Source organism: Sphingomonas sp. SFZ2018-12 (assembly GCF_022496715.1).
Lineage (GTDB): Bacteria > Pseudomonadota > Alphaproteobacteria > Sphingomonadales > Sphingomonadaceae > Sphingomonas.
Genome location: NZ_WTFM01000001.1, coordinates 284596 through 342266, shown reverse-complemented (window position 1 = coordinate 342266; position 57671 = coordinate 284596). Strand labels below are relative to the sequence as shown.

At 67.0% G+C, this 57671-nt stretch carries 46 protein-coding genes (1 of these 46 running past the window's edge); 22 read left to right on the top strand and 24 right to left on the bottom strand.

What is annotated here, in order from left to right; all coding sequences use genetic code 11:
- Nucleotides 1-166: 166 nt before the first annotated feature.
- Nucleotides 167-634, bottom strand: coding sequence for a GNAT family N-acetyltransferase (locus tag GO308_RS01565; protein WP_066480464.1), 468 nt, complete (start codon nucleotides 632-634; stop codon nucleotides 167-169).
- A gap of 169 nt (nucleotides 635-803) precedes the next feature.
- On the bottom strand, nucleotides 804-1373 hold the full coding sequence (gene phaR / locus GO308_RS01560; protein ID WP_066480462.1) for a polyhydroxyalkanoate synthesis repressor PhaR: 570 nt from the start codon (nucleotides 1371-1373) through the stop codon (nucleotides 804-806).
- A gap of 94 nt (nucleotides 1374-1467) precedes the next feature.
- Between phaR and GO308_RS01555 the strand changes: the two genes are divergently transcribed.
- From GO308_RS01555 to GO308_RS01545, 3 genes are all read left to right on the top strand, one after another.
- Complete coding sequence (locus GO308_RS01555) at nucleotides 1468-2484, top strand: alpha/beta hydrolase (RefSeq protein WP_240883617.1); 1017 nt, start codon at nucleotides 1468-1470, stop codon at nucleotides 2482-2484.
- Nucleotides 2485-2547: 63 nt separating this feature from the next.
- Nucleotides 2548-3720, top strand: a complete 1173-nt coding sequence (locus GO308_RS01550) for an acetyl-CoA C-acetyltransferase (RefSeq protein WP_066480459.1) — start codon at nucleotides 2548-2550, stop codon at nucleotides 3718-3720.
- 233 nt (nucleotides 3721-3953) lie between these two features.
- On the top strand, nucleotides 3954-7028 hold the full coding sequence (locus tag GO308_RS01545) for a TonB-dependent receptor (RefSeq protein WP_240883616.1): 3075 nt from the start codon (nucleotides 3954-3956) through the stop codon (nucleotides 7026-7028).
- A gap of 60 nt (nucleotides 7029-7088) precedes the next feature.
- Here GO308_RS01545 and alr read toward each other — a convergent pair whose 3' ends face one another.
- Both alr and GO308_RS01535 read right to left on the bottom strand, forming a co-directional pair.
- The gene (gene alr, locus GO308_RS01540; protein WP_240883615.1) at nucleotides 7089-8144 is read right to left on the bottom strand and encodes an alanine racemase; all 1056 of its coding nucleotides are present in this window, start codon (nucleotides 8142-8144) and stop codon (nucleotides 7089-7091) included.
- Between the two features lie 52 nt (nucleotides 8145-8196).
- Entirely contained in the window at nucleotides 8197-9813 is a 1617-nt protein-coding gene (locus GO308_RS01535; protein ID WP_240883614.1) for an MFS transporter, read from the bottom strand.
- Nucleotides 9814-9958: 145 nt separating this feature from the next.
- On the opposite strand from GO308_RS01535, the gene GO308_RS01530 reads away from it, so the two are divergent.
- Nucleotides 9959-11158: a cation:proton antiporter gene (locus GO308_RS01530; protein WP_240883613.1), complete on the top strand. Its 1200-nt coding sequence runs from the start codon at nucleotides 9959-9961 to the stop codon at nucleotides 11156-11158.
- Between the two features lie 128 nt (nucleotides 11159-11286).
- Here GO308_RS01530 and metH read toward each other — a convergent pair whose 3' ends face one another.
- From metH to GO308_RS01510, 4 genes are all read right to left on the bottom strand, one after another.
- A complete protein-coding gene (metH, locus tag GO308_RS01525) occupies nucleotides 11287-13902 on the bottom strand; it encodes a methionine synthase (protein WP_240883612.1) in 2616 nt (871 codons plus the stop codon).
- A 125-nt stretch (nucleotides 13903-14027) separates the two neighbouring features.
- Nucleotides 14028-15074 (bottom strand): homocysteine S-methyltransferase family protein, encoded by a 1047-nt coding sequence (locus tag GO308_RS01520; RefSeq protein ID WP_240883611.1) that lies wholly within the window; start codon nucleotides 15072-15074, stop codon nucleotides 14028-14030.
- 164 nt (nucleotides 15075-15238) lie between these two features.
- Nucleotides 15239-16180, bottom strand: a complete 942-nt coding sequence (metF, locus tag GO308_RS01515; RefSeq protein WP_240883610.1) for a methylenetetrahydrofolate reductase [NAD(P)H] — start codon at nucleotides 16178-16180, stop codon at nucleotides 15239-15241.
- Complete coding sequence (locus GO308_RS01510) at nucleotides 16177-17136, bottom strand: metalloregulator ArsR/SmtB family transcription factor (protein WP_240883609.1); 960 nt, start codon at nucleotides 17134-17136, stop codon at nucleotides 16177-16179. The genes metF and GO308_RS01510 overlap by 4 nt, the downstream gene beginning before the upstream one ends.
- A gap of 157 nt (nucleotides 17137-17293) precedes the next feature.
- Here GO308_RS01510 and GO308_RS01505 point away from each other — a divergent pair, with 157 nt between their 5' ends.
- Complete coding sequence (locus tag GO308_RS01505; protein ID WP_066480450.1) at nucleotides 17294-17572, top strand: hypothetical protein; 279 nt, start codon at nucleotides 17294-17296, stop codon at nucleotides 17570-17572.
- Nucleotides 17573-17589: 17 nt separating this feature from the next.
- On the opposite strand, the gene GO308_RS01500 is transcribed toward GO308_RS01505, so the two are convergent.
- Nucleotides 17590-18975 carry a helix-turn-helix transcriptional regulator gene (locus GO308_RS01500; protein WP_066673330.1) on the bottom strand — a complete coding sequence of 462 codons (1386 nt, stop codon included), beginning with the start codon at nucleotides 18973-18975 and terminating at the stop codon, nucleotides 17590-17592.
- A gap of 163 nt (nucleotides 18976-19138) precedes the next feature.
- Here GO308_RS01500 and aceA point away from each other — a divergent pair, with 163 nt between their 5' ends.
- Nucleotides 19139-20419, top strand: a complete 1281-nt coding sequence (aceA, locus tag GO308_RS01495) for an isocitrate lyase (protein WP_066480446.1) — start codon at nucleotides 19139-19141, stop codon at nucleotides 20417-20419.
- Nucleotides 20420-20619: 200 nt separating this feature from the next.
- On the opposite strand, the gene GO308_RS01490 is transcribed toward aceA, so the two are convergent.
- Genes GO308_RS01490 through GO308_RS01480 form a run of 3 tightly spaced genes read right to left on the bottom strand, consistent with a single transcriptional unit; the run spans nucleotide 20620 to nucleotide 22704 of the window.
- Nucleotides 20620-20988 carry a type II toxin-antitoxin system death-on-curing family toxin gene (locus GO308_RS01490; RefSeq protein WP_240883608.1) on the bottom strand — a complete coding sequence of 123 codons (369 nt, stop codon included), beginning with the start codon at nucleotides 20986-20988 and terminating at the stop codon, nucleotides 20620-20622.
- 20 nt (nucleotides 20989-21008) lie between these two features.
- Nucleotides 21009-21236 (bottom strand): AbrB/MazE/SpoVT family DNA-binding domain-containing protein, encoded by a 228-nt coding sequence (locus GO308_RS01485; protein WP_066480443.1) that lies wholly within the window; start codon nucleotides 21234-21236, stop codon nucleotides 21009-21011.
- A 7-nt stretch (nucleotides 21237-21243) separates the two neighbouring features.
- Nucleotides 21244-22704 (bottom strand): MFS transporter, encoded by a 1461-nt coding sequence (locus tag GO308_RS01480; RefSeq protein ID WP_240883607.1) that lies wholly within the window; start codon nucleotides 22702-22704, stop codon nucleotides 21244-21246.
- Nucleotides 22705-22910: 206 nt separating this feature from the next.
- On the opposite strand from GO308_RS01480, the gene GO308_RS01475 reads away from it, so the two are divergent.
- The 3 genes from GO308_RS01475 to GO308_RS01465 all read left to right on the top strand — a co-directional run bounded on the left by GO308_RS01475 (nucleotide 22911) and on the right by GO308_RS01465 (nucleotide 26229).
- Nucleotides 22911-24056, top strand: coding sequence for an acyl-CoA dehydrogenase family protein (locus GO308_RS01475; protein ID WP_240883606.1), 1146 nt, complete (start codon nucleotides 22911-22913; stop codon nucleotides 24054-24056).
- A gap of 159 nt (nucleotides 24057-24215) precedes the next feature.
- Nucleotides 24216-25004, top strand: a complete 789-nt coding sequence (locus tag GO308_RS01470) for an SDR family oxidoreductase (RefSeq protein ID WP_066548459.1) — start codon at nucleotides 24216-24218, stop codon at nucleotides 25002-25004.
- A 109-nt stretch (nucleotides 25005-25113) separates the two neighbouring features.
- Nucleotides 25114-26229 (top strand): acyltransferase, encoded by a 1116-nt coding sequence (locus tag GO308_RS01465; protein WP_240883605.1) that lies wholly within the window; start codon nucleotides 25114-25116, stop codon nucleotides 26227-26229.
- Nucleotides 26230-26261: 32 nt separating this feature from the next.
- Here GO308_RS01465 and GO308_RS01460 read toward each other — a convergent pair whose 3' ends face one another.
- A complete protein-coding gene (locus GO308_RS01460) occupies nucleotides 26262-28523 on the bottom strand; it encodes an NADP-dependent malic enzyme (protein WP_066548405.1) in 2262 nt (753 codons plus the stop codon).
- Nucleotides 28524-29259: 736 nt separating this feature from the next.
- On the opposite strand from GO308_RS01460, the gene mutS reads away from it, so the two are divergent.
- On the top strand, nucleotides 29260-31839 hold the full coding sequence (gene mutS, locus GO308_RS01455; protein WP_240885185.1) for a DNA mismatch repair protein MutS: 2580 nt from the start codon (nucleotides 29260-29262) through the stop codon (nucleotides 31837-31839).
- 549 nt (nucleotides 31840-32388) lie between these two features.
- Here mutS and GO308_RS01450 read toward each other — a convergent pair.
- Both GO308_RS01450 and uvrB read right to left on the bottom strand, forming a co-directional pair.
- Nucleotides 32389-32898, bottom strand: a complete 510-nt coding sequence (locus GO308_RS01450) for a hypothetical protein (protein ID WP_066480438.1) — start codon at nucleotides 32896-32898, stop codon at nucleotides 32389-32391.
- Nucleotides 32899-32948: 50 nt separating this feature from the next.
- Nucleotides 32949-35138, bottom strand: coding sequence for an excinuclease ABC subunit UvrB (gene uvrB / locus GO308_RS01445; protein ID WP_240883604.1), 2190 nt, complete (start codon nucleotides 35136-35138; stop codon nucleotides 32949-32951).
- A 277-nt stretch (nucleotides 35139-35415) separates the two neighbouring features.
- Between uvrB and GO308_RS01440 the strand changes: the two genes are divergently transcribed.
- From GO308_RS01440 to GO308_RS01430, 3 genes are read left to right on the top strand one after another with little or no spacing between them, the layout of a single operon-like run.
- Nucleotides 35416-36774, top strand: a complete 1359-nt coding sequence (locus tag GO308_RS01440; RefSeq protein ID WP_240883603.1) for an amidohydrolase — start codon at nucleotides 35416-35418, stop codon at nucleotides 36772-36774.
- On the top strand, nucleotides 36771-37352 hold the full coding sequence (locus GO308_RS01435) for a DUF3617 domain-containing protein (RefSeq protein ID WP_240883602.1): 582 nt from the start codon (nucleotides 36771-36773) through the stop codon (nucleotides 37350-37352). The genes GO308_RS01440 and GO308_RS01435 overlap by 4 nt, the downstream gene beginning before the upstream one ends.
- A 39-nt stretch (nucleotides 37353-37391) precedes the next feature.
- Entirely contained in the window at nucleotides 37392-37784 is a 393-nt protein-coding gene (locus tag GO308_RS01430) for a VOC family protein (RefSeq protein ID WP_066673138.1), read from the top strand.
- A 12-nt stretch (nucleotides 37785-37796) separates the two neighbouring features.
- Here the strand turns inward: GO308_RS01430 and GO308_RS01425 are convergent, their stop codons facing one another.
- From GO308_RS01425 to GO308_RS01410, 4 genes are all read right to left on the bottom strand, one after another.
- Nucleotides 37797-38225, bottom strand: a complete 429-nt coding sequence (locus GO308_RS01425; RefSeq protein WP_240883601.1) for a hypothetical protein — start codon at nucleotides 38223-38225, stop codon at nucleotides 37797-37799.
- Nucleotides 38222-39436: an MBL fold metallo-hydrolase gene (locus GO308_RS01420; RefSeq protein ID WP_240883600.1), complete on the bottom strand. Its 1215-nt coding sequence runs from the start codon at nucleotides 39434-39436 to the stop codon at nucleotides 38222-38224. The genes GO308_RS01425 and GO308_RS01420 overlap by 4 nt, the downstream gene beginning before the upstream one ends.
- Nucleotides 39433-39786, bottom strand: a complete 354-nt coding sequence (locus GO308_RS01415; protein WP_240883599.1) for an endonuclease domain-containing protein — start codon at nucleotides 39784-39786, stop codon at nucleotides 39433-39435. Before GO308_RS01415 ends, GO308_RS01420 begins: the two co-directional genes overlap by 4 nt.
- Nucleotides 39787-39900: 114 nt before the next feature.
- Complete coding sequence (locus tag GO308_RS01410) at nucleotides 39901-41418, bottom strand: fumarate hydratase (RefSeq protein ID WP_240883598.1); 1518 nt, start codon at nucleotides 41416-41418, stop codon at nucleotides 39901-39903.
- A 153-nt stretch (nucleotides 41419-41571) separates the two neighbouring features.
- Between GO308_RS01410 and GO308_RS01405 the strand changes: the two genes are divergently transcribed.
- The 3 genes from GO308_RS01405 to GO308_RS01395 all read left to right on the top strand — a co-directional run bounded on the left by GO308_RS01405 (nucleotide 41572) and on the right by GO308_RS01395 (nucleotide 49120).
- A complete protein-coding gene (locus GO308_RS01405; protein ID WP_346768958.1) occupies nucleotides 41572-43641 on the top strand; it encodes an EAL domain-containing protein in 2070 nt (689 codons plus the stop codon).
- A gap of 58 nt (nucleotides 43642-43699) precedes the next feature.
- The gene (ligA, locus tag GO308_RS01400) at nucleotides 43700-45772 is read left to right on the top strand and encodes an NAD-dependent DNA ligase LigA (protein ID WP_240883597.1); all 2073 of its coding nucleotides are present in this window, start codon (nucleotides 43700-43702) and stop codon (nucleotides 45770-45772) included.
- Nucleotides 45773-45946: 174 nt separating this feature from the next.
- A complete protein-coding gene (locus GO308_RS01395; protein ID WP_066546888.1) occupies nucleotides 45947-49120 on the top strand; it encodes a TonB-dependent receptor in 3174 nt (1057 codons plus the stop codon).
- Between the two features lie 95 nt (nucleotides 49121-49215).
- Here the strand turns inward: GO308_RS01395 and GO308_RS01390 are convergent, their stop codons facing one another.
- Nucleotides 49216-49824, bottom strand: coding sequence for an HD domain-containing protein (locus tag GO308_RS01390; RefSeq protein WP_066480609.1), 609 nt, complete (start codon nucleotides 49822-49824; stop codon nucleotides 49216-49218).
- Between the two features lie 117 nt (nucleotides 49825-49941).
- On the opposite strand from GO308_RS01390, the gene GO308_RS01385 reads away from it, so the two are divergent.
- The 3 genes from GO308_RS01385 to aac(3) all read left to right on the top strand — a co-directional run bounded on the left by GO308_RS01385 (nucleotide 49942) and on the right by aac(3) (nucleotide 52755).
- A complete protein-coding gene (locus GO308_RS01385) occupies nucleotides 49942-51036 on the top strand; it encodes a histidine kinase (RefSeq protein ID WP_066480416.1) in 1095 nt (364 codons plus the stop codon).
- Nucleotides 51033-51836 carry a LytTR family DNA-binding domain-containing protein gene (locus GO308_RS01380; RefSeq protein ID WP_066480415.1) on the top strand — a complete coding sequence of 268 codons (804 nt, stop codon included), beginning with the start codon at nucleotides 51033-51035 and terminating at the stop codon, nucleotides 51834-51836. The genes GO308_RS01385 and GO308_RS01380 overlap by 4 nt, the downstream gene beginning before the upstream one ends.
- A gap of 100 nt (nucleotides 51837-51936) precedes the next feature.
- Complete coding sequence (aac(3), locus tag GO308_RS01375) at nucleotides 51937-52755, top strand: aminoglycoside 3-N-acetyltransferase (protein WP_066673132.1); 819 nt, start codon at nucleotides 51937-51939, stop codon at nucleotides 52753-52755.
- Here the strand turns inward: aac(3) and GO308_RS01370 are convergent.
- From GO308_RS01370 to GO308_RS01355, 4 genes are all read right to left on the bottom strand, one after another.
- Nucleotides 52739-53215: a hypothetical protein gene (locus GO308_RS01370; RefSeq protein WP_231729648.1), complete on the bottom strand. Its 477-nt coding sequence runs from the start codon at nucleotides 53213-53215 to the stop codon at nucleotides 52739-52741. The genes aac(3) and GO308_RS01370 overlap by 17 nt on opposite strands.
- A 67-nt stretch (nucleotides 53216-53282) precedes the next feature.
- Nucleotides 53283-53570, bottom strand: a complete 288-nt coding sequence (locus GO308_RS01365; protein WP_066551232.1) for a DUF3297 family protein — start codon at nucleotides 53568-53570, stop codon at nucleotides 53283-53285.
- 11 nt (nucleotides 53571-53581) lie between these two features.
- Nucleotides 53582-55243 (bottom strand): cyclic nucleotide-binding domain-containing thioredoxin-disulfide reductase, encoded by a 1662-nt coding sequence (locus tag GO308_RS01360; protein ID WP_240883596.1) that lies wholly within the window; start codon nucleotides 55241-55243, stop codon nucleotides 53582-53584.
- Between the two features lie 72 nt (nucleotides 55244-55315).
- A complete protein-coding gene (locus tag GO308_RS01355; protein ID WP_240883595.1) occupies nucleotides 55316-55675 on the bottom strand; it encodes a hypothetical protein in 360 nt (119 codons plus the stop codon).
- A gap of 116 nt (nucleotides 55676-55791) precedes the next feature.
- Here GO308_RS01355 and GO308_RS01350 point away from each other — a divergent pair, with 116 nt between their 5' ends.
- The 3 genes from GO308_RS01350 to GO308_RS01340 all read left to right on the top strand — a co-directional run.
- Nucleotides 55792-56214 carry an EVE domain-containing protein gene (locus tag GO308_RS01350; RefSeq protein ID WP_066480404.1) on the top strand — a complete coding sequence of 141 codons (423 nt, stop codon included), beginning with the start codon at nucleotides 55792-55794 and terminating at the stop codon, nucleotides 56212-56214.
- Between the two features lie 133 nt (nucleotides 56215-56347).
- Nucleotides 56348-57418, top strand: a complete 1071-nt coding sequence (locus GO308_RS01345) for a S8 family peptidase (protein ID WP_066480402.1) — start codon at nucleotides 56348-56350, stop codon at nucleotides 57416-57418.
- Between the two features lie 14 nt (nucleotides 57419-57432).
- Nucleotides 57433-57671, top strand: partial view of a hypothetical protein gene (locus GO308_RS01340; protein WP_066551221.1) — the 5' portion only. Its footprint extends 172 nt past the window's final position; only the first 239 of its 411 coding nucleotides appear in the window; it begins with the start codon at nucleotides 57433-57435; its stop codon lies off the right edge, out of view.

Below are 57671 nucleotides of genomic sequence, written 5' to 3'. Positions count from 1 at the left end.
CGCAGGCTGGCCCTCAGCACCAGGCCCGAGAGACGCACTGAGGTCGATCGAGGTCGTGAACGGATGAACGGCGGATTTCGGCGGGAGGACCGGCCGGCCGGAACTGGGTGGAAAGCGGACTGTCGGGTTGCACTCCAAGCGAGGAGACAACAAACGTTAAGCTCGGTCAGTCGATCAATTTTGACATGCTGTAATTGTGCATGGCAACGCCATTGTAGGTGAAGTCGTTGCGAGCTTCGACAACGAAGCCTCGACGTTCGAAAAGACGGCGAGCGCCTTCGCTCGCTTCGACGAAAAGCGTCGTTATCCCAGCTGCTTTGGCCGCGCTTTCCAATGCCGCATAGATCGCCGAGCCGACACCCTGTCCCGTTATATCGGGTCGGCAATACAGGTGATCGATATGTCCATTCGCCTCCAAGTCCCCATACCCTGCTAGGGCACCATCGTCATCGACGGCAACCAAGAATATTCTGTCGCGAGCCTGCTGCACGTACTTGTCAGGCTCAGGCTTGGACGGGCTCCACGCATCAACCTGTTCGGAGGAATAATAGGCCAGCCCAGCTTGACGGACCGACGCATGAAAAAGACTGGCGAGGGCCTCGGAGTCTGAAGCCTCGAATGGCCGTATATGCATCTGTCACGACTACGTCCGGTCTCGGGTGGACTGCAATCCTTCTCGCTATGTCCGCGATGGGGTCGACAGCCGACCGGCAGCTTTTGCGTCTACGGCCTGGCTGAAATTGGCCGGCGCGTAACGGCTTGGGCCGGGACAATGAACGCGCCCCGCCGCCCCCGGGTCGGCGTCAGCCCAGCTTTTCGATCTTGGATTGCAGGTCGGCCAGCTGGGCGCGCAGCGCCGCGATTTCGGCGTCCTTGCCGACGCCGCCCTCGGCTGTCGGTGCTGCGGGCGCCGCGTCGCTGGGCGACCCGCCCGGCTTGAATGCGGAGGTCGCGGCTTCGAACATCGCCATGTTGCGCTTGGCCATTTCGGCGAACGGCGAATTGGCGAACGCGCCCTCGACCGCCGACTTGAACTGTTCCTGGTTGCGGCGAAAGCTCTCCATCGACGCTTCCAGATAGCCCGGCACCATCGCCTGCATCGAATCGCCATAAAGCGCGATCAGCTGGCGCAGGAAATTGACCGGCAGCATCGTCTGGCCGCGCGCTTCCTCTTCCATGATGATCTGCGTCAGGACATTATGCGTGATGTCCTCCTCGCTCTTCGCGTCGATCACCTTGAAGTCGCGCCCCTCGCGAGTCATCGCGGCGAGGTGGTCGAGGGTGATGTAGGACGAGGTTTCGGTGTTGTAGAGCCGGCGATTGGCGTATTTCTTGATGATGACGGGACCGCCCGCGGCGGATTGCTTCTTCATGGGATGAAAGCCCTCGACTGTGTCAGATCCGAGCCTATCATCATTTCTTGCGGCACCGCAACACGGCCCCCGCCCCCTGCCCCTGTTTCTTGCCATGTTGCAGCGGGAAACCGCAGCATGCGACGCGCGCCGCCGCGCCGCACTGGCCGGGCTCGCCGCCTATCAGGCCGCGCCGCGCGTGGCGCGCGCGCCGGCGGGCCGGGAAATTGCGCGGTGCGGTCGGGTCAGCGTGCGCGACCATGGCGGCGCGGCGGCATCGGGGCGGCCGGTGCTGCTGGTCCCGTCGCTGATCAACGCGCCGTTCATCCTCGACCTGTCGCCCGGCCGCTCGCTGGTCGCGTGGCTGGCCGCGCGCGGGCTGCGCGCGATGCTGGTCGACTGGGGCACGCCCGATCCCGCCGAGCGCGACGAGGATATCTCCGCGCACGTCGCCGACCGGCTCGTCCCGCTGATCGACGCGGTGACGCAGGATGCGGGGGCCGAACCCTTGCTGGTCGGCTATTGCCTGGGCGGCACGATGGCGATCGCGGCGGCGGCGCTGCGCCCGGTCGCCGCCCTCGCCCTCATCGCCGCGCCGTGGCACTATTCGGGCTTTGGCGAGCCTGCGCGCGCGCAGATCGGGCGGCTTTGGGCCCAGACGCAGCCGGTATGCGACGCGTTGGGGCTGGTCCCGATGGAGGTGCTGCAGGCCTGTTTCTGGCAGCTCGATCCCGCGCGCACGATCGCCAAATACGAACGTTTCGCCACGCTCGATCCCGATGACGCGGCCGCGCACGACTTCGTAGTGCTGGAGGATTGGGCCAATGGCGGCGCGCCGCTGACCTATGGCGCGGGCGCGCAGATGTTCGAGCAGTTCTTCGCCGCCGATACGCCCGGTCGCGGCGCGTGGCAGGTTGCGGGCACGCCGGTCGATCCGCACGCGATCGACATCCCGACGATCGAGTTCGTCGCGCGCAACGACCGCATCGTCCCCGCCGCCAGTGCGCTCGGTCGCGGCGAGGTCCGCCCGCTCGATGCCGGCCATGTCGGCATGGTCGTCGGCCAGCGCGCCCGCGACCAGCTCTGGGCACCGCTCGCGGACTGGTTATCGGGGATCGCGCTCGCTAGATAGGCGCACCCGACTCAGATCGGTGCCCCGCCAGAGGGCGTCAACCCGCGACAGGAGCCCATGCCCATGACCGACATCGTCATCACCGCCGCCAAGCGCACGCCCGTCGGCAGTTTCCTGGGCGCGTTCGCCGCCACCCCCGCGCACGAACTGGGGCGGGTCGCGATCGAGGCGGCACTGGCGGCTTCGGGCGTCAGCGGCGATGAGGTGTCCGAAGTCATCATGGGCCAGGTGCTCACCGCCGCGCAGGGGCAGAACCCCGCGCGCCAGGCGTCGATGGCGGCCGGCGTGCCCAAGGAAGTGCCGGCATGGGGCGTCAACCAGGTCTGCGGATCGGGCCTGCGCGCGGTCGCGCTCGCGGCCCAGGCGGTGGCCAATGGCGATGCGACCATTGTCGTCGCGGGCGGCCAGGAGTCGATGTCGATGAGCCCGCACGCCCAGTCGCTGCGCCCCGGCACCAAGATGGGCGACCTGAGCCTCGTCGACACGATGATCAAGGACGGGCTGATGGACGTCTTCAACGGCTATCACATGGGGATGACCGCGGAGAACCTGGCCGAGCAATATCAGATCACGCGCGGCGAGCAGGACGAATTCGCCGTCCGCTCGCAGAATCTGGCGGAAGCCGCGCGCAGCGAAGGCCGCTTCGCCGGCCAGATCGCGCCGGTGACGGTCAAGGGCCGCAAGGGCGACACCGTCATCGACCAGGACGAATATATCCGCGCCGGGGCGACGATCGACGGGGTGTCGGGCCTGCGCCCTGCGTTCAAGAAGGACGGGACGGTGACCGCCGCCAACGCCAGCGGACTCAACGACGGGGCCGCCGCGCTCGTCGTGATGCGCCGCGAGGAAGCCGAGCGCCGGGGCGCGCCGATCCTGGCCCGCATCGCCAGCTGGGCGTCGGCGGGCGTCGATCCGTCGATCATGGGCATCGGCCCGGTCCCCGCGAGCCGGCGCGCGCTCGAGAAGGCGGGCTGGACGATCGCCGATCTCGACCTCATCGAGGCGAACGAGGCGTTCGCCGCCCAGGCGCTGGCGGTCGGCAAGGAAATGGGTTGGGACCCCGACCGGATCAACGTCAACGGCGGCGCGATCGCGATCGGCCATCCGATCGGCGCATCGGGCGCGCGCGTGCTGACCACGCTGCTCCACGAAATGGTCCGGCGCGACGCGAAAAAGGGAATCGCCACGCTGTGCATCGGCGGCGGCATGGGGATCGCGATGTGCGTGGAACGCTGAGGGCGATTCGCCCGGCGGTTGCACTCACGTAATATCTGGAAAGCGAAAGGTGGCGTGCGCGAACGATTCGCGCGCGCCATTTATTTTGCATTGCAGCAATGTGACATTGCTACCACAGGTTCAGGCTAAATTCGTTTCGTTCCTGCGGCGAAACCTTGCCAGAATCTGAACAATCCCATCAGTTAGCGACGAAGCGGTGGAAATCGCTGCCACGCACGAAAACCATGGGGTCAATGAAAATGAAGATCAGCCAGTTGCTGTCTGCAACGGCGCTTGCCGGCGCCGTTGCGTTTTTCCCTCAGTCCGCCATCGCGCAGGACCAGGAAACGACCGAAGAAAGCCGCGAGCTTCCGGCAACTGAGAATGAGAATCCGGAAGAGATCGTCGTCACCGGCTCGCGCATCCGCCGCACGTCGTTCGATCTGTTCGAACCGACCATTTCGATCGGTTCCCAGTATCTCGAAGACCGCGGCCTGACCAACGTCGCCGACGCGCTGAACGAACTGCCCGGTTTTCGCGGTTCGGTCACGCCGAACGGCGCGCAGGGCGGTTTCGGCCAGGGCGTCAATTTCATCAACTCCTTCGGTCTCGGTTCGAACCGCACGCTGACCCTGATCAACGGCCGCCGCGTGGTGTCGTCGAACGTCACGACCATCTTCGGCAACGCCGCGCCGGGTACGCAGGTCGACCTCAACATCGTCAACCCGATCCTGGTCGAGCGAATCGACCGCGTCGCGATCGGCGGCGCCCCGATTTACGGTTCGGACGCAATCGCGGGCACGCTCAACGTCATCACGAAGAACCGGTTCAACAAGCTGGAGATTCAGGGCACCGCCGCCGTCACCGAATATGGTGACAATTTCCGGTACAATTTCTCGGCCGGCTACGGCCACGATTTTGCCGGCGGTCGGGGCAACATCTCGATCGCGGCGAGCTATGAAGAGGTCGACGGCGTCCTGACCAACGACCGGCCTTTCCTGCGCAATGGTGTCGGCGGCCAGCTGAACCCGACCTCGGCTCTGGCGGCGCAGCTCGGGCCGGCGGGTCGTACGCCGCTCAACGACGGCCGCATCAATCCGAACATCGGGTTCAACGACAGCGCGAGCGACGGCTTCCCCGGCACCGTGCTGGTGACCCGCGCGGGCATCCCCTCGCTCAGCCGCGGCGGCGTGATCGCCAATATCGGCGCGCTGCGGCCGCTTGACTTCAATTACCAGTTCGCGCCGGACGGCACGCTGATCCCGTATGACCGCGGCACGCTGTATGGCGGCGTCATCACGGCCGCGGCTTCACGCAACTCGGACGGTGACGGCTTCGTCTTCAACGACTTCACCCAGATCACCAGCAATGTCCGCCGCATTTCGGCCAATCTGTTCACGAATTACGAGCTGACCGACAATATCCGCGTGTTCGCCGAGGGCCTGTACTTCAACGGTCGCGGCGACGAGCTGATCCAGCAGCAGTCGTTCCAGTCGACGCTGTTCGGCGGTGCCAGCGGCCCGCTGACCTTCAGCGTCAACAACCCGCTGCTGTCGACCCAGGCGCGCAACCTCCTGGTCGCCAACGGCTACTCGACCTTCCGCGTCAGCCGGATCAACCTTGACCTCGGCGACGCGACCGGTGTTTCCGAAAATGACCTGTATCGCGTCGTCGGCGGCACCGACGGCACGTTCGAGGCGTTCGGGCGCTCGTTCAACTTCGAAGTCACGGGCACGTGGGGCCGCACCGACTATCGGGATATCTCCCAGCAGATCAACCAGCAGAACTTCGTCAACGCGATCAACGGCTGCGTGACCAACCCGACGGTCAACGCAACGCCGGGCTTCACGCCCACGGCTGACGCGCGCTGCGTCCCGCTGAGCGTTTTCGGCGAAGGTGCGCCGTCGCGGGCGGCCTCGGCCTATGTGATCCAGGACACCATCGCCAACAGCCGCATCGAACAATGGGTCATCAACGCCAACGTCGGCGGCTCGCCCTTCGACCTGTTCGGCAACCCGGTCAGCTTCAACGTCGGCTATGAACACCGCGACGAAAGCGCAAATTTCGTTCCCGATCCCTTCCTGCAGCAGGGTCTTGGCCGTTCGGTCGCGATCCTGCCGACCAGCGGGTCGTTCAACCTCGATGAAGTGTTCGGCGAAATCAACTTGCCGATCTTCACGCCGAACAACGATTTCTTCTTCCACAATCTCGAACTGTTCGCGCGCGGTCGCTATGTCGACAACACCGTGAACGGCGGGTTCTTTGCCTGGGCGGCGGGCGGCACCTTCTCGCCGATCAAGGACGTCCAGTTCCGCGGCAACTATACGAAGTCGTTCCGCGCACCCGCCGTCGTCGAACTGTTCGCGCCGGTGACCAATACCTTCACCACCGTCGCCGACCTGTGCGCGCCGGGGAACATCAACGCGGGTCCGGTGCCGGACATCCGGTCGCGCAACTGCGCCGCCTTCCTCGCCCGCTTCCCCAACGCGACCCCGCTCAGCGCGGCAACGGCAACCGTCCCGGGTCGTTCGGGCGGTAACTCGGCGCTGTTGAACGAAGAAGCCAACAGCTTCACCTTCGGCGTGGTCGTGCGGCCGCGCTTCATTCCCGGACTGGTCGTTTCGGTCGATTATCTCGATATCGATCTGAGCCAGCCGATCGCCAACCTGACTGTCGCGCAGATCGTTTCGGGTTGCTTCGACAATGCGAACTTCAATGCCGACGATCCGGCGAACGGCAACAGCTTCTGCTCGCAAATCCGTCGCGATGCGAATGGCCAGGTTCCCGCCGATCCCGCCAATCCGGCGGTGACCAGCGGCTTCGTCAACGGCCAGCGTGTCCTGTTCGAGGGCATTCAGGCCGAGGCCGACTATGTCACCAAGCTCACCGGTCTGAAGGTGCCGGGCAGTGTCTCGATGGCGGGCAGCCTGTTCTACGTGAAGCGCCGTATCGTCGACACGACGGGTATCGCACCGGCACGTTCGGACGGCATCCTTGGCGATCCGGAGTTCCAGGGTCAGCTGCGTCTGCGTTACTTCAACGACAGCTTCGCGATCTCGACCAACATCAATTATACCGGCGAACAGCTCGTTTCGCGCTTCAATCGCGCCCCTGGCCCGAACGACAACCGCGAATTCGACCAGTATGACGATTACGTGACGATCGACGCCAGCATCAGCTTCGACGTGAACGAAACGTTCCAGCTCAGCGGCTCGGTCACCAACCTGACCAACCGCGTCGGTCAGGAATATTTCGGGATCATCGCCCCGGCATCCGTCAACGACCCGTTCGGACGCCGTTTCGCGATCACGGCGCGCGTTCGCTACTGATCCGTTCGTTCAACGCATTCCGGGCCGTCCGCCACAAGGCGGGCGGCCCTTTTTTTCGTGTCAGCACCACACCCGCTCGAATCGTCGGCCCAGCCCGGTCAGCAGCTCATATTGCGACATCCCGCTCGCCGCCGCCGCTTCGGGCAGGGCATAGTCGACGGCGATCCAGTCGCCCTCGCGCACGTCCAGCCCCGTTACATCGACGATCGTCAGGTCCATCGACACCCGGCCAAGCACCGCGCGCACGTCGCCGCCGATCCGTGCCCGACCGACGCCGCTGAATCCGCGCCAATAGCCGTCGGCATATCCCAGGTTGAGCGTCGCCAGCCGCATCGGCTGCGCGGCGGTGAAGGTCGCATTATAGCCGACCGCATCCCCCGCCGCGATGTCGCGGCACTGCAGCACCTGCGCCGCGATCCCCACGACCGGGCGCAACGCGTCCGCCAGGGCGGCGACCGGCACGCCGCCATAGATCGCGAGGCCCGGCCGGGTCAGGTCGAACTGATAATCCACCCCCAGCGCCACCCCCGCGGAGTTGGCGAGGCTGCGCCGCCGCGCCGGCACTCCCGCCGCCATGGCCGCAAACGCATCGCGCTGGCGCGCGTTCATCGCATCGTCGGGCGCGTCCGCGCACGCCAGGTGGCTCATCAGCGTGTCGATCGTCAGACCTGTCAGCGCGCCGCTGCCCGCCTCTGCCGGCGACAGGCCCAGCCGGTTCATGCCGGTGTCGATCATCACGTCGCAGCGCCTGCCGCCGGCGTCGCGCCAGCGCGCGACCTGGTCGACGCTGTTCAACACCGGGCGCAGATGGGCGGGCGCGGCCATGGCGACGGCCAGGTCGTCGGCCCGCACCCCGTGCAGCACCGCCACGTCCAGGCCGAGGTCAGCGACCGCCAGCGCCTCTGCCCAGGTCGCGACATAGAAATCGCGGCATCCCGCCGCCGCCAGCCGGGTCATCACCGCACGCGCCCCCAGCCCGTAGCCGTCGGCCTTGACCGCCGCTCCGCACACCGCCGCGCCGCTCATTCGCGCCAATGCGCGCCAATTGTCCCACAGCGCCGCGCCGTCCAGCATCAGGCGAAGGGGGGCGGCGGGCGGCGGCGTCGGATCGATCATCGTCGCGGCGGATAACGCCGGGCGCGGCGATGCGCCAGCCCGCGCGCGGCGATCAGCGATCCTCCACCCCGCGCGGCGGGCCATAGCTGAACCCGACCAGCGTCACCGCCAGCGCGACCACCACGACAGCCATCGTGTACCACAACCCGGCATAAGGATCGCCGGTGCGCGCGACGATGTACTGGCTGATGAAGGGCAGGAACCCCCCGAAATAGCCGGTGCCGATATGATAGGGAATCGACATCGAGCTGTAGCGGATCCGCGCCGGGAACATCTCCGTCAGCAGCGCGGCAACCGGCCCATAGGTCGCGCCCGCCAGCGCGCTCAGCAGGATGATCGACAACAGGATGACGACGATGTGCCCGGCCGGCGGCACCACCGGGTCGACCGGATAGCCGTTGGCGCGCAGCACGTCGTCCAGGCTGGCCATCATCCGGTCGGGCACCGGCGTGCCGCCGATCGACATGGCGAGCACCGGCGTCACCTCGGTCGTGTAGCTGATGCCGCGCTTGGACAGATAGTCGAGCACCCGCCCGCATTCGTCGACCTGGACGCTCGCGAACGGATCGAACGCACAGTTGGGCCCCGACACGATGATCGGCGCATGCGCCGACGCGCGCGCCAGTCCGGGATTGGCCGCCGACCCGATCGTCCAGAAAATCGGGAACAGCAGCACCAGCGTCGCGAAATAGCCGAGCGTGATCGGCAGCTTGCGCCCGGTGCGGTCGGAAATACGGCCGAACAGGATGAAGAAGCCCAGCCCCGCCATCGCGCCGCCGCCGACCAGCAGCTGCGCGGTCGTCTCCTCGACCCGCATCGGCCCCTGCAGGAACGACAGGACTGAGAACATCGCGGTATACCAGATGACCGTGAGGCCCGCCGCGATGCCGAACAGCGCGATCAGCAGGCGGCGCTTGTTGCCCGGATAGGTGAAGCTTTCGAGAAACGGATTGGCCGACATCTGGCCCGCCGCCTTCATCTTGGCGAAGACCGGGCTTTCGGACAGCTTGAGCCGCATCCACAGCGAAATGGCGAGCAGCACGATCGAGAACAGGAAGGGCAGACGCCAGCCCCAGTCGTTCCACACCTCGCGCGGCAACACGCCCTTGAAGCCGAGCACGACGATCAGGCTGAGGATGAAGCCGCCCGCGACGCTGGCCTGGATGAAACTGGTGTGGAAACCGCGCTTGCCGCGGGGCGAATGCTCGGCGACATAGATCGCCGCACCGCCATATTCGCCGCCCAGCGCCAGCCCCTGCAGCACGCGCAGCAAGATGATGATCGCGGGCGCGGCGATCCCGATCGTCGCATAGCCCGGGACCAGCCCGACGCCCGCCGTCGCCACGCCCATCAGCGTGATCGTCACCAAGAACGTGTATTTGCGTCCCAGCCGGTCGCCCAGATAGCCGAACACGATCGCGCCGAGCGGCCGGAAGCCGAAGCCGACCGCAAAGCCGGCCCAGGCGAGCAGCGCCTGCAATGTTTCATTGCCGCTCGGGAAGAAGGTGCGGCCGATGATGCCGGACGCGGCCAGCGTGCCGTAGATGAAGAAGTCATACCATTCGAACGCGGTGCCCAGCGACGACGCGGTGATGACCAGGCGCATCTCCGCGGGCGACGGCTCGTCCTCGCTCTCGACATAGGCGACCGGGTCGGCGCGGCTGACCATGAATTTCCCCTCTTCCACTCGTCTTCGACTGTGTAGCGGGTCGCCATCGCCGGACAAGGGGCGCGGGACGGCGGGTGCCGGACTTGTTGGCGGGCGCGCACGCCGGTAAAGCCCGCCGCCAGGGGAGGACGCCAGACCGCAAGCGATGACGACGACCGAGATTTTCCTCATCGCGATGCTGCTGATCTTCAGCGTGCCCTATCTCGCCTGGCGGCTGGGGCGCACCGATTACTGGGCACCGCTCGTGGTGGTCCAGATTGTCGGCGGCATCCTGCTCGGCCCCGGCGTGCTGGGGGCGGCCTTTCCCGATTATTATGCCTTCGTTTTCAACCCCCAGGTCATCGCCGCGCTGAACGGCATCGCCTGGTGGGCGGTGATGCTGTTCGTCTGGATCGCGGGGATCGAACTCGACCTCAGCCAGGCCTGGGCAAAGCGGCGCGAAACCGGCGTGACCGCAGGCCTCGCGCTGGTGACCCCGCTCGCCTTCGGCGGTGTGGCGGCACTGGTCATGCTGCGCTTTCCCGGTTGGGCGGGAGCACAGGGCGCACCGTGGCAGGTGGTGCTCGGCATCGGCATGGCGTGCGCGGTCACCGCGCTGCCCATCCTCGTCCTGCTCATGGAAAAGCTGGACGTGCTGCGCGCGCCCGTCGGCCAGCGCATCCTGCGCTATGCCAGCCTGGACGACATCGCGATCTGGGGCGTGCTCGCGATCATCCTGCTCGACTGGGCACGCGTCGGGCGCCAGGCGGGCTTTCTGTGCGGCTTCGCGGCCGCCGCGCTGCTGATGCGGCGCGTGATGGCGCGGATCGATGAACGCGACCGCTGGTATGTCAGCCTGATCTGGCTGGCGGGCTGTGGTTTCGCCGCCGACTGGGCGGGCATCCACTTCATGGTCGGCGCGTTTCTAGCGGGCGCGGTGCTCGATGCGAAATGGTTCGACCAGGCGCGCATGGACCTGTTCCGCAACCATGTGCTGCTGGCGATGATGCCGGTCTTCTTCCTGTCGACGGGCCTGCGCACCCGATGGGATGTCGGTGGCACGGCGGTATTCGCCGCCGCCGCGCTGCTGCTCGTCGCGTCGGTCGCGGGCAAGCTGGCGGGGGTCCACCTCGCTGGGCGCATCCTCGGCTGGGCGCGGGGCGAAGCGGGGATCATCGGCTGGCTGCTCCAGACCAAGGCGCTGATCATGATCATCTTCGCCAACATCCTGCTCGACCGTCAGATCATTACGAACGCGACGTTCACCGCGCTGCTGCTGATGGCGGTAGGATCGACGATGCTGACGGTGCCGATGGTCGCGCCCCGGCTGAAGCGGCTGGCGGCGGTGGTGGGACGCGGGGGATAATGCAGTCGCCCCGGCGAAGGCCGGGGCCGCTGGCACGGTAGCGCTACCTTGGTGAGCGGCCCCGGCCTCCGCCGGGGCGACGGGTCGGGTTGCCCCGTTTCGAGAAGCCTTAATCCCTCACGCTTCACTCAATCCAGATTGGGCCGCAGCCAGCGTTCCGCCTGCTCGATGCTCACCCCGCGCCGCGCCGCATAATCTTCCAGCTGGTCGCGGCCGACCCGTGCGACGCCGAAATACGCTGCATCAGGGTGGCCGAAATAGAATCCGCTGACCGCCGCCGTCGGCAGCATCGCGAAACTCTCGGTCAGGCTGATGCCGGTCGCATGATGCGCGTCGAGCAGCTTGAACAGGATCGGTTTCAGGCTGTGGTCGGGGCACGCCGGATAGCCGGGCGCCGGGCGGATGCCGCGATACTGTTCGCGGATCAGCGCCTCGCCGGTCAGCTGCTCGCCCGCCGCATAGCCCCACAGGTCGGTGCGGACATGCGCGTGCAGCCGCTCGGCGAACGCCTCGGCCAGCCGGTCAGCCAGCGCCTTCAACAGAATATCCGAATAATCGTCGATCGCCGCCTTGAACCGCGCCAGATGCGGCTCGATGCCGTGAATCGACACCGCAAAGCCGCCGATCCAGTCACCATCATGGCTGATGAAATCGGCGAGGCACATGTTGGCGCGGCCCTCGCGCTTCGCGACCTGCTGGCGCAGGAAGGGCAGGCGGACATTTTCCTCGCTGTCGAGATGCAGGATGACGTCGTCGCCGTCGCGCGCGCACGGCCACAGGCCGCACACCCCGCGCGCGACCAGCCATTTCTCCGCGATGATGCGGTCCAGCATCCGCTGCGCGTCGGCGAACAGGCTGCGCGCGCTCTCGCCCACCACCGCGTCGTCGAGGATCGCGGGATAATTGCCGTGCAGTTCCCAGGCGCGGAAGAACGGGGTCCAGTCGATATAGTCCTTGAGATCCGCGAGGTCCCAGTCGCGGAACACATGGACGCCGGGCTGCCTGGGCGCGGCGGGCTTCAGCGTCATGTCGGCCTCGAACGCATTGTCGCGCGCGCGCGCGATCGGCACCAGCTCGCTTTGCGTCCGTCCCTCGCGCGCGTCGCGCACGGCCTGATATTCGTCGGCGACCTTCGCGACGAAATCGTCGCGCTGGGTGTCGGAGACCAAGGTCGTCGCCACGCCGACCGCGCGGCTGGCGTCCAGCACATGGACGACCGGCCCCGCATAGGCCGGCGCGATCCTCAGCGCAGTGTGCACCTTGCTCGTCGTCGCCCCGCCGATCAGCAGCGGCATGGTCATGCCGGCGCGCTGCATTTCCTCCGCCACCGTCACCATTTCGTCCAGCGACGGCGTGATCAGGCCCGACAGCCCGATCATGTCGGCGTCATTCTCGTTCGCGGCGTCGAGAATCTTTGACCACGGCACCATCACGCCCAGGTCGACGACGTCGAAGCCGTTGCACTGGAGCACCACGCCGACGATGTTCTTGCCGATGTCGTGCACGTCGCCCTTGACGGTCGCCATGATCACCTTGCCCTTGCCGCGCGCGCCGGGCTGTTTCTCCGCCTCGATATAGGGGAGCAGGTGGGCGACCGCCTTCTTCATCACGCGGGCGGATTTCACCACTTGGGGCAGGAACATCTTGCCCGATCCGAACAGGTCGCCGACGACGTTCATGCCGTCCATCAACGGCCCTTCGATCACTTCGATCGGGCGGCCGCCGCGCGCCGCCACCTCGATCCGCGCGGCCTCGGTATCCTCGACGACATGCAGGTCGATGCCCTTGACCAGCGCGTGTTCCAGCCGACGCGACACGCCCCAGCCGCGCCATTCCGCCGCCTGCTTCTCCGCCACCGCATCAGTGCCGCGATAGCGTTCGGCCAGCGCCACCAGCCGGTCGCCGGCCTCAGGGTCGCGGTTGAGCACCACGTCCTCGCACGCGGTGCGCAGTTCGGGATCGATCGTGTCATAGATGTCGAGTTGCCCCGCATTGACGATCGCCATGTCCATGCCGGCGGGGATGGCGTGATACAGGAACACGCTGTGCATCGCGCGTCGCACCGGCTCGTTGCCGCGAAAGCTGAACGACAGGTTGGACAGCCCGCCCGAGATATGGACATGCGGGCAGCGCGCCTTGATCTCGCGCGTCGCCTCGATGAAGTCGACCGCGTAGTTGTTATGCTCCTCGATCCCCGTCGCCACCGCGAACACATTGGGGTCGAAGATGATGTCCTCGGGCGGGAAGCCGATGCCCGTCAGCAGCTTGTAGGCGCGCGCGCAAATCTCGACCTTGCGGTCCTTCGTGTCCGCCTGCCCGACCTCGTCGAACGCCATGACAACGACCGCCGCGCCATAGGCCATGCATTTGCGCGCATGCTCCAGGAACTGCGCCTCGCCCTCCTTCATGCTGATCGAATTGACGATCGGCTTGCCCGACACGCATTTCAGCCCGGCCTCGATCACCTCCCATTTCGAGCTGTCGATCATCACCGGCACGCGCGCGATGTCGGGCTCGGCGGCGATCAGCTTCAGGAAGGTGGTCATGGCGTGGACCGCGTCGAGCAGCCCCTCGTCCATGTTGACGTCGATCACCTGCGCGCCGTTCTCGACCTGCTGGCGCGCGACCTCGACCGCCTTGGCATAGTCGCCGGCCATGATCAGCTTCTTGAACGCCGCGGAGCCCGTGACGTTGGTGCGCTCGCCGACATTGACGAAATTGGTGGAGGAGGGAGGCGTGGTCATTTCATTCCTTCTCCCTCTCCCCTGTGGGGGAGAGGGTCGGGGAGAGGGGAAGTCGAGCGGGAGGTGAGACTTGGCTTCATCCCCTCTCCCAACCCTCTCCCCGACGGGGAGAGGGCTTTGAAGGGTCAGGCCGCCATGGTGAACGGCTCCAGCCCGGCGAGGCGCGTCATCACCGGCGGCTCGGGCAGCACGCGCGGCGCCATCCCGGCAACGGCATCGGCAATCGCGCGGATATGCGCCGGCGTCGATCCGCAGCAGCCGCCCAGGATGTTGACCTGCCCCGCTTCCGCCCATTCGCGCACCAGCGTGGCAGTCGTTTCGGGCAGCTCGTCATAGGCACCCAGTTCATTTGGCAGCCCGGCATTGGGATAGACCATGATCAGCGTATCGGCGATGCCGGCCAGCACCTTGACGTGCGGGCGCAGCTGTTCCGCCCCGAACGAGCAGTTGAGCCCGATCGTCACCGGCCGCGCGTGACGGACCGCGTGCCAGAACGCCTCGACCGTATGCCCCGACAGATTGCGCCCCGACAGGTCGGTCAGCGTCATCGACAGCATGATCGGCAGGTCGCGACCCAGCGCCGCTTCCGCCTCTATCACCGCCATGATCCCGGCCTTGGCGTTCAGCGTGTCGAACACGGTTTCGATCAGGATGAAGTCCGCCCCGCCCTCGACCAGCGCATCGACCTGCTCGCGATAGACATCCTTCAACGTGTCGAAATCGATCTCGCGATAGCCGGGGTCGTTGACGTCGGGCGACAGCGACAGCGTCTTGTTGGTCGGGCCGATCGCACCCGCGACGAACCGCGGCCGCCCGTCCTTCGCCGCCGCCGCATCGGCACAGGCACGCGCGATCCGCGCGGATGCGACATTGATCTCGCGCACCAGATGTTCGGCGCCATAGTCCGCCTGGCTGATCCGGTTGGCGCTGAACGTGTTGGTCGACACGATGTCCGACCCGGCGTCCAGATAGGCGCGCGTGATCGTCTCCGGCACATGCGGCGCGGTAAGCGCCAGGATGTCGTTATTGCCCTTCTGGTCGTGGCTCAGCCCCAGCGTGCCGGCATAATCGGCCTCGGCCAGCTTCCAGTTCTGGATCTCGGTCCCGAACGCACCATCGGTCATCAGGATGCGGGTGCGGGCTTGGGCGAGCAGGGCTTCTCTGGCGGTCATATCTAATCCGTATGCCTTGAATGGTTGTCGATGCCCGGGCGCTGCACCTGGTAAACCGGATGATCTCTTCCCCGTTCGTTTCGAGCGAAGTCGAGAAACGCGGGACCGGGTCGACGTTTCTCGACTTCGCTCGAAACGAACGGCGCTTTGGGTTCCTCGTTGAATTAAGCCGCCGCCAGCCCCGCTACCGGCCGTGCCCTCAGCCCCAGCAGGTGGCAGATGGCAAAGCTCAGCTCGGCGCGGTTGAGCGTGTAGAAATGGAAATGGCGCACCCCGCCCGCATAAAGCTTGCGGCACAGTTCAGCCGCCACCGTCGCCGCGACCAGCTGGCGCGCGGCGGGATGGTCGTCCAGCCCCTCGAACAGCCGGTCCATCCATTGCGGGATCGCCGCACCGCACATGCCGGCGAACTTGCGCGTCTGGGCGACGTTGGACACCGGCAGGATGCCGGGCACGATCTCCGCCGAAATCCCTGCCGCCGCCGCCGCGTCGCGAAAGCGGAAGAATGTCTCCGCCTCGAAGAAGAACTGCGTGATCGCGCGCGTCGCGCCGGCATCCAGCTTGCGCTTCAGATTGTCGATGTCGCTGGCCGGGCTGACGGCTTCGGGATGCGCTTCGGGATAGGCGGCGACCGAAATCTCGAACGGGCGGATGCGGCGCAGCCCGGCGACCAGCTCGGCGGCGCTGGCATAGCCGTCGGGATGCGGCACGAACCTGGCGCCCATTTCCGGCGGATCGCCGCGCAGCGCCACGATATGGCGCACGCCGGCCGCCCAATATTCCTCTGCGACTGCATGAATCTCGTCGCGCGACGCCTCGACACAGGTCAGGTGCGCCGCCGCCGGGATCGGCGTCTCGCGCCCGATCCGCGCGACCGTCGCATGCGTGCGCTCGCGCGTCGATCCGCCCGCGCCATAGGTGACCGAGACGAAGCGCGGGCCCAGCGGCGCCAGCGTCGTCACCGCGTCCCACAATGCCGCCTCCATCTTCTCGGTGCGCGGCGGAAAGAACTCGAAGCTCACCTGCGCATCGCCCGCCAGGTCGGCGAACAGCGGCGCGTCGAGCGCGCGGCGCGCTTCCTCGAGCTGGGGAACCGATAGGGTCATGCCGCCTCAACCTCCAACACAGGGCCGGCCGCCTTGCGCGCCAGCCAGATCTTCACCGTCAATTCCCCGCCCTCCAGCGTCTCGGTCCGCGTCGGCATCAACCCCGCCTCGTCGAACCAGCCGATCACCTGCTCGTCCGAAAAACCCAGCCGCGCATGCGCGTCGCGGGTGCGCAGTTCCTCGCGCGCGTGCGGGGCGAAATCGACGATCATCAAGCGGCCGTTGGCGCGCAGCACGCGCGCTGCCTCCGCGATGACCGCTTCGGGGGCCTGCGCGAAATGCAGCACATGGTGCAGGATCGCGGTGTCGGCCGCGCCGTCCTCGACCGGCAGCGCCAGGAAATCCGCCTGGCGCAGCTCGGCGGCGGCCAGCCCACGCTCGCTCAGCTTGGCGCGTGCCAGCCGCAGCATTTCCGAGCTGCGGTCGATCCCGATCGAACTTTCGGCAAGCGGCCCGAAGCGTTCCAGCATCCGGCCCGTGCCCGTGCCGATGTCGACCAGCCGGCCGAGCGAGCCGTTGCCGAACAGCCGCGCCATCATCGCCTCGACCTCGGCTTCGGGGACATGGAGCGACCGGATCGCATCCCATTCGCCGGCATGGTCCTGGAACCACTGCGCCGCCGCGGCCGCGCGATCCGCGCGCACCGCGGCGAGCAGCGCGGCATCGGCCTCGACATTGCGCGCCAGCGTGCCGAGCGGCCAGGCATCGATCGCGTCGATCAACGCATCGATCCGCGCGCCTTCGGCCAGTGCGACGAACACCCAGCTGCCTTCCTTGCGCCGTTCGGCGACGCCGGCATCGCACAGGATCTTCACGTGCCGCGACACGCGCGGCTGGCTTTGCCCCAGCACCTGCGCCAATTCGCCGACGGCGAGCTCCATCGAGCGCAGCAGCGCGAGGATACGCAGCCGCGTCGGGTCGCCCAGCGCGCGAAACAGGTCGAGGGCATTGGCCATGGATATGATATAAAGATTTCTTTATATGAGGTCAATGGATCGTTCGGCCGGATTGCTCGTTGCACCTCCGATACCGATCGGCCCGGCCCATCGGGATCCGTGTGCCCTCCGGGGCCATACGCGCCGTTCGTCACCATGTTTTTTTTGAGGGAAATCCATGAAGAAAGCCGTGTTCGCAATCGCCGTTGCCACCGCCGCCCTGACGCTGGGCGCCTGTTCGGAGCGCGCTCAGGACGAAACGTCGGAGGCCGCGGAAACCGTCGCCGCCGATGCCGAAGCCACGATGGGCGAAGCCGCCAACGATGTCAGCGCGGCGAGCCAGGATGCCTTCCAGGCAGCCGAGAACACCGCCGATGCCGCCGGTGCCGCGATCGACAACGGCACGCGTGAAGCCGGCGAGGAGCTGGAAGAAGCCGGGCGCGACCTCCAGAACTGAGCCGCTGGCGCGCTGGATCAATCGTCCGCGAACACGAACGGGGTCAGCCCCGCCTCGCGATCGTGGACGACCAGCGTCCGCCCCGGCGGCGGCAGCGACCGCTGGGGGCAATCGGCACGCAGGCAGCGTGCGCATCCCAGCCCCGTCGGCGCGGCGCGCCCCGCCAGATCCTGGCCGCGTGCCGCCGCCAGCGTGACCGCGTCGCCCGCCGCCAGCCCCAGCACGATCGCAAAGCGCGCGCGTACCGCGCCGACCCGCGCGCCCTGCGGCTGCACGGTTCGCGCCAGCGTGAACCAGCGGCTGCCATCCTCCAGCGCCACCAACTGGGTAATCAGGTCGCCGGGCCGCGCGAACGCGTCCAGCGCATCCCATAGCGGGCACAGCCCCCCGCCCTCGACCAGCGGCGCGCCGCTCGCCCCCGCCAGCCGCTTGGAAATCTGCCCCGCCCGGTCGACGCGCAGCATGAAGAAGGGCAGCCCACGCGCGCCGACGCGCTGGAGCGTCGTCATGCGGTGCGCGACCTGCTCGAACCCCGCGCCGAACCGGCGCATCAGCAACTCGATGTCATACCCCGTAGCCTCGCACGCGCGATGGAAGCGTGCATAGGGCATCATCACCGCCGCCGCGAAATAGCCGGCCAGGTAGCGCCGGAACAGACGCTCCGCGACCGGATCGGTGATGGCCGCGCCCCGGCTGAGCGCGTCGATCTCGGTCGCTGCCTCACGCTGTCCGAGCTGCGTCGCGAGCGCGAACACGCGCGATGCCGGATCGAGCATCTCCGACAGCTGCAGCTGCCGCGCGTGCAGGTCGAGCCGCCGCAGCCGGTTGGGCATCACCTCGACCGGCAGCACGCGCACCGACAGCTGGTGCTTGACCCGCAACCGGTCTGCCATCGCGCCATAGGGGTCGCCGCCCGCAACGCGCAGGTCGTCGGCCAGCCGTTCCGCCGCACCGTCCAGGTCGGCAAAATAGTTGCGCCAGCGTTCGACCGCACGCCGCGCGGCAAGCTGCGGATCGTCGCCGTCTCCCACCGCCGGCGCGCCCGATCCTGCCCGGTCGAACGCACGCGCAAAGGCCTCCGCCCCGCCCGGGGCCGCCGCCACCCATGCATCGAGCTCGCCCCTGTCGATCGCCAGGTCGGCGAACATCGGATCCGCCAGCCGTCGTCGCAGCGCCTCGACCCCGCCGCCCGGCTCGCTCGCCGCGATGCTGCGCGGGTCGAAATCGAACTGTTGGGCGAGCGCGACCAGCAGGGCGGCGGAGATCGGCCGCTGATTGCGCTCGACCAGGTTGAGATAGCTGGGCGAAATACCGAGCGCGGCCGCCATCGCCGCCTGGGTCAGCCCCGCTGCGCGGCGCAGCCGGCGCACCGCGTGCCCGGCGAACAGCTTGCCTTCTGCCATATGCGCAACTTGTCCGTATATTTACATGATGACAAGCCACGGCGGGTGATCCGCGACACCGACACCCGATTTTGCCCGCATTTCGTTCGCGTCTGCGGAATATCGGGGGTAGTCGGCACGCATCACGCGGCGTTTCGGGCGCAAGATTGTAAAGGAACGACAGATGGCCAGCTTCAACGACCTCGTCCCTGCTCCCGCCGGGCGCTTCGACGGCATCGTGCGGCCGTACAGCGCCGACGATGTCGCCAAGCTGCGCGGATCGATCACGATCGAACACACGCTGGCGCGCAAGGGCGCGGAAAAGCTGTGGGAACTGCTGAAAAGCGAAGACTACATCAACGCGCTCGGCGCGTTGTCGGGCAACCAGGCGATGCAGATGGTGCGCGCCGGCCTGAAGGCGATCTATCTGTCGGGTTGGCAGGTCGCCGCCGACGCCAATACCGCCGGCCAGATGTATCCCGACCAGTCGCTCTATCCCGCCAATGCCGGCCCGGAACTGGCGCGGCGGATCAATGCGACGCTGCAGCGCGCGGACCAGATCGAGCATTCGGAGGGTGGCGCCACGCGCGACTGGTTCGCCCCCATCGTCGCCGATGCCGAAGCCGGCTTTGGCGGCCCGCTCAACTGCTATGAGATCATGAAGGCATATATCGCCGCTGGCGCTGCGGGCGTGCATTACGAGGACCAGCTGGCGAGCGAGAAGAAGTGCGGCCATCTGGGCGGCAAGGTGCTGATCCCGACCCAGGCGCATATCCGCAACCTCGACGCCGCGCGCCTCGCCGCCGATGTCGCCGGGGTACCGACGATCATCTGCGCGCGCACCGATGCGGAAAGCGCCAAGCTGATCACCAGCGACGTCGACGAGCGCGATCACGAATTCCTGACCGGCGAACGCACGCCCGAGGGTTTCTTCCGCCTGAAGGACGGCACCGGCGTCGATCACTGCATCAAGCGCGGCCTGGCCTTCGCGGAACATGCCGACCTGTTGTGGTGGGAAACGTCGAAGCCCAACATGGACGATGCGCGCCGCTTTGCCGAAGCGATCAAGAAGCAGTTTCCCGACAAGATGCTGGCGTACAACTGCTCGCCCAGCTTCAACTGGGAGAAGAATCTCGACAAGGACGACATTGCGCGGTTCCAGCGCGAGATCGGCGCGATGGGCTACAAGTTCCAGTTCGTGACGCTCGCCGGCTTCCACCAGCTGAACTACGGCATGTTCGAGCTGGCGCGCGGCTACAAGGATCGCGGCATGGCAGCCTATTCGGAGCTGCAGCAGGCCGAATTCGCGGCGGAAGCGAACGGCTACACCGCGACCCGCCACCAGCGCGAGGTCGGTACCGGCTATTTCGACCTGGTCGCGACCACGCTTGCGGGCGGTGCCAGCTCGACCACCGCGCTCGCCGAATCGACCGAGGCAGCGCAGTTCAAGAAGGAAGCAGCATAAGCCGCACCTTCGTTCAAGTTTCCTGGGGAGGAAAGGGTGCCCGCTGGACCATGTGTCCGGCGGGCATTTCCGTTACGGGGCGCGGAAAATCGTCTCTGTCGGCCGCCCCAAGCCATTCAGCCGCGCCCACCCCTTCCCGTCACCCCGGACTTGATTCGGGGTCCATGCGCTGCCTCAGCGGGAAGCCGATCGCTTGTGGCTCAATCATGCCGCAAATGTGCGCGGAACCAGTCCGTAAGCTGATCAACCCCGAGCTCTCCCGCCGCCAAAGCGAGAAATGTCACCACCAGCTCCGCATCGCTGCAGTCCAATCGATAGCCGTTCAGCGCAAGGAAGGTTTCGCTCACCACCGCTGCGGTTCGCTTGTTGCCATCTACGAACGGATGATTCCGCGCGATCCCGAACGCATAGCTGGCGGCAAGCTCCGCCGCGTCAGGGTCGCCGTAGGCCATCAGATTCAACGGCCGCGCCATGGCGCTGTGTAGCATGTTTTCGTCGCGCAGCCCTGCGGCGCCGCCATGCTCGGCCAGCTGTTCGTGATGAGCGGCAACGGCCACGCCGACGTCCACCCACACCCATTGGCGAGGCACTATTTGGCAAGCTCACGAAGCGCGGCACGACGGCGCGCCATGACCTCGCGTGCAACCTCCATCTGGGCCTCGAAATCCGGGTCACGCTTGCTGATCGTGAATCCTTCGGGGACCTCGCTCACAAACAGCTCGTCACCAAGCTCCACGCGAAGCCGGGCAAGCAATTCCTTCGGCAGAACGATCCCCGTCGAATTGCCGATTTTGATCAGTTTCAAGGGCTTGGTCATACAAACGTTATAACACGCCTTTCGCTTCCGCGCCAGCCGCCGCGAGCCGGGCGATGCGGGCCTCATGCTCGGCCCGGCCAAAGGGAAAGCGCACGAACACTGCGGTCCCGACCAGCCCGATGACCAGATAAACGATCGAGAAGATCAGCGTCAGCCGGTCGAGCGCGTCGACCGGCACCGCGCCCCGGACCGCATTCTGCGGGAAATCCGCCGCCCACAGGATCAGCCCGCTGAGAAAGATGCCGACGCCGCCGGTGCATTTCTGGATGAAGAAGGACCCCGCGAAGAACACGCCTTCGGAACGGCGGCCGGTCGTGACTTCCGAATGCTCGACCACATCGGCCATCATCGACGCGCCCAGGATCATCGCCGCCACGCTGCACGCCGTGTTGGGCACATAGATGCCGAACAGCACCGGCAGCATCATCGGGCTGTCGACCGCCGGGAACCACCCGGCAAGCCGCAGCCAATAGGGCAGCGTCGCCAGGATCGCCGTCAACAGCGTGAACATCGCCGCCGCGCGCGGCTTGCCCATCCGCGCACCGACGCGCCCGGCGATGGCGAACGCGATGACCACGCCCGCGAACAGCACGCCGGCCAGCACGGTGAAGGCCCCCGTGCCGAACTGCCAGACATAGGAATAGAGATAGTTGGACAGGGCAAAGCTGATGCCCTGGTTAGTGTACACGCACAGCCCCGCGAGCATCAGCACCGCGAACGCCCGGTTGCGCACCGCCTCCACCAGTTCGCGAAACGCCTGGCCCATGCCGCCCTCGACCGCCGGTTGCCGGGGCAGCGACGCGATCTCGCGGTGCGTGCCCGCCGCGGAGATCAGGATGGCGAGCATGATCGCCACGGCGCAGGCGACCGAATAGCTCGCATAGCCCCCGCGATTGGCCAACCCGTCCGCACCAGGCGTTTCCGGCACCAGGAAAACTGTATAGGCGGCGAGCAGCGCGACCAGTCCGCCCAGCCAGCCGAACAGATAGCGATAGGCGGTCAGCCGCGTACGCTCGTCATAATCGGCGCTCAGCTCGGGTGCGAGCGCCTGGCTCGGCACCTCATAGGCCGACACCGCCGACCGAACCATTACCGCGGTCGCGAACAGCCATGCGAGCGTCGCGCCGGGCGACCATGCCGGCGGGTTCCACAGCAGCAGCCAGCCGATCGCGATCGGCAGCGCCGACGCGTACATCCACGGGTGCCGCCGGCCCCAGCGGGTGCGGGTTCGGTCGGACGCGACGCCGATCGCTGGGTCGATGAACGCATCCAGGATCAGCGCGCACATGATCGCGAAGCCCACCGACGCCGCCGGCAGCCCGATCACCTGGTTGTAGAAGAGCAGCAGGAAGGTGCCGAAGCCGTTGTCCTTCACGCCATAGGCGATCGCGCCGATGCCAAAGGACAGGGTCGTGCCGGTCCGCACCCGGCGGGATGGCGGCACTGCGGCCGTCACAGCTTCGGTCATGTGCGTTGTCAAACCTTCCGTGCCCGCCAACCCCAGCATAGGCCACCGCGCGCATCGGTCAAACCATCGCTGTTGGAAGATCGGGTATGCCCACCCGCTTGCCCGTGACCGGGCTTCACGCTAGCACGGGGCCGGCGGGGATGGCCCGTTCGAACAACAGGAACGCTGGAGGTCGCCAGCGTCGCACGGCTTGCGAAAGGCAGGGGATGGCGCTGGATCCGGAAACCTTTGACGCGCTGATCGACACGGTCCGCCGCTTCGTCGCGGAGCGCCTGCGCCCGCTCGAGGCGCGGGTCGAGTCCGACGACGCGATTCCCGCCGATATCGTCGACGAGATGAAGGCGCTCGGCCTGTTCGGCCTGTCGATCGCGCCCGAATATGGCGGGCTCGGTCTGACCATGGGCGAGGAGTGCCGCGTCGCGATCGAGCTTGGCCGCACCACGCCCGCCTTCCGCTCGACCTTCGGCACCAATGTCGGCATCGGCAGCCAGGGCCTCGTGATCGCCGGCACGCCCGACCAGAAGGCGCAGTGGCTGCCGCGCATCGCCAGCGGCGAGATCGTCACCAGCTTCGCGTTGACCGAACCCGATGTCGGGTCCGACAGCGGCAGCGTAAAGACCCGCGCGGTCAGGGACGGCGACGTCTATCGGCTGTCCGGCACCAAGCGCTACATCACCAACGCCGACAAGGCCGACCTGTTCACCGTCATGGCGCGCACCGGCGACGAACCCGGCGGGCGCGGCGTTTCCGCCTTCCTGGTGCCGCGCAACCTGCCCGGCGTGTCGGTGGGCGAGCCGGAAAAGAAGATGGGGCAGAAGGGCGCGAAAGTCGCCGACGTAAACCTTGACGAAGTGCCCGTCCCCGCCGCCAACCGGCTGGGCGCGGAAGGCCAGGGCTTCAAGATCGCGATGCAGGTGCTCGACCGCGGGCGGCTGCACATCGCCGCGGTGTGCGTGGGCGTCGCCGAGCGGCTGATCGCCGATTGCGTCGCCTATGCCGGCGAGCGCCGCCAGTTCGGCAAACCCATCGCCGAACACCAGCTGATCCAGGCGATGATCGCCGACTCAAAGACTGAAGCCCTCGCCGCCCGCGCCCTCGTTCTGGAAACCGCCGCGCGCAAGGATGCGGGCGACGATGTGGTGATGGAAAGCGCGGCAGCCAAATACTATGCCAGCGAAATGGTCGGCCGCGTCGCCGATCGCGCGGTGCAGATCTACGGAGGCGCGGGGTACATCGCCGATTACGGCATCGAGCGCCTCTATCGCGACGTCCGCCTGTTCCGCATCTACGAAGGCACCAGCCAGATCCAGCAGCTCATCATCGCCCGCGAAACGATGAAGCGCGGGGGATAGGCTCGCCGCAGCGGATCGGGGAACCCGATCCGTGCCCTGGCGGCGAGCCCGGCCAGCGGCGCTTGCCCCGTCTGACGACGCGGCTTTGCCGCGGCGGGGTGCCCGATACCAAGCCTGACTCGACCCGCCTCGGGTCAGACCACCAGTGAAAGGATGCACATGGACACGACCACCCTGTTCCGCCTCGACGGCCGCGTCGCCTTGGTCACCGGCGGCTCACGCGGCATCGGCAAGATGATCGCCGCGGGCTTCGTCGCTTCGGGCGCGAAGGTCTATATTTCCGCGCGCAAGGCCGACGCCTGCTTCGCCACCGCCGAGGAACTCGGCCCCAACTGCATCGCGCTGCCCCAGGACGTGTCGACCGTCGCCGGGTGCAAGGCGCTCGCAGCGCAGCTTGCCGAGCATGAGGACAGGCTCGACATCCTCGTCAACAATGCCGGTGCCGCCTGGGGCGAGCCGTTCGAGGATTTCCCAGAAAAGGGCTGGGACAAGGTCATGGACCTCAACGTCAAATCACCCTTCTTTCTCACTCAGGCGCTGCACCCCGCGCTGAAAGCCGCCGCGTCGCGCGCGCGCCCGGCCAAGGTCATCAACATCACCTCGATCGACGGCCAGCGGCTCAACCCGTGGGAAACCTACAGCTATCACGCATCCAAATCGGCGCTGATCTATCTGACCAAGCGCATGGCCGCCCGGCTGATCCGCGACGCAATCAACGTCACCTCGATCGCCCCCGGCGCCTTCGCGAGCGACATGAACAAGGCCGCGCGCGATCATGGCGACGCGGTCGGCCAAGCGATCCCCGCCAGGCGCATCGGCGAGGCGGAGGACATGGCCGCCGCCGCCATCTACCTCGCCAGCCGCGCCGGCGACTATGTGGTCGGCGACACGATCACGGTCGACGGCGGTCTGGTCAATGCATCGCTGGGGACCAGCATCGACGCGTGAGCCGCATCCCTGCGCATCCCCGCCGCTCTTCCCAACGACACAGCCAGCCACTATCGCTCCCGGCACGGGTCGACGATAGGCGCCTGCGCAGGCGACATGGGGGATAGTGGTGCGGTCAACGACCGGTGAACATTGGATCGCGCTCGATCACATTCGTGCGCTCGCGGCCTTTCTCGTCTTCTGCTGGCATTTCCTCCACTGGATGGACGGCACGCCGGTACCCTTCGACGGCGCGCCCGATGTCTTCGTGCTCGCACCATTTGACGAAGGGCACACCGGCGTCGCGCTGTTCATGGCCTTGTCGGGCTACATCTTCGCCAAGCTGCTCGACGGCCGCCGCATCCTGATCGGCTGGTTCCTCTGGAACCGCTTGCTGCGCCTCGCCCCGCTCCTCCTCGTCACCATGGCGCTTGCGGGTGCCAATATCGTGCTGCATGGCGGCGACTGGGCCGGCTATGCCGCATCCTTGCCGCTCGGCCTGATCCTGCCCAGCTGGCCGAACGGCGGTTGGTCGATCGCGGTCGAGCTGCACTTCTACGTGATCCTGCCCTTGCTGCTCGTCGTGCTGCGCCGCAACCCGGCATGGCTCGCGCTCTCGCTGCTCGGATCGATCGCGCTGCGGACCGGCATTTTCCTTCAGCTGGGCGAGGTGAAGACGGCGGCCTATTTCACCATCATCGGCCGATACGACGATTTCGTGCTGGGGATCCTCGCGTTTCAGTATCGGCACCATTTCGGCCGGCGGCATCGGCTCGCGCTGCTGGTCCTGCTCGCCTATTGCGCCTTCTACTGGGCATTCGACCGACTGGGCGGCTCGAATGGGCTGGAGCGATCACCGATCTGGATCATCCTGCCGACGATCGAAGCGGCCTGCTTCGCCGCGCTGATTGCATATTATGATCAGTCGACGGCGTTCCGCGACCGCGGCGTGTCGTGGCTGGTCGCGAAAGCCGGCGCGTACAGCTATTCGATCTACCTGCTTCACGCGTTCGTCGTGCACCACATGGCGCGCCTGCTCGACCGATATTTCGACCTGTCGAACTTCTACGTCGCGCTCGCCTTTGCCGTGCCGGCATTCCTGGCGATGCTGCCGATCGGGTATCTCAGCTATCGCTTCATCGAGGCACCGCCGCTCGCCTATCGCCGCCGCTATGCGATCGCCGACCCCGCGCAGTCCAGGCCGGCGACGAACGCGCTCGATCAGGAAGCACGCGAGGCGCTCTAGGCGCCGGGCGGGTGCCGCCCCGGCGGCGTCGGCTAGCGCGCGATCCCGCCCGCGGCGAGCACCGCCAGCGTCACCAGCTCGCTCGCGGTGCTCGTCATCGGCGCAATCTGCACCGATTTCTCCATGCCGAGCAGCATCGGACCGATCATCGTGTCGCCGCCCAGTTCGCGCAGCAATTTCGCGGAGATGTTCGCCGACTGCAGCCCGGGCATGATCAGCACATTGGCCGGGCCGGACAGCCGCGCGAACGGAAACTTGGCCAGCTGCACCGGATTGAGCGCCACGTCGGGCGCCATTTCGCCTTCATATTCGAAGCCGACATCGCGCCCGTCGAGCACGCACACCGCGCCGCGGATATTGTCGATCCACTTCCCTTCGGGATTGCCGAAGGTCGAATAGCTGAGGAACGCGACGCGCGGCTCATGCCCCATCCGCCGCGCGACCTGCGCGGTCTGTTCGGCGATGTCGGCCAGTTCCTCGGCGCTCGGCCGCTCGTTCACCGTCGTGTCGGCGATGAACACGGTGTGGCTTTGGCCGACCAGGATGTGGATGCCGAACGGCGTCTTGCCGGGCAGCGGATCGATGACGCGGCGCACCTCGCGGATATTCTGCGCATAGGTACGCGTGATGCCGGTGATCATCGTGTCGACTTCGCCGAGCTGGAGCATCAGCGCGCCGAAGATGTTGCGGTCCTGGTTGACCATACGCTCGCAATCGCGGCGCAGATAACCGCGCCGCTGCAACCTGCCATAGAGGAAGTCGACCATGCGCGGCACCAGCGGCGACACGCGGCTGTTGTGCACCTCGAAGCTGTCGGGATCGGTGACGCCCAGCGCGCGCAGCCGGTCATGGACATCGTCGCGCCCGACCAGCACCGGCGTGCCATAGCCGCCGTCCTTGAACGCGATCGCCGCGCGCAGCACGACTTCCTCCTCGCCTTCCGCGAACAGCACCCGCTTGGGCCGCGCGCGCGCGCCTTCATAGGCGAGCGTCAGCACCGACGTCGTCGGGTTCAATCGCGCGCGCAGCGTCTGGCGATAGGCCGCCATGTCGAGGATCGGCCGCGTCGCCACGCCTGAATCCATCGCCGCCTTGGCCACCGCGACCGGCACCACCTCCATCAGCCGCGAATCGAACGGCGCCGGGATGATGTAGTCGGGACCGAAATTATGCTGCACGCCATAGGCGATCGCCACTTCCTCGGGCACCCGCTCGCGGGCCAGCTCGGCGATGGCGTTGGCCGCCGCGATCTTCATCGCATCGTTGATGCCAGTCGCCCGCACGTCGAGCGCGCCGCGAAAGATGAAGGGGAAGCCGAGCACATTGTTGACCTGGTTGGGATAATCCGACCGGCCGGTGGCGATGATCGCGTCGGGACGCGCGGCCTTGGCCTGTTCGGGGCGGATCTCCGGCTCGGGATTGGCCATGGCGAAGATGATCGGTGCGGGCGCCATGTCCTTGACCATCTCGGGCTTGAGCGCGCCGGCCGCCGACAGGCCCAGGAACACGTCGGCACCGACCAGCGCCTCGGTCAGCGTGCGGCGGTCGGTTACCGCGGCGTGCGCCGACTTCCACTGGTCCATGCCCTCGGTGCGGCCTTGATAGATCACGCCCTGGCGGTCGCACATGATGACATTGTCGCCACGCACGCCCATCACCTTGATCAGCTCGGTGCAGGCGATGGCGGCCGCGCCCGCGCCATTCACCACCACCTTGATCTCGTCCATGCGCCGCCCGGTCAGCAGGCACGCGTTGATCAGGCCAGCGGCGGTGATGATCGCGGTGCCGTGCTGGTCGTCATGAAACACCGGAATGTTCATCCGCTCGCGCAACGCCTGCTCGATGATGAAGCATTCAGGCGCCTTGATGTCCTCAAGGTTGATGCCGCCGAACGACGGCTCGAGCAGCGCGACGCAGTTGATGAAGGCGTCGACATCCTCGGTCGCGACTTCCAGGTCGATCGAATCGACATCGGCAAAGCGCTTGAACAGCACCGCCTTGCCCTCCATCACCGGCTTGGAGGCGAGCGCGCCCAGATTGCCCAGCCCCAGGATCGCGGTGCCGTTGGAAATCACCGCGACCAGATTGCCCTTGGCGGTATAGTCGTAGGCGGTGGCGGGATCTTCGGCGATCGCCTTCACCGGCACCGCAACGCCCGGCGAATAGGCAAGTGCCAGGTCGCGCTGCGTCGCCATCGGCTTGGACGCGATGATCTCGATCTTGCCCGGCCGCCCTTCCGAGTGGAACAGCAGCGCCTCGCGGTCGGAAAACTGGTTGGTCGTCTCTTCGGTCATCGCCGCGCGCTCTCCCTCGCCATGCCCCAGCCTCTAGGACGCTGGCCGCGACTGATCCAGCCCCGGCATGACGATTGCCGTCGCCACCCGCCGACCGGTGACATCGATACGGGTCCCGCATCCCGGTCCCCACCTTTTGAAGCGACGCGGAAACGCGCAGCGTTCGGAACCAGCTGCGATCGCGTTCCGGTCGGCACCCTTGCCCTTCAGATCGTGACCCCGACCCCTTCCAATCATCGCCCGCCCCTTTTCAGATTGTCACTCCGCCGCTTTTCAAATCGTCACCCCGGCCTTGTGCCGGGGTCCACCGTGCAGCCCGCGATGTCGCTGGCCACTGGTCGCGCGCGACCGGCCCAATCCCGCGCATTCGCCGCTGCGCGTTGCACGGCTTGGCGCGGTGGACCCCGGCACAAGGCCGGGGTGACGGCATGTGGCGAACGTGCGTCGATCCCGTCATGCCGGACCTGATGCAGCATCCAGGCACGATGCCACACAATAGAGACGAAACAGGCACGTGACATTTACGGCCGGTTGCGATCCGTTTCCAATCGTCACCCGTGCATCACATTCGTCGCCCCGGCCTTTCCAATCATCGTCCCGTCACTTTTCAAATCGTCACCCCGGCCTTGTGCCGTCGCCGTCGCGCGCAATTGGCCTTTGGCGCGCCCGCATGGCTGCGCTAACGCTCGCGCCGATGGCTGATGCACCCGCCCCTTCGGACGCCCCGCCCACGCCAATGATGGCGCAATATCTCGCGCTCAAGGCCGAGGCGCAGGATTGCCTGCTCTTCTATCGCATGGGCGACTTTTTCGAGATGTTCTTCGACGACGCCAAAGTGGCGAGCGGCGTGCTCGACATCGCGCTGACCGCACGCGGCGAACATGGCGGCGACCGCGTGCCGATGTGCGGGGTGCCCGTCCACGCCGCCACCGCCTATCTCCAGCGGCTGATCAAGGCCGGGCACCGCGTCGCCATCGCCGAGCAGGTCGAAACACCCGAGCAAGCCAGGAAGCGCGCAGGGGCCAAGGCGCTGGTCAGGCGCGCGATCGTCCGCGTCGTCACCGCCGGCACGCTGACCGAGGAGGCCCTGCTCGACAGCCGCAGCACCAACTGGTGCGTCGCCATCGGCGAGGCGGCGGGCGAGGTCGCCATTGCCGCCGCCGACGTGTCGACCGGCCGGTTCGAGATCGTGGCCACCCGCGCGGACGCGCTCGTGGCCGAGCTCGCCCGGCTCGCACCGGCCGAGACCATCGTCGCCGAAGGATCGCCGCACGAGGCGCTGGCGACCGGCATCCGCCCGCGCGCCAGCTTCGACAGCGGCGCGGGCGAGGCGCGGCTGCGCGCGCTGTTCGGCGTGGCGACGCTTGACGGCTTCGGCCCGTTCGGGCGCGCGGCACTCGCCGCTGCCGGCGGGCTGGTCGCGTATCTCGACCATACCGCAAAAGGCGCGCTGCCCTTTCTGCGCCCACCGCGCCTCGACCGCAGCGACGCCAGCATGGCGATCGACGCCGCGACGCGCGAAAGCCTGGAGCTGACCCAGTCGAGCGCGGGCACCCGGCGCGGCAGCCTGCTCGACGCGGTCGACCGCACCGTCACCGGCGCGGGCGCGCGACTGCTCGCCGCCGACATCGCCGCCCCGCTGATGGACCGCGCGGCGATCGAGGCGCGGCTCGATCTGGTCCAGTATTTCCACGACACGCCGGGCCTACGCGACGGCGTGCGCGCGACGCTGCGCGCGCTCCCCGATATCGGCCGGGCGATCGGGCGGCTGGCGGCGGGGCGCGGCGGCCCGCGCGACCTCGGCCAGCTGCGCGACGGGCTGGACGGCGCGTGGCGGCTGGGCGAGCGGCTGGGGCAGATCGCCGACGCGCCCGCGCTGCTCCGCACGCTCGCGCCGCAGTTGCGCGGCCATGGCGAGCTGGTCGATCTGCTAAAACGCGCGCTCGTGCCCGAACCGCCCGTCGATGCCAGCGCCGGCGGCTTCATCGCGGAGGGCTATGACATCGCGCTCGACGACCTGCGCGCCACGGGTGCCGGGGGGCGACGCGCCATCGCCGCGCTGGAGGCCGAATATCGCCAGCGCACCGGCATTTCCGCGCTCAAGGTCCGCCATAACGGCGTGCTCGGCTATCATGTCGAGGTGCCGGCGCGCGCTGCCGACGCGCTGATGCGCCCCGACAGCGGCTTCACCCACCGCCAGACGCTCGCGGGCGTCGTGCGCTTCAACGCCCCCGACCTTCATGACGTCGCGCTGCGCGTCACCCAGTCGGGCGCCCACGCCATCGCTGCGGAGGCCGCGCATCTCGAGGAACTGACCGCGCGCGCCGTCGACCGGCGCGAGGCGATCGCGGCGACCGCCGACGCGCTCGCGCGGATCGACGTCGCCGCCGGCCTCGCCGAACGCGCCGCAGAGGCCGGGTGGACGCGGCCAGCGCTGGTCGACCATGCCTGTTTTGAAATCAGCGGCGGGCGGCATCCGGTGGTCGAGGACGCGCTGGCGCGCGCGGGCGAACGCTTCGTCGCCAATGACTGCCGCCTGTCGGAGGATTCGCGGCTGTGGCTCGTCACCGGGCCGAACATGGGCGGCAAATCGACCTTTCTGCGCCAGAACGCGCTGATCGCGGTGCTGGCACAGGCGGGCAGCTATGTCCCGGCGGCGCAGGCGACGCTGGGGCTGGTCGACCGGCTGTTCAGCCGCGTCGGCGCGTCGGACAATCTGGCGCGCGGCCGATCGACCTTCATGGTCGAGATGGTCGAAACCGCCGCGATCCTGGCCCAGGCGACGCCGCGCAGCTTCGTGATCCTCGACGAGGTCGGGCGCGGCACCAGCACCTATGACGGGCTCGCCATCGCCTGGGCGGTGGTCGAGGCGATCCATGAGGATAATCGCTGCCGCTGCCTGTTCGCGACGCATTATCACGAGCTCACCCGGCTGGCGGAGCGCTGCCCCGCGCTCAGCCTCCACCACGTCCGCGCGCGCGAGTGGAAGGGCGATCTGGTGCTGCTGCACGAAGTCGCGGACGGACCCGCCGACCGCAGCTACGGCCTGGCGGTCGCGCGCCTTGCCGGGCTGCCGCCGGTTACCATCGCGCGCGCCAAGGCGGTGCTGGCAAAGCTGGAGGCCGGGCGCGAGCGGACGGGCGGAATCGCCGCCGGGCTCGACGACCTGCCGCTGTTCGCCGCAGCGGCCACGCCCGAGGCGGCACCCGCCACCGATCCGCTGCGCGACCAGCTCGCGACGCTCGACGTCGACGCGCTCACCCCGCGCGAGGCACTCGACCTGCTCTATCGATTGAAGGGACTGGCGCTGGAATGAAATGCGACCGCATCGCCCCGGCGCAGGCGGGGGCCGCTAAAAATCGAGGAGAGTGAATGGACCCGCTCATCCTGAGTAGCCGCTGAGCTTGTCGAAGCCTGTCCTGAGCGCCTGCCTTGGCAGGCAGTCGAAGGGCGGCGTGTCGAAGGACAAGCGCAATCGCGCGTCCTTGAAATGAAAGAGGCCGCCGGGGCCTCGCACTCGAGGACCCCGGCGACCTCCGACATGGTCAGCGGCCGGAGAGCTCCAGCCCGGGAGACCATGCGGGCCGCGTTACCGAAGCGGACATGCGTTGATTGGAGGAGGATACCTCCCGCATGTCATTACGGACGGAGGGCTTCCGTCCGCGCCTCGGCTCAGCGGCGCGTCTCCCGAACGAACTGAACCGACCCCATTGCTGAACCATGAGACATCGGATCACCTCCTTTCGCTAGTTGAAGCCTGCGCACCCTGCTGGATGCACGGCGAATGTGAATCACCGCGAGTCGCAGAACAAGACTTGAATTGAAAATAATTATCGACGATTCTGCTCGCCCTGCCGATCGGCGATCAGCGTCGGCAGTCCTCCGTCACCCGCAGCAATTCTGGCCAGGCCGGCACGACCAGCGGCGCGGCCGGCGGTGCCTCAACGATGAAGCGCCCGCGGCTGAATCCCATTGCGTCGAGCAGCGGGTCGCGCGCGCCCAGGCTGACCTCCACCCCCGCCGCCGTTGCGGTGCCGGTCAGCGCGCGCACGGTGCTCGTCGTCCGGATCGTCACCGCCGTCCCCTGCACGCCCGCGCGCGTCAGCACCACGCGCTGCCCCGCCCGGTCGCACCGTACCGCCAGCGCGGCGGCGGGCGCGCTGCCAAATGTCGCCTGCGATCCGCCGGAAGTCGCCGCATAGGCCCATGTCCCCGCCGCCATCGGCCAGTCGCGCCAATCCCCGACATAGGGGTTAGGCGCAACCGGAGGCACCGCCGCGGGCGGCGGAGCAGCGACGGGCGCCGGCGGCGGCTTGGAAGGCGCGACACACGCGCCGAGCACGACCAGCGACGCAAACGGGATGAGGATACGCATCACGCGCTTATGGGCGAACCCGCGCCCCCGCTCAACCGCACAAGGCCGCATCACCTCCGCCCGCCGCCCCATTTGCGCTGCGTCTTGCCGAAGCGGTCCTTGCGGGTGCCCGGCTTGCCTTCGTTCGAGCGGCCCATGATCGGGGCCTTGCGCTGGTCGTCGGGGAGGCCGAGTTCCTGGGCCTCAAGCGAACGGATTTCGTCGCGCAGGCGGCCCGCTTCCTCGAACTCGAGGTCGGCGGCGGCCTTGCGCATCTTCTTTTCGAGATCCTCGATATAGCTGCGCAGATTGTGGCCGACCATGTGCGGCTTGTCGGCGTCGATCTCGACGGTCACCTGGTCCTTGCTGGCGACGTGCGCGATGATGTCGCCGATGTTGCGCTTGATCGTCGTCGGCGTGATGCCGTGCGCGGTGTTGTAGGCGATCTGCTTTTCGCGCCGGCGGTCGGTCTCGCGCATCGCGCGCTCCATGCTGCCGGTGATGCGATCGGCATACAAGATGACGCGCCCCTCGACGTTGCGCGCGGCGCGGCCGATCGTCTGGACGAGCGAGGTTTCCGAACGCAGGAACCCCTCCTTGTCCGCGTCCAGGATCGCGACCAGCCCGCATTCGGGAATGTCGAGCCCCTCGCGCAGCAAGTTGATGCCGATCAGCACGTCATAGACGCCCATCCGCAGGTCACGGATCAGCTCGATGCGCTCCAGCGTCTCGACGTCGGAGTGCATGTAGCGGACCTTCAAGCCCGCCTCGTGCATATATTCGGTCAGGTCCTCGGCCATCCGCTTGGTCAGGGTGGTGACGAGGGTGCGATAGCCAAGCTCGGCGGTCTTGCGTGCCTCGACGATCAGGTCCTGCACCTGTTCCTCGACCGGGCGGATTTCGACCGGCGGGTCGATCAGGCCGGTCGGGCGGATGACCTGTTCGACGAAGACGCCGCCGGTCTGCTCCATTTCCCAGCTGCCCGGCGTTGCCGATACCGACACCGTCTGCGGGCGCATCGCGTCCCATTCGTTGAAGCGCAGCGGCCGGTTGTCGATGCACGACGGCAAGCGGAAGCCATATTCGGCGAGCGTGATCTTGCGCCGGTGGTCGCCGCGCGCCATGCCGCCGATCTGCGGCACGGTCACATGGCTTTCGTCGACGAACAGCAGCGCGTTCTCGGGCAGATATTCGAACAGCGTCGGCGGCGGCTCGCCGGGCAGCCGCCCGGTCAGGAAGCGGCTGTAATTCTCGATGCCTGCGCAGCTGCCGGTCGCGGCGATCATCTCCAGGTCGAAATGGGTGCGCTGCTCCAGCCGTTGCGCTTCCAGCAGCTTGCCTTCGGCCTGCAATTCCTTCAGCCGCTCGGCGAGCTCGAAACGGATCGCTTCGGTCGCCTGCTTGAGCGTCGGGCCTGGCGTCACATAGTGCGAATTGGCGTAGACCCGGACATAGTTGAGGCTGGCGACCTTCGATCCGGTCAGCGGATCGAACTCGACAATCTCCTCGATCTCGTCGCCGAAAAAGCTGATCCGCCAGGCGGTGTCCTCATAGTGCGACGGGAAGAGTTCGAGGCTATCGCCGCGCACCCGGAAATTGCCGCGCGCGAATGCGGCCTCGTTGCGCTTGTACTGAAGCGCGACCAGCTTGCGGATGATCTCGCGCTGATCGACCACCTGGCCCTTTTTCAGGTCGAAGATCATCGCCGAATAGGTCTCGACCGAGCCGATGCCGTAGAGGCACGAGACCGACGCGACGATCAGCACGTCGTCGCGCTCCAGCAACGACCGGGTCGCCGAATGGCGCATCCGGTCGATCGCTTCGTTCACGCTCGACTCCTTTTCGATATAGGTGTCGGAGCGCGGCACATAGGCCTCGGGCTGATAATAGTCGTAATAGCTGACGAAATATTCGACCGCGTTGTCGGGGAAGAAGCTCTTGAACTCGCCATAGAGCTGGGCGGCGAGGATCTTGTTGGGCGCCAGGATCAGCGCCGGGCGCTGGAGCTCCTCGATCACCTTGGCCATGGTGAACGTCTTGCCCGATCCGGTGACGCCCAGCAGCACCTGGTCCTTCTCGCCCGCGCGCGCTTGCTCGACCAGCTCGGCGATCGCGCCCGGCTGGTCGCCGGACGGGGTGTATTCGCTCACCAGCTTGAATCGCTTCCCACCCTCGACCTTGTCCGGGCGCTGGGGCCGGTGCGGCACGAAGCTCTGCCCGGTATCGGGCTCGGCGAGGCTGGTGCGAATCTGAATGGCCATGCGCCGCAATATGAGAACGAACCGGGTCCGCGGCAACCGGAAGCCGAACAGGCCGACCGCAAACTGGCTTTTGGGTCCGGGCACAAGCCATCTATCCGCGTCACCCCGGGCTTGACCCGGGGTTCCGCTTCATCTTGCGACGGAACAGGCAGCGGGACCCCGGATCAAGTCCGGGGTGACGGGTAAATCTCACGCGATTGTGTTCTGTGACTCAGGCTCCGGACTCGACTTGGCATGCGGTTGCGATAGGCTGGGCAAAACTTCCGGGGAGAGATCGATGCGCCGTTCGTCCGCCACCTTCGTGTCCGCGCTGCTGATCGGCAGCGCCATCGCGATGCCCGCTTATGCCGAGCCCGATTACGCCCCGGCCGTCCGCGCCGATTACGCGCGCGACCTGGCGCAGACGTTCGAGTGGTTCCACCGCAACCCCGAATTGTCGTTCAAGGAAACCAAGACCGCGGCGCGCATGGCGGCCGAGCTGCGCAAGGTGCCCGGCGTCGTCGTCACCGAAGGGGTCGGCGGCACCGGCGTGGTCGGCGTGATGAAGAACGGGGCGGGTCCGGTGGTGCTGGTACGCGCCGACATGGACGGCCTGCCGGTCGAGGAGAAGTCGGGGCTCGGCTATGCATCGACCGTGCGCCAGGTCGGTGTCGACGGGGTCGAGACGCCCGTCATGCACGCCTGCGGCCATGACACCCACATCACGTCGATGATCGGCACCGCGCGGCGGCTGGCGGCGATGACGGACCGTTGGGCCGGTACGGTTATGTTCGTCGTCCAGCCCGCCGAGGAACGCGTCGGCGGCGCAAAGGCGATGGTGGCCGACGGGCTCTATACCCGCTTCGCCAAGCCCGACTATGCGCTCGCCTTCCACGTCGCCGCCGACCTGGCGAGCGGCAAGGTTTCGGCGTCGGAGGGCATCCAATATGCCTCGTCTGATTCGGTCGACATCATCGTGCCGGGCATCGGCGCGCATGGCGCAAGCCCCCATGCGGGCAAGGACCCGGTCTATATGGCGTCGCAACTCGTCATCGCGCTCCAGGGGCTGATCAGCCGCGAACAGCAGCCGCTGAAGCCCGGCGTCATCACCGTCGGCTCGTTCCATTCAGGGCTCAAGCACAACATCATTTCCGACGAAGCGCGCCTGCAGGTCACGGTGCGCGCCAATGACGAGGCGGAGCGCAAGCGGCTGATCGACGGCATCAAGCGCGTCGCGCGCGGGGTCGGCGAATTGAACGGCATGCCCGAAGACAAGATGCCGGTGGTCAACGTGATCGAAGGCACGCCGACCACGATCAACGACCGCGATCTCGCCCAACGGCTGAACGGCGTGATGAAGGCCGCGCTGGGCGACGACGCCTTCGTCCCGTTCGAGCAGAAGGGCATGGGTGCGGAGGACTTCACCTATTTCGTCCAGCCCGACACGGGGGTGAAGGGCTATTATTTCGCGGTCGGCGGCACGCCGCAGGCGGCGTTCGACGCCGCGGCCAAGGGCGGCCCCGCCGTCCCCTCGCACCATTCGCCGCTGTTCAAGGTCGCGCCCGAGCCGGCGATCGTCACCGGCACGATCGCGATGACCGCGGCGGTGCTGGAACTGATGAAACCGGGCGGCGCGGGCGCGGGTGCCGGGCAATGACCGCCGCGCGGATCCTGATCGCGCCGATGATCCTGATGCTGGCGGCTTGTGGCGGCGGCAGCGGCGGTAACAGCACCGTCGAGCAGGCGGCGGAGACCGGCGAGGTCGATCTGACCAATGCAGCACCCGGCGAAGTCGCCAAGCAGGCCAAGGCATCGGGCGCAATGCGGCTCAATCCGGGCGAGTGGGAAACCACAGTCGAAGTGGTCGATATCGACATCCCGGGAATGCCCAAGGGCGGTCCGCATAGCGACGTGATGAAAGTGATGCGCGAGGCCAAGACCACCGTCACCAACTGCGTCACGCCCGAGGAGGCCGAGAACCCGGAATCGGGTGTCTTCACCGGCTCCAACGGCCAGTGCCGCTATGAACGCTTTCGCATGGGCGGCGGCCGGATCGACGGCACGCTGGCATGTCGGGGCAAGGACGGCGGCGGCGACATGCGGATGGCGGTCAACGGCACCTTTTCCGACACCGCCTTCGCGCTCGACAATGCGATGGAAACGCGCATGGGCGACAGCGTGATGAAGATGAAGGCCAAGGTCAGCGGCAAGCGGATCGGCGCGTGCAAGGGCTGAGGTCGCCGGAACGGACATATCGGACGTAGGGAGAGGGACATGATCGGCTATGTGACGTTGGGCGTGAACGATCTGGATCGCGCACGCGCCTTCTACGATGGGCTGCTGGGCGTGATCGGGGCCAAGCGGCTGATGCAGATGGAGGAAAACGGCTTCACCATGTACGGCACCGACTGGAAGATGCCGGGCATCGCGATCACCAAGCCCTATGACGGCAATGCGGCACGCGCCGGCAACGGCAACATGGTCGCGCTGATCATGGACAGCCGCGACAAGGTCGATGCGCTTCACGCCAAGGCGCTGGAGCTCGGCGGGACCTGCGACGGACCGCCGGGACTGCGCGCGCCGGAGGAAATGGGCTTCTACGCCGCCTATTTCCGCGACCCGGAAGGCAACAAGATCGCCGCGTTCAACGCCCCGATGCCGGGCTGAGGCAGGGTTGGCTCAGCCGAGCCGGCGATAGGCGACGCGCCACATCAGCAATGCGACGGCAATCCCGATCGGCGCGGCGGCGATGCCGGTCGCCAGCGCGCTGATCCAGCGATAGCGCGCGCTCGCCGCGCCGAGCATGTCGGCATCCGCGTTGAGCAGCACGCCAAACAACAGGCTGGCCGCCACTCCGGCGACGATGGCCGCGGTCGGGCCGGTCAGCCCGATGCGCCGTACCATCACCCACAACAGCCCGCCCAGCAACGCGACGACCGGTGTCGCAACGACGCTTACCAGTCCCCAGACGAGCAGCAGCGCCGCGACGTCATGGCCGCCGCCCAGTGCATGGAGCGCGGTGGCGAGGGTGCCGGTCGCAAGACCACCGGCCAGGCAGGCGAGGCCGATCCTGTCCAGGCTGGCATGTTCGAGCCGGCGGCGGATCATTTGAGCGCACGCACCGCCGGCGTGTCGAGGCAGCGATCGATTTCCCCCCGCGGACGCGGCGGCGGGAGGGTTGCGTCGGTAGCCGCCGGCACCTCGACCGTGCGGCCGATGGCGATCGCGTCGAAGCGCCCTGGCACCCTTGCACAAGCCATTGCGGCCTTTAGCAGACGCGGCGGGGTGTCGCGCGCTTCATAGGACAGGCGGAACGTGCCCCAGTGGACCGCGATCCCTCGCGTCGCGCCCAGCCGGCGGAACAGCTCGACCGCCTCGACCGGGCCGACATGGCTGCCGGTCGACATCTGCCCGGGCTGGAAGCGGAACGCGCCGATCGGCAGCAGCGCGAGGCGGATCGGCCCGTAGCCGCGCGCTTCGTCCGCCCAGGCGTAATCGCCCGCCCCGGTGTCGCCGGCGAAGAACAAATTGCCGCCGCTCGGCAGCTTGACGACGAAGCTCGACCACAGCGCCCGGTTGCGATCGGTGAACCAGCGGCTCGACCAATGATGGTTGCGGGTGACAATCACTTCCGGCGCGCTGATCCGGGGATCTCGCGCGCACGCGTCGCTATCGTCGCAGCGCGGTACGATCTCAGTCCGCCCGCCCCAATCGAGCGCGGCCGCGGGCACACCTGCCTGCGCGATCACGCTGTCATTGCCCAGGCTGGTGACGATCTGCGGCCGGTCGCGATCCCACAGCCGCTTGAGCGTGGCGAGGTCCATGTGGTCGTAGTGATTGTGGCTGACCACCACCAGGTCGATCGGCGGCAGGTCGTCGAAGCGGATGCCGGGTTCGGCGACCCGGCTCGGTCCGAAGCCGAAGGGACCGGCGGTGTCCGACCAGATCGGATCGGTCAGGATGTTGAGGCCGGCGGTCTGGACCAGCACGGTCGCGTGCCCGACCCACGTGACCAGCATCCGATCGCCCGCGACCCTGCGCGGCGGCTTGGCCGGCGTAACCGCGACGCGCGCGGGCCAGGGCGGCCGCCCGTCATTGCCGGTCGCCTGGGCGAACAGAAACGCCCCCCGGCTGCGCCGCGTCGGCGTGGATGCGGTGTCCTCGCCATCGGGATTGAAGAAGCGTTCGCCATCATAATGCTCGCTTGCGGATCCGTCATAATAACGCCGGTCGAGGAAGGACGGCACGATCGCGATGGCAAGCAACGCGAGGATGAGAAGCCAGAGCAGGACGGCGAGGAGGTAGCGGAGGAGGGTCATAGATCCTCCCCATGCCTCGCATGGGGAGGGGGACCGTCCGCAGGACGGTGGAGGGGAATTGTGCAACGATCGAGCAGATGGACAACCACCGCGTCAGGGTCGCGCAAGACCTCCACCGCCGCCACTCGAATCGTCATGATGTCCTGTTCCTCGAGCCAAGCGTCCCGTCGTGCGTCGCGTTGCGGCCGATCGCCAAGTTCATGTGTCATGCCATCTATTTCGATCGCGATGCGGGCAGCGGGCGCGTAGAAATCGAGCACATAGGGCCCGATCGGATGCTGGCGACGAAACTTTACACCGCCCGGCCTTGTTCGAAGCCGCTGCCATAGCAGGACTTCGGGTAAGGTCATGTCGGTACGCAGCTTTCGGGCGCGGACAACGCTTGTTCGTGGTGCCGGCATCAAACCCCTCCACCAGCCTTTGGCTGGTCCCCCTCCCCGTCTACGACGGGTAGGATCTTGTCCTCACCCGACCAACAACCCCTCCTTCGCGATCTTCTCCCGCCAAACCAAAGGGGCGAGCTGGTGGACGTTGTTGCCTTCCGCATCCACCGCGACGGTGACCGGGAAGTCGCGCACCTCGAATTCGTAGATCGCTTCCATGCCGAGGTCGGCGAAGCCCACCACACGGCTCCCCTTGATGGCGCGTGCGACGAGATAGGCCGCGCCGCCGACCGCCATCAGATAGGCGCTCTTCGCCTCGGCAATCGCCTCGGTCGCGGCCGGGCCGCGTTCGGCCTTGCCGACCATCGCGAGCAGGCCCTGATCGAGCATCATGCGGGTGAACTTGTCCATGCGCGTCGCGGTCGTCGGGCCGGCGGGGCCGACCACTTCCTCGCCCACCGGGTCGACCGGGCCGACATAATAGATCACGCGGCCCCTGAACTCGACCGGCAGCTTCTCGCCGCGGTCGAGCATGTCCTTGATCCGCTTGTGCGCCGCGTCACGCCCGGTCAGCATCTTGCCGTTGAGCAGCAGCCGGTCGCCCTGCTTCCACCCCTGCACCACCTCCGGCGTCAGCGTGTCGAGATCGACGCGGATCGCCGCCTTGTCGGGTGTCCAGTTGACGTCGGGCCATTCGTCCAGCTTCGGTGCCTCCAGATAGACCGGCCCCGATCCGTCGAGGGTGAAGTGCGCGTGACGGGTGGCGGCGCAATTGGGGATCATCGCCACCGGCTTCGACGCGGCGTGCGTCGGCCAGTCGGCGATCTTGACGTCGAGGATGGTCGACAGGCCCCCCAGCCCCTGCGCGCCGATGCCAAGCGCGTTGACCTTGTCGAAAATCTCGATGCGCAGCGCCTCGATGTCGTTCTGCGCCCCGCGCGCCTTCAGCTGCGCCATGTCGATCGCGCCCATCAGCGATTCCTTGGCGAGCAGCATCGCCTTTTCCGCGGTGCCGCCGATGCCGATGCCCAGCATCCCCGGCGGGCACCAGCCGGCGCCCATCTGCGGCAGCATTTCGAGCACCCAGTCGACGATCGAATCGCTGGGGTTCATCATCTTGAACTTCGACTTGTTCTCGCTGCCGCCGCCCTTGGCCGCGACGTCGATGCTGACGGTCCCGCCCGGCACCATTTCGACGTGGAGCACCGACGGGGTGTTGTCGCGGGTGTTGCGGCGGGTAAAGGCGGGATCGGCCAGGATCGAGGCGCGCAACTTGTTTTCCGGGTGGAGATACGCGCGGCGCACCCCTTCATCGATTACCTCCTGAAGCGAACGCGCGCTTTCGAGCCGGCAGTCCTGACCCCATTTGACGAAGACGGTGACGATGCCCGTGTCCTGACAGATCGGGCGATGCCCCTCCGCGCACATCCGGCTGTTGGTCAGGATCTGGGCGATCGCGTCCTTGGCGGCCGGCGACTGTTCCGCGCGATAGGCGTCACCCAGCGCGCGGATATAATCCATCGGGTGGTAGTAGCTGATGAATTGCAGCGCGTCGGCGACGCTTTCGATGAGGTCGGATTCGCGGATGGTCACGGTCATGCAGCGGGTCCCGGCATTAGGAACGAAGGGCAGTGCGATGCCGCAGCCCTAATCGCCCCGCCGCCATCCTCCAACCCCCGCCTTGACCGATCGCCAGCCGATTAACCACGCCTGCAAGCCATTTCGCAATCGCCGCGCCGCTAGCGGGGACAGGTGAGTATCCTGAAGCGTTTTCGCGGTCGGTCGGAGGACGAATTGCGCGCGGGCGGCATGGTCGTCAGCGCGGCCGACCGCGCGAACATCGCACTCCAGCTGGTGACGGGGTTCGAGGCACATGGCCTCGGCTGGTTCTGGCAGACCGACCGCCAGGGCAAGCTGACCTATCTGAGCGATACCGTCCGCCGGACGATCGAGGCGGCGACCGGCGAGCCGGTGATCGGCGCGACGCTCGTCAGCCTGTTCCAGATGGACGGCGACGATCCCGCGACCGAACGGACGCTGGCGTTTCACATGACGTCGCGCACCGTGTTCACCGATTATTCGGTGCGGCCGATCGCCAGCAGCGACCGGCGCTGGTCGATGTCGGGCCGCCCCTGCTTCGACGCGTTCGGCAAGTTCGAGGGCTTTGTCGGCAGCGGCAGCGACCTGACCCAGCGCCTGCACGCGGAGGAGGAGATCAAGCGGCTCGCGCTGTACGATGCGCTGACCGGCCTCGCCAATCGCCAGCGCATGCGCCTGGCGATCGACCAGACGCTGGCGCAGTCGATCCGATCCTATCGCGCAACATCGCTGCTGCTGCTCGATCTCGATCGCTTCAAGGCGGTGAACGACACGCTGGGCCACCAGACGGGCGACGCGCTGCTGGTGCAGGTCGCGCAGCGGGTGACGCGCGCCGTCGGCGAAATGGGGCTGGTCGGCCGGCTCGGCGGCGACGAGTTCCAGGTCCTGCTGCCCGACGAGGGCAATCGCGAGGCGCTGGCCGACCTGGCCCGCACGATCATCGCGTCGCTGTCGCAACCCTATTTCATCTCGGGCTCGTCGATCAGCATCGGCTGTTCGATCGGGATCGCGGTCGCCCCCAATGACGGCGAGGATTCCGAAACGCTGACCCGCAGCGCCGACCTGGCGCTTTATGCCGCGAAGGCGGACGGGCGCGGGATGCACCATTTCTATCGCGAGGAAATGCTGTCCGACGCGCGGTCGCGGCGACAGATGGAGGACGACCTGCGCGTCGCGTTGGTCGAGAACCAGCTCTATCTGGTCTATCAGGCGATCGTCGCGACCAGCGACCACCGCATCATCGGCTATGAGGCCCTGCTGCGCTGGCGACACCCGACACGCGGCGACATCTCGCCCGTCGACTTCATTCCCGTCGCCGAGGAATCGGGGCTGATCGAAGCGATCGGCGAATGGGTGCTGCGCACGGCCACGCGCGAGGCCGCGACCTGGCCCGGCGAGGTTCGCGTCGCGGTCAACGTGTCGCCGATCCAGTTCGTCGACGCGGCGTTTCCAGCCACCGTCACCAGTGCGCTGGCGGCATCGGGGATCGCGCCCGGCCGGCTCGAGCTCGAGATCACCGAAAGCGTCTTCCTGACCGACAGCGACACGTCCGACACCATGTTCCGCCGGCTGAAGGCGCTGGGGGTCCGGCTGTCGCTCGACGATTTCGGGACGGGCTATTCCTCGCTCGGCTATCTGCGCCATGCGCCCTTCGACAAGATCAAGATCGACAAGTCGTTCGTGCGAGGATCGGCGATGGCGGGAAACCGCAACCCGGCGATCATCAAGGCGATCGTGGCGCTGGCCGAGACGCTGGGGATGGAAACGACCGCGGAAGGCGTCGAGGTGCGCGACGAGATCGACGTGATCCGGGCGCTGGGGTGCGGCCAGATCCAGGGCCATGTCTATGGCCTGCCGCTGCGCCGTGACGAGGTGGCGCAACAGCTGCGGGAAAATGGGGGCGTCGCGGTCGCGGAAGGATTCCGGATCAGCCGGGCACCGCGGATGCGGATGCTGCGCTGGGCGCGGATGGAAATCGGCGGTCATGTCGGCGATGTCCGCATCCGCAACCTGTCGACATCGGGTGCGATGGTCGACGGCGTCGAACTCGCCAAGGAAGCGGTTGGCACGCCGGTCAACCTGGAGGTGATGACCGACGCGACCATGGCCGGCGAAATCCGCTGGGCGGACGAGGGACAGGCCGGCGTCGCCTTCGCCACGCCCTTCGACATGCGTCGCCTCAACGCCCAGACCAATCCGCCGCGCGGGCGCCGCACGGGCTGAGCCCGCGGCGACGCACAGGGGCTTGATCGAGGCCGCCGCGCTTCGTACCGCACGCGTCGTGAGCCCGCCCGAGCCCCTGCCCGCCACCGATATCGAGGCTGAAGCCGAGCTGGCGCGGCTGGCCGAGCGGATCGCCTATCACAACGCGCGCTATCACGGTGACGACGCACCCGAGATCAGCGATGCGGCGTTCGATGCGCTGGTCCGCCGCAATGCCGCGATCGAGGCGGCGTTTCCGCATCTGGTGCGCAGCGATTCGCCGTCGCTGAGCGTCGGTGCGGCCCCCGCCGAGCATCTCGCCAAGGTCGCGCACAGCCGGCCGATGCTCAGCCTCGACAACGGCTTTTCGGACGAGGATGTCGCCGATTTCGTCGGGCGCGTCCGCCGTTTCCTGGCGCTGCCCGACGACGCCCCGGTGCGGCTGACCGCCGAGCCCAAGATCGACGGCCTGTCCTGCGCGCTGCGCTATGAGCGCGGCGCGCTGGTGCGTGCGCTGACACGCGGCGACGGCCAGGTGGGCGAGGACGTGACCGCCAATGTCCGCACGATTGCGGATATTCCCGCGACGCTGGCCGGCGCCCCGGAGGTGTTCGAGGTGCGCGGCGAAGTCTATATGGAGAAGGCCGCCTTTGCCGCGCTGAACCGGCAACTGGCTGCGGCGGCAGAGGCGACCGGCAAGCCGGCACGCCAGTTCGCCAATCCCCGCAATGCCGCCGCCGGATCGCTGCGCCAGAAGGACGCCGGCGTCACCGCATCGCGGCCGCTGCGCTTCCTGGCGCATGGCTGGGGCGAGGCGAGCCGGGTACCGGGCGAAACCCAGGGCGAGGTGGTCGCCGCATTGCGCGGCTTTGGCTTCGGGGTCGCCGACGCCTTCGCCGTCACCGACGACATCGACGGCGCGCTTGCGGTCTATCGCGCGATCGAGCGCGCGCGCGCCGACCTGCCCTTCGACATCGACGGTGTGGTGTACAAGGTCGACCGGCTCGACTGGCAGGTGCGGCTTGGCTTCGTCGGACGCGCGCCGCGCTGGGCTCTGGCGCACAAATTCCCGGCCGAGCGCGCCGAAACGACGCTGCGCGCGATCGACATCCAGGTCGGGCGCACCGGCAAGCTGACCCCGGTCGCGCGGCTGGAACCGGTGACGGTCGGCGGCGTCGTCGTGACCAACGCGACGCTGCACAATGCCGACGAGATTGCCCGGCTGGGCGTGCGCCCCGGCGACCGCGTCGTCGTGCAGCGCGCGGGCGACGTCATTCCCCAGATCGTCGAGAACCTGACGCGCGAGGTCGCGCGGGCGGCATGGACCTTCCCCGCCGCCTGCCCCGAATGCGGGTCGGACGCGGTCGCCGAGGCGGGCGAAGTCGATATCCGCTGCACCGGCGGGCTCATCTGTCCCGCCCAGCGCGTCGAACGCCTGCGCCATTTCGTCAGCCGCGCCGCGATGGACATCGAGGGGATGGGCGGGGTCACCATCGAAACCTTCTTCCGCGACGGCCTGGTCCATTCGCCCGCCGACATCTTCCGCCTGCACGCACAGCGCGACGTGCTGCTGGGCCGCGAACGCTGGGCGGAGACGTCGGTCGACAATCTGCTCGCCGCGATCGAGGCGAAGCGCCGGCCCGATCCGGTGCGCTTCCTGTTCGGGCTGGGCATCCGCCATGTCGGCAAGGTCACTGCGCGCGACCTGCTGAAAGCCTTCGGGACGGTCGAGGCGGTCGCTGCCGTCGCCCGCGATCCCGATCGCCGCGGCGAGATCGAGGCGATCGACGGCATCGGACCCAGCGTCGCGCAGGCGCTGAGCGACTTCTTCGCCGAGCCGCACAATGTCGCGGTGTGGGACGACCTGCTGACCCAGGTCAAGCCGAACGCGTTCGTCCACGCGGTCGCGCAGTCGGAGGTAACCGGCAAGACCGTCGTCTTCACCGGCACCCTCGAGACGCTGAGTCGCGACGAGGCCAAGGCCCAGGCCGAAGCGCTGGGCGCGCGGGTCAGCGGATCGGTGTCGGCAAAGACCGACCTGGTCGTCGCCGGTCCCGGCGCGGGATCGAAGCTCAAAAAAGCCGCCGAATTCGGGGTTCAGGTGATCGACGAAGCCGCCTGGGCCGCGATTGTCGCGGCGGCACGCGCCTGACGCCCGGCACGATACCGTCCGCGGGCGGTGATGCTATTTTGCAACGCAGCATGACCGACATTGCGGACTCGTCAAAGCTGTAACTCATCTGACACATTCCGCGCGCAGGGGCCGCGTTAACGGAATCAAAACCGGCCGGTTGAGCCGGTTCTTTCAAAAACCAAGGGGTTTTCGATGCGACATCATCTGCTTTTCGGCGCAGCTGCGGCTGCCCTGGTCGTTCCCGTAGCGGCCTATGCCCAGGATACCACGTCATCGATCCGCGGCCAGGTCGTGATCGAAGGCGCGCCCGCGGCCAATGCGGAGGTGACGATCACGCACCTGCCCTCGAACACGACCAGCACCGCGACGACCGACGAAGGCGGCAACTTCAATGCCTCCGGCCTTCGCGTCGGCGGTCCCTTCACCATCACCGCGCGGACGGCCGAGGGCCAGACGGGCGAAGTGTCCGACGTGTTCCTGACCGCGGGCCAGGTGTCGCGCGTGAACGTCGAGCTCGCGACCGCGGACATCGTCATCACCGGCTCGCGGATCGCGCGCGTGCAGAGCAACGGCCCGCTCACGACGCTGAACCGTGAGGACATTGACGGCATCGCGACGGTCAACCGCGACATTCGCGACATCGTTCGTCGCGATCCGTTCGCGACCATCGACCTGTCCAACTCGCGGACCATCGAAATCGCCGGCCAGAACGGCCGCCTCAACCGCTTCTCGGTCGACGGCGTACAGTTTTCCGACGACTTCGGCCTGAACAATGGCGGTCTGCCCACCAGCCGCGGCCCGGTGCCGTTCGACGCGATCGAACAGCTGTCGGTCAAGGTCGCGCCGTACGACATTTCCGAAGGCGACTTCCAGGGCGGCGCGATCAACGTCATCCTGCGTTCGGGCACCAACGAATTTTCGGGCTCGGGTTTCTTCACCTACACCGACCAGAGCCTGACCGGGTCGCGCAGCCGCGGCCGCGACATCGCGTTGGAGTTTGATTCGAAGCAATATGGCGGCCTGATCAGCGGTCCGATCATCAAGGACAAGCTGTTCTTCATGTTCGCCTATGAGCGGCTGGATGAGAAGGATCCGTTCGACGACGGCGTCGGCCCGGGGTTCGCGAACCAGGTTCCGGGCATCACTCTCGCCAATGTCGATCAGGTCTCGTCGATCGCGCAGTCGGTCTACAATTACGACACCCAGGGCCTGATCCAGAACGCGGTCGAGAGCGACGAGAAGTTCGCCGGCAAGCTCGACTGGAACATCAGCAATGATCACCGCGCGTCGCTGACCTATATCCGCAACGTCGGCACGCAGCAGCTCCAGCAGAACGTCGTCCTGACCGCCCCCCAGGCGCTGGGCCTGCAGTCGAACGGCTATGAGCTGCGCGAAGAGGTCAATTCGGGCGTCTTCCAGCTCAATTCGACCTGGTCGGACAATTTCTCGACCGAGTTCCGCGCCAGCTATCGCGACTATAACCGTAACCAGGATCCGTTCGGCGGCCGCGACATCGGCCAGTTCGAAGTCTGCCTCGATCCGACGTCGGTCGGCTCGGCGACAGTTTGCAACGGCTCGCGTCTGTTCTTCGGTCCGGACATCAGCCGCCACGCCAACTCGCTGCGCCAGGAAAACCTGTCGCTCGATTTCACCGCCCGCGCGACGCTGGGCGATCACACCATCCGCGCGCTGTTCGGCTATACCGACATCTCGACCTTCAACCTGTTCCTGCAGCGGTCGCTGGGCGACATCTATTTCGACTCGATCGCGTCGTTCCAGGCGCGCCGTGCCGATCGCCTTCGCCTTGCCGGTGCGGTGCCGAGCCTCGATTCGGACGACGCCGCCGCGCGCTTCTCGACCCAGTCGTACACGATCGGGTTCCAGGACGACTGGCAGATCACGCCCGATTTCCAGCTGACCTATGGTGCGCGCTACGACCTGTTCAACAATCCCGAGCGCCCGCAGCTGAACACCAACTTCACCGGCCGCCTCGGCTTTCCCAACAGCTTCACGTTCACCGGTCGCGGCGTGCTCCAGCCGCGTATCGGCTTCAACTGGCAGGCGACCGATCGCCTGATCATTCGCGGCGGCGCGGGCATCTTCGGCGGCGGCACGCCCGACGTGTTCCTGTCGAACAGCTTTTCCAACACGGGCCAGCTGACCAACCTGGTCGACATCACGCGCGCCAATTGCGCGGCTTCCGGCACCTGCGGCGCGCTGGATGGCGTGACCGGCACCAGCTACCCGGCGTCGCTGACCAACTTCCTGGTCAACAACACGGCGTCGCTCGCGCTGGCACCGGTCAATGCGATCGATCCGGACCTGGAACTGGCATCGCAGCTGCGCGCGACCCTGTCGGCCAGCTATGAAGCCGATCTCGGCCCGCTCGGTGACGGCTGGCTGTTCGGCGCCGACTTCCTCTACGGCAATATCGTCAATGCCTATCAGTGGACGGACCGGCGCTCGGTGCCGATCGGCACGCTTCCGGACGGCCGCACCCGCTATGGCCCCTTGAACGGCATCGCGACGACCAACCAGGACCTAGTGATGACCAATTCGACCGGCGGACGCTCGTTTATCGGCGTCGCGCGGGTCAGCAAGGCCTGGGATTTCGGCCTGACCGTCGATGCGAGCTACACCCGCTCCGACGTCACCGACGTCAATGCGATCACCTCGGCGACGGCGGGTTCGCTCTACAGCAACAACGCGTTCGTGGACCCGAACATCCCGGCGGAAGGCACCTCGATCTATCAGATCAAGGACCAGTACAAATTCTCGATCGATTACAACCATGCCTTCTTCGGCGACTACAAGACGCGCGTCAGCCTGTTCGGCGAATATCGCTCGGGTCGGCCGTATAGCCTGACCATGATCGATCGCGGCACCGGGCGTTTGCCGGTGTTCGGAACCGTCGGCAACGGTTCGCGCGTCCTGCTTTACGTGCCCCAGCTCAACGATCCCCGCGTCGTATTCGACTCGGCGGCGACCGAGACCGCGTTCAACAATCTGGTCGACCAGTTCGGCCTGAAGCGCGGCGCGGTGGTGCGCAAGAACAGCGAGCAGTCGCCCGACTTCTTCAAGGTCGACCTGCACGTCGGTCAGGAAATTCCGACCTTCATCGGAAAGAGCCGGATCGAGGTCTATGCGGACATCGAAAACGTCCTCAACCTGATCGACTCGGACTGGGGCTCGCTGCGCCAGGTGGCGTTCCCGCAGACCGCGGCTGCGGTCACCGTCGAGTGCGCGGCGCTCAGCGGCGGCAACTGCACCCAGTATCGCTACTCGCGCGTCGAGCAGCCGAACGTCCAGCTGGTGACGCGTCCGTCGCTGTATCAGATCCGTCTGGGCGCGCGTTTCCGCTTCTGACACGCCGCAAGGCCGAACGAAACGACAGCCGCCGCCCCAGCAATGGGGCGGCGGTTTTCGCTGGTGCCGTGTCCTTTGGTGAGCGGGCGTGGGGCTCAGGCGGCCGCCGGCGCGCTCACCTTCGCGTACATGCTGTTGATCGGGCGCGCGAAGACGCGGCGCACCATCGGCTCGAAGAACGCGAGCGGCTCGCTCGCATAGTCGGGATCGAACGCGGCCTGGTCGTAGAGATGGCAGAATTCGGCACAGGCGTCGTAATGCGCGCTGCCGCGGAACCGCTCGCGCAGGTCGCGGTCCATGCCGAGGTGGTGGAAATAATAATAGCCCTGGAACGCGCCATGATTCTGCGCAATCCAGTGCAACTCCTCCGACACGAAGGGCTTGAGGATCGCGGCGGCGATTTCGGGATGGTTGTAGCTGCCGAGCGTGTCGCCGATGTCGTGGAGCAGCGCCATCACGACGTAATCCTCGCCCCGCCCGTCGCGATGCGCGCGGGTCGCGGTCTGCAGCGAATGAGTCAGCCGGTCGACCGGAAAGCCGCCATAGTCGCCGTCGAGCAGCCGGAGATGCGCGAGCACGCGGTCGGCGAGCCCGTCGGCAAAGTCGCGAAAATGCCCGGCAATAATCGCCCAGTCCTCAGCCGTCCCCTCGGTCATGGCCCGAAACTGCGCGCGCGCCTGATCGGCATGGGGATGATCGGTCATCCGGCTCGTCCTTTCCATCATCGTGTCGTGACGCCAGCCTATGCCGGTTTGCCGCAATCGTTAAGCCGGGATATGTGAGAGGGCACTGCGCCGACCCGAAAGACCGCACGCCCGCCCATGACCTCCGCCCTGCTCTCCCGGCCGTTTTTCGAGGACAAATCCCGCGCCTTCTGGATCCTGCAGGCGGCGGGCTGGAGCGGCTACCTCATCCTGCGCGCGGTTTCGCTGCTCGGCAACAACCCGTCGATCGAGCCGGCGGTGGCGGCGATCATCGAGGCGATCGTCGGCTATTGCCTGACGCTGCTCATGTCGGTGCTCTACGGCTATTCGCGCAAGCTGCCGCGGTTCCAGAGCATCGCGCTGACGATCGCGACGCTGGCGGCGGCGACCGTCCTCTATGCGTTCATCGACGCCTTCATCTTCTCGTTCATCCGCACCGGCACGCCGGAGATCACGCTGCGCTTCTTCCTCGGCGTGCTGTTCCTCACCTTCACCGTGCTGGCGGGGTGGTCGGCGCTGTATTTCGGGATCAACTTCTACCTGATCGTCGAACGGCAGATCGACCAGATGCAGCTGCTGGAAAGCCAGGCGTCGACCGCGCAGCTGGCGATGCTTCGCTATCAGCTCAACCCCCATTTTCTCTTCAACACGCTCAACTCGATCTCGACGCTGGTGCTGCTCAAGCAGACCGAGCGCGCCAATGCGATGCTCAGCCGGCTGTCCTCGTTCCTGCGCTACACGCTCGCCAACGAACCGACCGCACAGGTGACGCTGGCACAGGAAGTCGAGACGCTGAAACTCTATCTCGATATCGAGAAGATGCGCTTCGACGAGCGGCTGCGCACGAGCTTCGACATCGACGCGCGCACCGTGAAGGCGCGCCTGCCGTCGCTGCTGCTGCAGCCGCTGGTCGAGAACGCGATCAAATATGCCGTGACGCCGCTGGAGGAGGGTGCGGATATCGCGGTCGCCGCACGGTTGAACGGAGACAGGGTGCAGATCATCGTGTCCGACACCGGTCCGGGCTTGAACGAACGCGCGCGTCGGCCAAGCCTGTCCACGGGCGTGGGTCTGGCCAATACGAGGGAGCGGTTGGCACAGGCGTTCGGTCCCGATCACCGTTTCGAAGCACGATCGAACCCGGGCGGCGGGTTCCGCGTTGAAATCGAGATACCGTTCCAGGTTGAAGAACCCAACCGCGAGGCAGCATGACCATCCGTACCATCCTAGTCGACGACGAACCCCTGGCGATCCAGGGACTGGAGCTCCGGCTGCAGGAGCATGAGGACGTCGAGATCATCGACAAATGCGTCAACGGTCGCGAGGCGATCCGCGCGATCAAGACCCATAAGCCCGATCTGGTGTTCCTCGACATCCAGATGCCGGGGTTCGACGGCTTTTCGGTGGTCCAGGGGCTGATGGAGGTCGAACCGCCGCTGTTCGTCTTCGTGACCGCCTATTCCGACCATGCCATCCGCGCGTTCGAGGCGCAGGCGGTCGACTATCTGCTCAAGCCGGTCGAGGAGGCGCGGCTTGCCGACACGCTGGACCGCGTGCGCCAGCGCCTCTCGGAAAAGCGCGGCCAGGCCGAGGTCGAGAAGCTCAAGGAAGTGCTGGCCGAGGTCGCGCCCGAAGCCGCCGAGGAATTCGCCGATGCGGGCACCGACCCGGTTACGTCCAGCCGGTTCGAGCGGCTGATCAACATCAAGGACCGCGGCCAGATTTTCCGCGTCGACGTCGACACGATCGAACGCATCGACGCGGCGGGCGATTATATGTGCATCTATACCGCCGACAACACGCTGATCTTGCGCGAAACGATGAAGGACCTGGAAAAGCGCCTCGATCCCCGTCGTTTCCAGCGCGTGCACCGGTCGACGATCGTCAATCTCGACCTGGTCAAGCAGGTCAAGCCGCACACCAACGGCGAATGTTTCCTGGTGCTCGATTCGGGTGCGCAGGTGAAAGTCAGCCGCTCCTATCGCGACGTCGTGGCGCGCTTCGTCCATTGATCGCGGACCGCTGGATGCGACCCGCCGATCGTGTGGCTGACCGGGGCGTTTCGGATGCGCCACGATCCGGGATCGCGGCGACAACCGCGGCACATCGCGGATGACTGAGCTGTGGACGCGCACCGCGCTGGCCCGTGACCTGGCCGCGCTCGGCCTGGGTGCGAGCGACACGGTCGAGGTGCATGTCGGGCTGCGCGCCGTCGGGCCGATCCTGGGCGGGCCGGACACGCTGATCGGCGCGATCCGCGACACGATCGGCGATGGCGGCACGCTGCTGGTCGCCACCGACTGGAACGGAGACTATCAGGAGAGCCTGACGGCCGAGGACGGCAGCGTACCCGCGCAATGGCGGGATCATGTGCCCCCCTTCGATCCGCTCACGTCGCGGTCGATGCGCGAAAATGGCGCCTTCGCCGAATTCGTCCGGACGACTCCGGGCGCCAGGCGCAGCGGCAATCCGAATTGCAGCATGGCCGCCATCGGCGCGCGCGCCGCGTGGCTCACCGATGGGCAACCGCTCGACTATGGCTATGGCCCCGGGTCGCCGCTCGCCCGGCTGGTCGAGGCGCAGGGACGCGCATTATTGATCGGCGCACCGGGCCAATCGCTGACCCTTCTGCACCACGCCGAACATCTCGCCGACATTCCCGACAAGCGTACCTTCCGGGTCGAAATCCCGTTTCGCAACCCGGATGGCGGCACATCATGGCGGTGGTGCACCTATTTCGAGGACAGCGAGGCGATCGTCGAGGGCCTGTCCGACAGCTATTTCGACGAGATCGTCGCCGACTATCTCGCCACCGGTTCCGGAAGCACGGGGCGGGTCGGCAGCGCAACGGCGATCTTGGTGGATGCAGCCGATATCACCGCCTTCGCGGTCGGCTGGATCGAGCGGGCCGCGGCTAGAGCGCGAACTTGATCCCGTGAAGGCTGAGCGGGGTGCCATCGTCGGCACAGACCGGCGCGGCGATCAGACGCATCCAGCGTGTCGTCCCGCCGGGGCGGAGCTCGACATCGATCGTGAAGCCGCGGCGATGCTTGATCGCATAGTCGCGCAGGCGCTCCATCGCCGCGCGTGATTCGTCGGCATAGACCGACAGCGCGTGCGGACGGCTGGGCGCCACGTGGCGCGGTACGCCGAACAGGTCGTGCACGGCCCCCGACCATGCGAGACGCCCGCTCGACAGATCGCATTCCCACAGCCCGACGCCATGCTCGGCGAGCGCCTGGCTCTGCGCGGCATTCGGATCGAGCGGCCAGCGCAGCACGGGTTCGAGCTGAACCGATCCGAGGTCGAACCGCCGGGTGCGATCGAACAGCGGCCAGCTGTGGTTCAGCGCGAGCGGCTCGACCGGCTTCATGCACGGGACTTCGGTCATGACGCCGAACATAGCCGGGGCTGCCTAAGAAAGCATGGACGCAGCCGCCGTGACCGCGTCGCGTGCGTCACGCGTCGCCCGCGTCCGCGTCCGCGTCCGCCGCATCGGCACCGACGCCGCTGTCCTGGAACCATGCCTCGACCGGGCCGCTCAGCTTGATCGTCAGCGGGTGGCCGTGCCGGTCGACCTTCTTGCCGACGGCGACGCGGATCCAGCCTTCGGAAATCGAATATTCCTCGACATCCTTGCGCTCGGTACCTTTGAAGCGGATGCCGATGCCGCGTTGCAGCAGGTCGCCGTCGAAATACGGGCTGCGCGGATTGATCGACAGGCGGTCGGGGGGTGTATCGCTCATGGCGAGCGCCGTTACTCGACCGCGCCGATTTCCGCCAGATATTTGTGAATGGCCGACACCACGACCGACCCCTCGCCCACGCCGGAAGCGACCCGCTTGATCGATCCCGATCGCACGTCGCCGACCGCGAAAATGCCCGGGCGCGACGTTTCGAACAGCCGCGAATTGCGATCGGTCAGCACGAAGCCCTTTTCATCGAGTTCGAGGCACCCGTCGAGCCAGTGGGTGTTGGGCTCGGCACCGATCATCACGAACAGCGCGCCGACCGCCTGCCGATGCGTCGCGCCGCTGCGCCGGTCGGTCCAGGTCACCTCGCGCAGCTGGGCATCGCCGTGGAGTTCGCTGATCTCGGTGAACGGATGAAGCGTGATCTTGTCGGCTGCCTCAATCCGCTCGATCAGGTAGCGGGACATCGTCGACGCCAGCCCCTCCCCGCGCACCAGGATGTGGACGTGCGCGACGGTCCGCGACAGGAAGATCGCGGCCTGCCCAGCCGAATTGCCGCCGCCGACCACGACGACATGCGTGTCGGCGCATAGCGACGCCTCCATCGCGGTTGCGGCATAATGAATGCCGTTGCCCTCGAACCGCGCATAGTCGGGCAGGTCGAGCTTGCGATAGCGCGCGCCGGTCGCAACCACGATGGCTTCGGCGCAAAGTTGCTGGCCGTCCTCCAGCCGCAGGCGGAACGGACGTTCGCTGCAGTCGAGTTCGGCGACGGCGCGCGAGATAGCGAGTTGGGCACCGAATTTCTGGGCCTGTACCTGAGCGCGCCCCGCCAATGCCTGGCCGGAGATTCCGGTGGGAAAGCCGAGATAATTCTCGATCTTGCTGCTGGTGCCTGCCTGGCCGCCCGGCGCGACTGCCTCGACCACCACCGTCTCCAACCCCTCGGACGCCGCATAGACGGCCGCCGCCAATCCGGAGGGGCCCGCGCCGATGACGGCAAGATGGTGGACCCGGTTGCAATCGATCTGCACTGTCAGGCCCAGCGCATCGGCGAGCGCGGCGTTGGTCGGGTTGCGCAGCGGCGCCCCCTCGGCGATCACCACCGGCAGGTCCGCCTCGGTCAAGTTGAAGCAGGCGAGGAAGCCGGCCGCATCGGCGTCGCTTTCGGTGTCGATGGTCCGATGCGGATAGCCGTTGCGGGTCAGGAACGTCTCCAGCCGCACCATGTTCGAAAGGTGCGCCGGGCCGACCAGCGTCACGCCGCCTTGGGCATGCTTCATCAGCGCGACGCGGCGCAGGATGAAGGCCCGCATGATGATCTCGCCGATGTCGGGCTCGGCCGCGATCATGCGCCGGAAATCGGGCCGCTTGATGCGGACCACGCGCGTGTCGCCGATCGCGCGCCCGCTGACCAGGATCTTGCGGTCGTTGAACAGGTCGAGCTCGCCGGTGAACTGGTTGGCGCGATGGCTGTGGACGATGCTGTCCGTCTCGCCGCTATGATCGATGATCTCGATCTCGCCCGACAGGATCAGGAAGAAATCGACGCTGCGCTGGCCGCGCTCGAAAATGAAGGTCCCGTCCTCGACCGTCTCGATCGTGCCGAATGACGCGACCCGCTCCGCCATGGCGTCGTCGAGCACCGGAAAGGTCTGCGCGGTGCGGGCATAGGGATCGGACGGGTCGAGCCCGGCACGTGGCGGCGAATCTGGCGGGCTGCTCATGCGTCATCCCATAACGCGCCCGGCACGATATTGCGACCGTGGCGCGCGCGTCGGCAACGCCACGGTCAGTTGTCAGCAATAGCGCACACGCACGCGCCGGCCGAGATAGGGATCATAGACGCGTCGAACCCTGCAATCGTCATAATAGCGGCGCGGCGGACCCCAGTAACCGCGGCGCGGATAGACGTAGCGCGGGCCATAAAAGCGGGGGCCCGGGCGATCGTAATAGTAATAATCGTCGTCATAATAGCGGTCGCGGTCGCTCGCGATCGCCGCGCCGATGGCGATACCGGCGATCCCCGCGATCGCCGCCGCGGCGGCGGCATCGTCACGGTCGCGATAATAGCGCCGGGCCTCCGCCGGTACCGCGACGGCAAGCGTCGTCGCCGCCAATGCGGTGCCGAGGCCGAGCTTGGTCAAAAGCGCGTTCATCTCCACCTCCTCAGGGCCAGGGATGGCATCGGCCACCCATTGCCGGCAGTATCGCCGGGCAAAGCTGAACCCTGGCCGAACCCGTTGTTCAGAAACGACGAAAGGAGCGCGCGCCAATGGCCTATTGGCTGATGAAGTCCGAACCCGACACCTATGGCTGGGACGACCTGGTCCGTGACGGCGAAACCCGCTGGGACGGGGTGCGCAACAATGCCGCGCGGCTGCACCTGCGCGCGATGCAGCCGGGGGACCAGGCGTTCTTCTACCACTCCGGCGGGGACAAGGCGGTGGTCGGCATCATGGAGGTGAGCGGCGGGCCGCATCCGGACCCTGCCGACGCGGATTGGGTCGCGGTGATGGTGCGCCCGATCCGCCCGGTCACCCCGCCGGTCACGCTGGCACGGATGAAGGCGGCGGCGGGGTTGGCCGACATGGCGATGCTGCGCCAGTCGCGGCTTTCGGTGTCCCCCGTCACGCCCGCGCAATGGGCGCTGATCATGGCGCTCGACACCAGTGATACATCCAAAAGTGTTGTATAAACAGCAATTTACACCAAGCCCAGCTTGACGCGCGTCATGAACAGGCGGAGCATTCGTCCGGGTCCAACAAAAAATGGGGTCGCGTCACATGCAAGGTCAAACACTCCTCGTTGCGTCGATTATCGGATGCACCATGCTCGCCACGCCTGCGCTGGCGAAACGCGGCGAACCGATCGAAGACCAGTATATCTGCGTCTTCGACAAGTCGGTGGCCAAGTCGAATGTCGCGAAGGAAGCGAGTCGCGCCGTGAAGGCGCAGGGCGGCAAGCTGAAACATGTCTATTTCTCCGCGATGCAGGGCTTCACGGTGAACCTGCCCGCCCAGGCGGTGGAGCGGATGAAGGCGTTTGACCGCACGATCGCCTATTGCGAGCAGGACCGCGTCGTCACCATCCCGGAGGACGAGGCCCAGGCAACGGCGCAGCCCGGCGGCAGCACCATCCAGGCCACCCAGACCGTGCCGTGGGGCATCACGCGCGTCGGCGGCGGCGCGATCACCTCGGGCGCAACCGCATGGGTGCTCGATTCCGGCATCGACCTCGATCACCCCGACCTGAACGTCGATGTGACGCGCAGCGCCAGCTTCGTCGGCGATCCGTCGCCCAATGACGGGAACGGCCACGGTACCCATGTCGCGGGCACGATCGCGGCATGCAACAACGGCATTGGCGTGGTGGGCGTCGCGCCCTGCACCCGGGTGGTGGCGGTGCGTGTCCTCGACAGCAGCGGCCGGGGGTCCAATTCCGGCATCATCGCCGGCATCGACTATGTGGCTGCCAATGGCCGGCCTGGCGACATCGCCAATATGAGCCTGGGCGGCGGCGCGTCGAGTGCGCTCGACGCCGCGGTCATCAACGCGGCGTCGACGGGCGTGCGCTTCGTCCTCGCGGCGGGCAACTCGGCGGTCAACGCGGCGACGACCAGCCCCGCCCGCGCCAATGGGCCCAACGTCTTCACCGTATCGGCGTTCGACCGCAACGGCCGGTTCGCGACCTTCTCCAATTTCGGCAATCCGCCGATCGACGTGGCGGAGCCGGGGGTGTCGATCCCATCGACATATCTGAACGGCGGTTACGCCACGCTTTCGGGCACGTCGATGGCGGCACCGCATTTGTCCGGGCTGCTCCTGATCGGCTCGGTGCGCAACGGCGGCAGGGTCACCAACGATCCCGATGGCATCCCCGATATCATCGGGGTGCGCTGATCGCGCCGATGCCGATGACCGGTGACGCCCCTGTGCCCAGGGGTCCGAGCCGCGTCGAGGCGGTCGAACTGGTCTTTGTCTACAACGCGCCCGACGGCGTGATCGCGGCGCTGGGCGACATGATCCACAAGATCGTGTCGCCCAGCACCTATCCCTGTTCGCTGTGCGCGGTGACCTATGGCGCGTTCACGATGCGCCCGGCCTGGCGCACGTATCTGCGCACCCTGCCCTGTCCCGCCCGCTTCTATCACCG

Coding starts and splice junctions, on each gene's coding strand:
- GO308_RS01565 (WP_066480464.1), bottom strand. CDS start 634: ATGCATATACGGCCATTCGAGGCTTCAGACTCCGAGGCCCTCGCCAGT.
- phaR (WP_066480462.1), bottom strand. CDS start 1,373: ATGAAGAAGCAATCCGCCGCGGGCGGTCCCGTCATCATCAAGAAATAC.
- GO308_RS01555 (WP_240883617.1), top strand. CDS start 1,468: ATGTTGCAGCGGGAAACCGCAGCATGCGACGCGCGCCGCCGCGCCGCA.
- GO308_RS01550 (WP_066480459.1), top strand. CDS start 2,548: ATGACCGACATCGTCATCACCGCCGCCAAGCGCACGCCCGTCGGCAGT.
- GO308_RS01545 (WP_240883616.1), top strand. CDS start 3,954: ATGAAAATGAAGATCAGCCAGTTGCTGTCTGCAACGGCGCTTGCCGGC.
- alr (WP_240883615.1), bottom strand. CDS start 8,144: ATGATCGATCCGACGCCGCCGCCCGCCGCCCCCCTTCGCCTGATGCTG.
- GO308_RS01535 (WP_240883614.1), bottom strand. CDS start 9,813: ATGGTCAGCCGCGCCGACCCGGTCGCCTATGTCGAGAGCGAGGACGAG.
- GO308_RS01530 (WP_240883613.1), top strand. CDS start 9,959: ATGACGACGACCGAGATTTTCCTCATCGCGATGCTGCTGATCTTCAGC.
- metH (WP_240883612.1), bottom strand. CDS start 13,902: ATGACCACGCCTCCCTCCTCCACCAATTTCGTCAATGTCGGCGAGCGC.
- GO308_RS01520 (WP_240883611.1), bottom strand. CDS start 15,074: ATGACCGCCAGAGAAGCCCTGCTCGCCCAAGCCCGCACCCGCATCCTG.
- metF (WP_240883610.1), bottom strand. CDS start 16,180: ATGACCCTATCGGTTCCCCAGCTCGAGGAAGCGCGCCGCGCGCTCGAC.
- GO308_RS01510 (WP_240883609.1), bottom strand. CDS start 17,136: ATGGCCAATGCCCTCGACCTGTTTCGCGCGCTGGGCGACCCGACGCGG.
- GO308_RS01505 (WP_066480450.1), top strand. CDS start 17,294: ATGAAGAAAGCCGTGTTCGCAATCGCCGTTGCCACCGCCGCCCTGACG.
- GO308_RS01500 (WP_066673330.1), bottom strand. CDS start 18,975: ATGGCAGAAGGCAAGCTGTTCGCCGGGCACGCGGTGCGCCGGCTGCGC.
- aceA (WP_066480446.1), top strand. CDS start 19,139: ATGGCCAGCTTCAACGACCTCGTCCCTGCTCCCGCCGGGCGCTTCGAC.
- GO308_RS01485 (WP_066480443.1), bottom strand. CDS start 21,236: ATGACCAAGCCCTTGAAACTGATCAAAATCGGCAATTCGACGGGGATC.
- GO308_RS01480 (WP_240883607.1), bottom strand. CDS start 22,704: ATGACCGAAGCTGTGACGGCCGCAGTGCCGCCATCCCGCCGGGTGCGG.
- GO308_RS01475 (WP_240883606.1), top strand. CDS start 22,911: ATGGCGCTGGATCCGGAAACCTTTGACGCGCTGATCGACACGGTCCGC.
- GO308_RS01470 (WP_066548459.1), top strand. CDS start 24,216: ATGGACACGACCACCCTGTTCCGCCTCGACGGCCGCGTCGCCTTGGTC.
- GO308_RS01460 (WP_066548405.1), bottom strand. CDS start 28,523: ATGACCGAAGAGACGACCAACCAGTTTTCCGACCGCGAGGCGCTGCTG.
- mutS (WP_240885185.1), top strand. CDS start 29,260: ATGATGGCGCAATATCTCGCGCTCAAGGCCGAGGCGCAGGATTGCCTG.
- GO308_RS01450 (WP_066480438.1), bottom strand. CDS start 32,898: ATGCGTATCCTCATCCCGTTTGCGTCGCTGGTCGTGCTCGGCGCGTGT.
- uvrB (WP_240883604.1), bottom strand. CDS start 35,138: ATGGCCATTCAGATTCGCACCAGCCTCGCCGAGCCCGATACCGGGCAG.
- GO308_RS01440 (WP_240883603.1), top strand. CDS start 35,416: ATGCGCCGTTCGTCCGCCACCTTCGTGTCCGCGCTGCTGATCGGCAGC.
- GO308_RS01435 (WP_240883602.1), top strand. CDS start 36,771: ATGACCGCCGCGCGGATCCTGATCGCGCCGATGATCCTGATGCTGGCG.
- GO308_RS01430 (WP_066673138.1), top strand. CDS start 37,392: ATGATCGGCTATGTGACGTTGGGCGTGAACGATCTGGATCGCGCACGC.
- GO308_RS01425 (WP_240883601.1), bottom strand. CDS start 38,225: ATGATCCGCCGCCGGCTCGAACATGCCAGCCTGGACAGGATCGGCCTC.
- GO308_RS01420 (WP_240883600.1), bottom strand. CDS start 39,436: ATGACCCTCCTCCGCTACCTCCTCGCCGTCCTGCTCTGGCTTCTCATC.
- GO308_RS01415 (WP_240883599.1), bottom strand. CDS start 39,786: ATGACCTTACCCGAAGTCCTGCTATGGCAGCGGCTTCGAACAAGGCCG.
- GO308_RS01410 (WP_240883598.1), bottom strand. CDS start 41,418: ATGACCGTGACCATCCGCGAATCCGACCTCATCGAAAGCGTCGCCGAC.
- GO308_RS01395 (WP_066546888.1), top strand. CDS start 45,947: ATGCGACATCATCTGCTTTTCGGCGCAGCTGCGGCTGCCCTGGTCGTT.
- GO308_RS01390 (WP_066480609.1), bottom strand. CDS start 49,824: ATGACCGATCATCCCCATGCCGATCAGGCGCGCGCGCAGTTTCGGGCC.
- GO308_RS01385 (WP_066480416.1), top strand. CDS start 49,942: ATGACCTCCGCCCTGCTCTCCCGGCCGTTTTTCGAGGACAAATCCCGC.
- GO308_RS01380 (WP_066480415.1), top strand. CDS start 51,033: ATGACCATCCGTACCATCCTAGTCGACGACGAACCCCTGGCGATCCAG.
- GO308_RS01370 (WP_231729648.1), bottom strand. CDS start 53,215: ATGACCGAAGTCCCGTGCATGAAGCCGGTCGAGCCGCTCGCGCTGAAC.
- GO308_RS01365 (WP_066551232.1), bottom strand. CDS start 53,570: ATGAGCGATACACCCCCCGACCGCCTGTCGATCAATCCGCGCAGCCCG.
- GO308_RS01360 (WP_240883596.1), bottom strand. CDS start 55,243: ATGAGCAGCCCGCCAGATTCGCCGCCACGTGCCGGGCTCGACCCGTCC.
- GO308_RS01355 (WP_240883595.1), bottom strand. CDS start 55,675: ATGAACGCGCTTTTGACCAAGCTCGGCCTCGGCACCGCATTGGCGGCG.
- GO308_RS01350 (WP_066480404.1), top strand. CDS start 55,792: ATGGCCTATTGGCTGATGAAGTCCGAACCCGACACCTATGGCTGGGAC.
- GO308_RS01345 (WP_066480402.1), top strand. CDS start 56,348: ATGCTCGCCACGCCTGCGCTGGCGAAACGCGGCGAACCGATCGAAGAC.